The sequence below is a fragment of the Streptomyces sp. RLA012 genome (genome assembly GCF_056270325.1).
This window is the reverse complement of record NZ_JBWDPA010000002.1, coordinates 5951281-6007051: the sequence shown is the minus strand read 5'-3', so window position 1 is coordinate 6007051 and position 55771 is coordinate 5951281. Positions and strand designations below refer to the sequence as shown.

Annotated in this window: 58 protein-coding genes, 1 tRNA gene and 2 pseudogenes (2 of these 61 running past the window's edge); 41 read left to right on the top strand and 20 right to left on the bottom strand. The window is 69.1% G+C overall.

Annotated elements, in window-relative coordinates; genetic code table 11:
- From RV986_RS27485 to RV986_RS27470, 4 genes are all read left to right on the top strand, one after another.
- Window positions 1-257 carry the 3' portion of a GntR family transcriptional regulator gene (locus RV986_RS27485; protein ID WP_475919948.1) on the top strand. Its footprint begins 94 nt before the window's first position, so the window shows 257 of its 351 coding nt (coding positions 95-351); its start codon lies beyond the left edge, outside the window; the stop codon is at window positions 255-257.
- A gap of 235 nt (window positions 258-492) precedes the next feature.
- Window positions 493-1512 (top strand): P-loop nucleotide/nucleoside kinase family protein, encoded by a 1020-nt coding sequence (locus tag RV986_RS27480; protein ID WP_475919947.1) that lies wholly within the window; start codon window positions 493-495, stop codon window positions 1510-1512.
- Entirely contained in the window at window positions 1509-2096 is a 588-nt protein-coding gene (locus tag RV986_RS27475) for an ATP-binding protein (RefSeq protein WP_475919946.1), read from the top strand. The genes RV986_RS27480 and RV986_RS27475 overlap by 4 nt, the downstream gene beginning before the upstream one ends.
- Complete coding sequence (locus tag RV986_RS27470; RefSeq protein ID WP_475919945.1) at window positions 2093-2944, top strand: NAD(P)-dependent oxidoreductase; 852 nt, start codon at window positions 2093-2095, stop codon at window positions 2942-2944. Before RV986_RS27475 ends, RV986_RS27470 begins: the two co-directional genes overlap by 4 nt.
- On the opposite strand, the gene RV986_RS27465 is transcribed toward RV986_RS27470, so the two are convergent.
- Genes RV986_RS27465 through RV986_RS27455 form a run of 3 tightly spaced genes read right to left on the bottom strand, consistent with a single transcriptional unit; the run spans window position 2941 to window position 5422 of the window.
- A complete protein-coding gene (locus RV986_RS27465; RefSeq protein WP_475919944.1) occupies window positions 2941-3585 on the bottom strand; it encodes an HAD family hydrolase in 645 nt (214 codons plus the stop codon). The two genes, RV986_RS27470 and RV986_RS27465, sit on opposite strands and share 4 nt — an antisense overlap.
- A gap of 28 nt (window positions 3586-3613) precedes the next feature.
- Window positions 3614-4702: a helix-turn-helix domain-containing protein gene (locus RV986_RS27460; RefSeq protein WP_475919943.1), complete on the bottom strand. Its 1089-nt coding sequence runs from the start codon at window positions 4700-4702 to the stop codon at window positions 3614-3616.
- A 24-nt stretch (window positions 4703-4726) separates the two neighbouring features.
- Entirely contained in the window at window positions 4727-5422 is a 696-nt protein-coding gene (locus tag RV986_RS27455) for a hypothetical protein (RefSeq protein WP_475919942.1), read from the bottom strand.
- Window positions 5423-6377: 955 nt separating this feature from the next.
- On the opposite strand from RV986_RS27455, the gene RV986_RS27450 reads away from it, so the two are divergent.
- On the top strand, window positions 6378-6686 hold the full coding sequence (locus RV986_RS27450; protein ID WP_475919941.1) for a hypothetical protein: 309 nt from the start codon (window positions 6378-6380) through the stop codon (window positions 6684-6686).
- 19 nt (window positions 6687-6705) lie between these two features.
- On the opposite strand, the pseudogene RV986_RS27445 reads toward RV986_RS27450, so the two are convergent.
- Window positions 6706-7826: pseudogene (locus RV986_RS27445) on the bottom strand (tyrosine-type recombinase/integrase); the annotation flags it as partial.
- A gap of 256 nt (window positions 7827-8082) precedes the next feature.
- Here RV986_RS27445 and RV986_RS27440 point away from each other — a divergent pair.
- The 6 genes from RV986_RS27440 (at window position 8083) to RV986_RS27415 (ending at window position 10957) form a co-directional block, all read left to right on the top strand.
- Complete coding sequence (locus tag RV986_RS27440) at window positions 8083-8298, top strand: type II toxin-antitoxin system VapB family antitoxin (RefSeq protein WP_318325532.1); 216 nt, start codon at window positions 8083-8085, stop codon at window positions 8296-8298.
- Window positions 8295-8717, top strand: coding sequence for a PIN domain-containing protein (locus RV986_RS27435; RefSeq protein ID WP_475919940.1), 423 nt, complete (start codon window positions 8295-8297; stop codon window positions 8715-8717). The genes RV986_RS27440 and RV986_RS27435 overlap by 4 nt, the downstream gene beginning before the upstream one ends.
- A 454-nt stretch (window positions 8718-9171) precedes the next feature.
- Complete coding sequence (locus tag RV986_RS27430; RefSeq protein WP_475919939.1) at window positions 9172-9801, top strand: PAS domain-containing protein; 630 nt, start codon at window positions 9172-9174, stop codon at window positions 9799-9801.
- The gene (locus tag RV986_RS27425) at window positions 9791-10237 is read left to right on the top strand and encodes a hypothetical protein (protein WP_475919938.1); all 447 of its coding nucleotides are present in this window, start codon (window positions 9791-9793) and stop codon (window positions 10235-10237) included. The genes RV986_RS27430 and RV986_RS27425 overlap by 11 nt, the downstream gene beginning before the upstream one ends.
- Window positions 10238-10288: 51 nt before the next feature.
- Entirely contained in the window at window positions 10289-10612 is a 324-nt protein-coding gene (locus RV986_RS27420) for a hypothetical protein (RefSeq protein WP_475919937.1), read from the top strand.
- 117 nt (window positions 10613-10729) lie between these two features.
- Entirely contained in the window at window positions 10730-10957 is a 228-nt protein-coding gene (locus RV986_RS27415) for a hypothetical protein (protein WP_475919936.1), read from the top strand.
- Between the two features lie 24 nt (window positions 10958-10981).
- Here RV986_RS27415 and RV986_RS27410 read toward each other — a convergent pair whose 3' ends face one another.
- Window positions 10982-11305, bottom strand: a complete 324-nt coding sequence (locus tag RV986_RS27410) for a hypothetical protein (protein WP_475919935.1) — start codon at window positions 11303-11305, stop codon at window positions 10982-10984.
- Window positions 11306-11543: 238 nt separating this feature from the next.
- Here RV986_RS27410 and RV986_RS27405 point away from each other — a divergent pair, with 238 nt between their 5' ends.
- The 3 genes from RV986_RS27405 to RV986_RS27395 are packed head-to-tail and all read left to right on the top strand — an operon-like array spanning window position 11544 to window position 14645.
- Window positions 11544-12275, top strand: a complete 732-nt coding sequence (locus tag RV986_RS27405) for a hypothetical protein (protein WP_475919934.1) — start codon at window positions 11544-11546, stop codon at window positions 12273-12275.
- 55 nt (window positions 12276-12330) lie between these two features.
- Window positions 12331-13938, top strand: a complete 1608-nt coding sequence (locus RV986_RS27400; protein ID WP_475919933.1) for a hypothetical protein — start codon at window positions 12331-12333, stop codon at window positions 13936-13938.
- Window positions 13935-14645 (top strand): TIR domain-containing protein, encoded by a 711-nt coding sequence (locus RV986_RS27395; protein ID WP_475919932.1) that lies wholly within the window; start codon window positions 13935-13937, stop codon window positions 14643-14645. The genes RV986_RS27400 and RV986_RS27395 overlap by 4 nt, the downstream gene beginning before the upstream one ends.
- Before the next feature lie 199 nt (window positions 14646-14844).
- Here the strand turns inward: RV986_RS27395 and RV986_RS27390 are convergent, their stop codons facing one another.
- Window positions 14845-15585 (bottom strand): macro domain-containing protein, encoded by a 741-nt coding sequence (locus RV986_RS27390; RefSeq protein ID WP_475919931.1) that lies wholly within the window; start codon window positions 15583-15585, stop codon window positions 14845-14847.
- Between the two features lie 302 nt (window positions 15586-15887).
- Here RV986_RS27390 and RV986_RS27385 point away from each other — a divergent pair, with 302 nt between their 5' ends.
- Entirely contained in the window at window positions 15888-17288 is a 1401-nt protein-coding gene (locus RV986_RS27385) for a macro domain-containing protein (RefSeq protein WP_475919930.1), read from the top strand.
- Window positions 17289-17687: 399 nt separating this feature from the next.
- Here RV986_RS27385 and RV986_RS27380 read toward each other — a convergent pair whose 3' ends face one another.
- Together RV986_RS27380 and RV986_RS27375 are read right to left on the bottom strand one after the other, a co-directional pair.
- The gene (locus RV986_RS27380; RefSeq protein ID WP_475919929.1) at window positions 17688-18665 is read right to left on the bottom strand and encodes a hypothetical protein; all 978 of its coding nucleotides are present in this window, start codon (window positions 18663-18665) and stop codon (window positions 17688-17690) included.
- Window positions 18662-19282, bottom strand: coding sequence for an RNA polymerase sigma factor (locus RV986_RS27375; protein WP_475919928.1), 621 nt, complete (start codon window positions 19280-19282; stop codon window positions 18662-18664). The genes RV986_RS27380 and RV986_RS27375 overlap by 4 nt, the downstream gene beginning before the upstream one ends.
- Window positions 19283-19499: 217 nt before the next feature.
- Between RV986_RS27375 and RV986_RS27370 the strand changes: the two genes are divergently transcribed.
- Both RV986_RS27370 and RV986_RS27365 read left to right on the top strand, forming a co-directional pair.
- Complete coding sequence (locus RV986_RS27370) at window positions 19500-20327, top strand: phosphotransferase (RefSeq protein ID WP_475919927.1); 828 nt, start codon at window positions 19500-19502, stop codon at window positions 20325-20327.
- 459 nt (window positions 20328-20786) lie between these two features.
- Window positions 20787-21353, top strand: coding sequence for a GtrA family protein (locus RV986_RS27365; RefSeq protein WP_475924451.1), 567 nt, complete (start codon window positions 20787-20789; stop codon window positions 21351-21353).
- Here the strand turns inward: RV986_RS27365 and RV986_RS27360 are convergent.
- Complete coding sequence (locus tag RV986_RS27360; RefSeq protein WP_475919926.1) at window positions 21308-22312, bottom strand: SMP-30/gluconolactonase/LRE family protein; 1005 nt, start codon at window positions 22310-22312, stop codon at window positions 21308-21310. The genes RV986_RS27365 and RV986_RS27360 overlap by 46 nt on opposite strands.
- A 274-nt stretch (window positions 22313-22586) precedes the next feature.
- Between RV986_RS27360 and RV986_RS27355 the strand changes: the two genes are divergently transcribed.
- The gene (locus tag RV986_RS27355) at window positions 22587-23300 is read left to right on the top strand and encodes an RNA polymerase sigma factor (protein ID WP_475919925.1); all 714 of its coding nucleotides are present in this window, start codon (window positions 22587-22589) and stop codon (window positions 23298-23300) included.
- A complete protein-coding gene (locus tag RV986_RS27350) occupies window positions 23297-24409 on the top strand; it encodes a CU044_5270 family protein (protein ID WP_475919924.1) in 1113 nt (370 codons plus the stop codon). Before RV986_RS27355 ends, RV986_RS27350 begins: the two co-directional genes overlap by 4 nt.
- Before the next feature lie 95 nt (window positions 24410-24504).
- Here the strand turns inward: RV986_RS27350 and RV986_RS27345 are convergent, their stop codons facing one another.
- From RV986_RS27345 to RV986_RS27335, 3 genes are all read right to left on the bottom strand, one after another.
- Window positions 24505-26466, bottom strand: coding sequence for a copper resistance CopC/CopD family protein (locus tag RV986_RS27345; RefSeq protein WP_475919923.1), 1962 nt, complete (start codon window positions 26464-26466; stop codon window positions 24505-24507).
- Window positions 26467-26569: 103 nt separating this feature from the next.
- Complete coding sequence (locus RV986_RS27340; RefSeq protein WP_475919922.1) at window positions 26570-27214, bottom strand: GNAT family N-acetyltransferase; 645 nt, start codon at window positions 27212-27214, stop codon at window positions 26570-26572.
- Window positions 27204-29372, bottom strand: a complete 2169-nt coding sequence (locus RV986_RS27335; RefSeq protein WP_475919921.1) for a penicillin acylase family protein — start codon at window positions 29370-29372, stop codon at window positions 27204-27206. Before RV986_RS27335 ends, RV986_RS27340 begins: the two co-directional genes overlap by 11 nt.
- A 78-nt stretch (window positions 29373-29450) precedes the next feature.
- Between RV986_RS27335 and RV986_RS27330 the strand changes: the two genes are divergently transcribed.
- The 5 genes from RV986_RS27330 to RV986_RS27310 all read left to right on the top strand — a co-directional run bounded on the left by RV986_RS27330 (window position 29451) and on the right by RV986_RS27310 (window position 32314).
- Window positions 29451-30173: a siderophore-interacting protein gene (locus tag RV986_RS27330; RefSeq protein ID WP_475919920.1), complete on the top strand. Its 723-nt coding sequence runs from the start codon at window positions 29451-29453 to the stop codon at window positions 30171-30173.
- 45 nt (window positions 30174-30218) lie between these two features.
- Window positions 30219-30803 carry an HhH-GPD-type base excision DNA repair protein gene (locus RV986_RS27325; RefSeq protein WP_475919919.1) on the top strand — a complete coding sequence of 195 codons (585 nt, stop codon included), beginning with the start codon at window positions 30219-30221 and terminating at the stop codon, window positions 30801-30803.
- A gap of 153 nt (window positions 30804-30956) precedes the next feature.
- Complete coding sequence (locus RV986_RS27320; RefSeq protein ID WP_475919918.1) at window positions 30957-31601, top strand: HdeD family acid-resistance protein; 645 nt, start codon at window positions 30957-30959, stop codon at window positions 31599-31601.
- A gap of 146 nt (window positions 31602-31747) precedes the next feature.
- Window positions 31748-32089: a hypothetical protein gene (locus RV986_RS27315; RefSeq protein ID WP_475919917.1), complete on the top strand. Its 342-nt coding sequence runs from the start codon at window positions 31748-31750 to the stop codon at window positions 32087-32089.
- A 78-nt stretch (window positions 32090-32167) separates the two neighbouring features.
- A complete protein-coding gene (locus tag RV986_RS27310; protein ID WP_475919916.1) occupies window positions 32168-32314 on the top strand; it encodes a hypothetical protein in 147 nt (48 codons plus the stop codon).
- 109 nt (window positions 32315-32423) lie between these two features.
- Here the strand turns inward: RV986_RS27310 and RV986_RS27305 are convergent, their stop codons facing one another.
- Window positions 32424-34010 (bottom strand): helicase HerA-like domain-containing protein, encoded by a 1587-nt coding sequence (locus RV986_RS27305; protein WP_475919915.1) that lies wholly within the window; start codon window positions 34008-34010, stop codon window positions 32424-32426.
- A gap of 105 nt (window positions 34011-34115) precedes the next feature.
- Between RV986_RS27305 and RV986_RS27300 the strand changes: the two genes are divergently transcribed.
- Together RV986_RS27300 and RV986_RS27295 are read left to right on the top strand one after the other, a co-directional pair.
- Window positions 34116-34412 carry a type II toxin-antitoxin system VapB family antitoxin gene (locus tag RV986_RS27300; RefSeq protein ID WP_003999914.1) on the top strand — a complete coding sequence of 99 codons (297 nt, stop codon included), beginning with the start codon at window positions 34116-34118 and terminating at the stop codon, window positions 34410-34412.
- 168 nt (window positions 34413-34580) lie between these two features.
- Window positions 34581-35231: a LytR C-terminal domain-containing protein gene (locus RV986_RS27295; protein ID WP_475924450.1), complete on the top strand. Its 651-nt coding sequence runs from the start codon at window positions 34581-34583 to the stop codon at window positions 35229-35231.
- Between the two features lie 213 nt (window positions 35232-35444).
- Here RV986_RS27295 and upp read toward each other — a convergent pair whose 3' ends face one another.
- A complete protein-coding gene (gene upp / locus RV986_RS27290) occupies window positions 35445-36080 on the bottom strand; it encodes a uracil phosphoribosyltransferase (RefSeq protein WP_475919914.1) in 636 nt (211 codons plus the stop codon).
- A 96-nt stretch (window positions 36081-36176) separates the two neighbouring features.
- Between upp and RV986_RS27285 the strand changes: the two genes are divergently transcribed.
- From RV986_RS27285 to RV986_RS27255, 7 genes are all read left to right on the top strand, one after another.
- The gene (locus RV986_RS27285; protein WP_475919913.1) at window positions 36177-36377 is read left to right on the top strand and encodes a hypothetical protein; all 201 of its coding nucleotides are present in this window, start codon (window positions 36177-36179) and stop codon (window positions 36375-36377) included.
- Window positions 36378-36617: 240 nt separating this feature from the next.
- Window positions 36618-37160 carry a tRNA adenosine deaminase-associated protein gene (locus RV986_RS27280; RefSeq protein ID WP_475924449.1) on the top strand — a complete coding sequence of 181 codons (543 nt, stop codon included), beginning with the start codon at window positions 36618-36620 and terminating at the stop codon, window positions 37158-37160.
- A gap of 150 nt (window positions 37161-37310) precedes the next feature.
- Window positions 37311-37742: a tRNA adenosine(34) deaminase TadA gene (gene tadA / locus RV986_RS27275; protein WP_475924448.1), complete on the top strand. Its 432-nt coding sequence runs from the start codon at window positions 37311-37313 to the stop codon at window positions 37740-37742.
- Between the two features lie 78 nt (window positions 37743-37820).
- A tRNA-Ser gene (locus tag RV986_RS27270) sits at window positions 37821-37905 on the top strand.
- Between the two features lie 359 nt (window positions 37906-38264).
- The gene (locus tag RV986_RS27265) at window positions 38265-39218 is read left to right on the top strand and encodes a restriction endonuclease (RefSeq protein WP_475919912.1); all 954 of its coding nucleotides are present in this window, start codon (window positions 38265-38267) and stop codon (window positions 39216-39218) included.
- Between the two features lie 135 nt (window positions 39219-39353).
- On the top strand, window positions 39354-39596 hold the full coding sequence (locus RV986_RS27260; protein ID WP_475919911.1) for a FitA-like ribbon-helix-helix domain-containing protein: 243 nt from the start codon (window positions 39354-39356) through the stop codon (window positions 39594-39596).
- Window positions 39593-40030, top strand: coding sequence for a PIN domain-containing protein (locus tag RV986_RS27255; protein WP_475919910.1), 438 nt, complete (start codon window positions 39593-39595; stop codon window positions 40028-40030). Before RV986_RS27260 ends, RV986_RS27255 begins: the two co-directional genes overlap by 4 nt.
- A gap of 130 nt (window positions 40031-40160) precedes the next feature.
- On the opposite strand, the gene RV986_RS27250 is transcribed toward RV986_RS27255, so the two are convergent.
- The 4 genes from RV986_RS27250 to RV986_RS27235 form a co-directional block, all read right to left on the bottom strand.
- Window positions 40161-41303, bottom strand: a complete 1143-nt coding sequence (locus RV986_RS27250) for a restriction endonuclease subunit S domain-containing protein (protein ID WP_475919909.1) — start codon at window positions 41301-41303, stop codon at window positions 40161-40163.
- Window positions 41300-42727, bottom strand: coding sequence for an N-6 DNA methylase (locus RV986_RS27245; protein WP_475919908.1), 1428 nt, complete (start codon window positions 42725-42727; stop codon window positions 41300-41302). The genes RV986_RS27250 and RV986_RS27245 overlap by 4 nt, the downstream gene beginning before the upstream one ends.
- A gap of 18 nt (window positions 42728-42745) precedes the next feature.
- Window positions 42746-42883 (bottom strand): hypothetical protein, encoded by a 138-nt coding sequence (locus tag RV986_RS27240; RefSeq protein ID WP_475919907.1) that lies wholly within the window; start codon window positions 42881-42883, stop codon window positions 42746-42748.
- Between the two features lie 1129 nt (window positions 42884-44012).
- Entirely contained in the window at window positions 44013-46064 is a 2052-nt protein-coding gene (locus RV986_RS27235; protein WP_475919906.1) for a PA14 domain-containing protein, read from the bottom strand.
- Window positions 46065-46571: 507 nt separating this feature from the next.
- Here RV986_RS27235 and RV986_RS27230 point away from each other — a divergent pair.
- The 4 genes and pseudogenes from RV986_RS27230 (at window position 46572) to RV986_RS27215 (ending at window position 49365) form a co-directional block, all read left to right on the top strand.
- On the top strand, window positions 46572-46751 hold the full coding sequence (locus tag RV986_RS27230; protein WP_475919905.1) for a hypothetical protein: 180 nt from the start codon (window positions 46572-46574) through the stop codon (window positions 46749-46751).
- Window positions 46752-46809: 58 nt separating this feature from the next.
- A complete protein-coding gene (locus tag RV986_RS27225) occupies window positions 46810-47103 on the top strand; it encodes a Dabb family protein (RefSeq protein ID WP_475919904.1) in 294 nt (97 codons plus the stop codon).
- A gap of 219 nt (window positions 47104-47322) precedes the next feature.
- Window positions 47323-48198, top strand: coding sequence for an RNA polymerase sigma factor SigF (locus tag RV986_RS27220; RefSeq protein ID WP_475924447.1), 876 nt, complete (start codon window positions 47323-47325; stop codon window positions 48196-48198).
- A 244-nt stretch (window positions 48199-48442) separates the two neighbouring features.
- Window positions 48443-49365 (top strand): annotated as a pseudogene (locus RV986_RS27215) (RNA polymerase sigma factor SigF).
- 618 nt (window positions 49366-49983) lie between these two features.
- Here the strand turns inward: RV986_RS27215 and RV986_RS27210 are convergent.
- Window positions 49984-50181 carry a hypothetical protein gene (locus tag RV986_RS27210; RefSeq protein WP_475919903.1) on the bottom strand — a complete coding sequence of 66 codons (198 nt, stop codon included), beginning with the start codon at window positions 50179-50181 and terminating at the stop codon, window positions 49984-49986.
- Between the two features lie 247 nt (window positions 50182-50428).
- Between RV986_RS27210 and RV986_RS27205 the strand changes: the two genes are divergently transcribed.
- The 4 genes from RV986_RS27205 to RV986_RS27190 all read left to right on the top strand — a co-directional run bounded on the left by RV986_RS27205 (window position 50429) and on the right by RV986_RS27190 (window position 55081).
- On the top strand, window positions 50429-50941 hold the full coding sequence (locus RV986_RS27205) for a MarR family winged helix-turn-helix transcriptional regulator (RefSeq protein WP_475919902.1): 513 nt from the start codon (window positions 50429-50431) through the stop codon (window positions 50939-50941).
- 114 nt (window positions 50942-51055) lie between these two features.
- Window positions 51056-53548 carry an MFS transporter gene (locus tag RV986_RS27200; RefSeq protein ID WP_475924446.1) on the top strand — a complete coding sequence of 831 codons (2493 nt, stop codon included), beginning with the start codon at window positions 51056-51058 and terminating at the stop codon, window positions 53546-53548.
- 107 nt (window positions 53549-53655) lie between these two features.
- Window positions 53656-54468 (top strand): YceI family protein, encoded by an 813-nt coding sequence (locus RV986_RS27195; RefSeq protein WP_475919901.1) that lies wholly within the window; start codon window positions 53656-53658, stop codon window positions 54466-54468.
- Window positions 54469-54616: 148 nt separating this feature from the next.
- A complete protein-coding gene (locus RV986_RS27190) occupies window positions 54617-55081 on the top strand; it encodes a PPOX class F420-dependent oxidoreductase (protein ID WP_475919900.1) in 465 nt (154 codons plus the stop codon).
- 11 nt (window positions 55082-55092) lie between these two features.
- On the opposite strand, the gene RV986_RS27185 is transcribed toward RV986_RS27190, so the two are convergent.
- Window positions 55093-55771, bottom strand: the 3' portion of a protein-coding gene (locus tag RV986_RS27185) for a TetR/AcrR family transcriptional regulator (RefSeq protein WP_475919899.1). The gene runs 95 nt beyond the window's last position; the window shows 679 of its 774 coding nt (coding positions 96-774); the start codon falls outside the window, past its right edge; its stop codon occupies window positions 55093-55095.

Below are 55771 nucleotides of genomic sequence, written 5' to 3'. Positions count from 1 at the left end.
TTCCCTCGCTGGCACAGATCCAGAAGCACTACGACGTCACAGTGACCGTCGCCCGCGCCGCCATCCGTCAACTGACGACAGACGGCCTCGCCGTGAGCCATCAGGGCAAGGGGGCCTTCCTGACTCCGGACGCCGCACGGACTGCACAGCTCGCCGATCCGGTCGGGACCGTGACGGAACTGCGCGAGGAAGTCGAGAAACTGCGCACCGAGGTCGGGGAGCTGCGCCGGCGCGTCGCGACGCTCGAAGGAAGCTGAGCTTCGACAAAGCCGGGGTGGGGCCTGAGCGGTCGCAGCGCGGGGCATGTGCACCTCCTCGTTTCGGTGTGTGCCCTAGTTCACAGCCGCAGCGCGAATATCGGTATCACGTACCACTACCTGAGAAAATCCCGACACTTTTACACATCCGCTTATACACGCTCTATCACAACGTTCCATGGGCCTACTCGGACCGCTACACTCGCGGCTCCGAGTAGTTATCTAGGAGGGGCAGATGGCTCGGCAGCACCCGGATTGGAACCCCGAACTTCTTCGCAAGCACCGCGAACAGATCGGGCTCACCCTGGAAGACACGGGGGAAAAGCTCCGCGAAATCGCAGAGCGCCACGGCTTCAATATTGCCGCGAACTTCCAAACCATCTGGGGCCACGAGAAAGGTTCGGTTTACCCTGGTCCCCATTATCGGCGGGCCTATTGCCGACTTTATCGACGCAATGAAGCGCAACTTGGCTTCCGTCGAGCCCTGCCCGGAGAGGATGCCCCCGTGGAGTCCGCCGCAGCACAGCTTCCCGCCCCACGAGCACAAACGCAGGACGAACAGCCACAAGCCGTACGGCAGGCACTCAGCAGCATTCGATCAGGCACGGACGACGTCGACAGCGAGGCACTCCGAAACCGTGTGGTCGACGCATGGCGGCGCCGGACGAGCGGCGTCACCGATGGCCCCACGGTCGTGCTGGTTGGCGGGTTCGCTGGTTCCGGGAAGTCTGAGTTCGCCAAATTCCTTGGGAGCCTGACCGGGTGGCCAATCCTCGACAAGGACTCCTTGACGCGCCCGCTGGTTGACCAACTCTTGATTGCGCTCGGCGGCGAAGCACACGACCGGAGTTCCGACCTCTATCGCGAAAAAGTCCGCCCACTCGAATACCGCTGCCTCATGGAGGCGGCTTGGGATAATGTGGACTGCGGGATTTCTACCATCCTTGATGCCCCATTCGTCTCGGAGTTTTCGCAAGCCGACTGGATGCAGCGATTTCAGAATCGCTGCCGCTCGAAGCGTGTTTCTGTCGCAACGATATGGGTCGAATGCGACCCAGAATCTATGCGCGAGTACATCGAGTTCCGTGGCGCCGCCCGTGACGCCTGGAAGATGGAGGCATGGGACGAGTACCTGTCGTCGCTCAATCTGGAGTTGCGTCCCCAGGGCCCGCACTTCGTAGTCGACAACCGCCTTGGCGCGGCCGTCGCCCTGGTCGACGAAGCGCGCGATGTGTTGAGTGGCGGTGGGCTGTGACGTCGTCGGGTGTGATCCTGTACGGACCCCCCGGCTCCGGCAAGGACACCATCACCAGTGAACTCGCGCGGCTTCGAACGGAATTCGCGCTCTTTGAGCGACTCAAGGCCGGTCCAGGGCGTACGACGGGCTATCGGCTCACGACCGTCGACCGCATCGACGAACTGGCGCGTGCGGGAGAACTCCTCTATCGCAACGCCCGCTATGACGCCGAGTACGCCATCGATCGGCAGGGCGTCGCGGCCCTGGTCGACGACGGCCGCATTCCCGTTCTGCACATGGGGCAAGTCGTCGGTGCCGGTGCCGTGGCCGCCTTCCCCTTGCACTGGATTCGGGTACTCCTGTGGTGCCCCCTGGACGTCACAGAGTCGCGTTCCGTCGGCCGCAGAGACAAGGACGTAGAGGCACGGGTCAAGGTCTGGCACGAGACCCGCGAGGACCTGTTGGCACACGAAGCCGAACCGTGGACCCTCATCCTCCGGACCGACCACCTAAGCCCAACCGAGTCGGCCAACGCCATCATCGACGCCCTCGCGGCCACCGCCTCAGCCGAGATCCGGGACATCCGGGATCTTGTCGGATGACCACACTCGGCGTCCTGCACCCCGGCAGCATGGGAGCAGCCGTCGCCGCCCAGGCACGGCGCTCCGGTGCTGAGGTTCTGTGGTGCCCGGTCGGACGCAGTGCGAGCACCAAGGAACGGTCCGAGCGACACGGGCTCACGCCGGTACGAGGGCTGAGCGAGATGACCGAGCGGGCCGACATCATCCTGAGCCTGTGCCCGCCGGCCGCCGCTGAAGACGTGGCGCGGGCTGTCGCGGCGTGCTCGTACGCTCGTATCTACGTCGATGGAAACGCCGTCTCCCCCGCGACGATGGCCAACATCAGCGCCATCTTGCAGCGCTCCGGGTCGACTGTGGTGGACGGCTCCGTGATCGGGTCTCCGCCGTCGGACTCGAAGAGCCCTCGCCTCTACCTCTCTGGACCGGTCGAGGCCCTGTCGGCGGTTGCCCAGCTCTTCGCCGGGAGCACCGTGCAGGCACGTCCCTTGCCGGGCGGGATCGGGCAGGCGTCCGCTCTCAAGCTGTCATACAGCAGCTACCAGAAGGCCAGCCGCGCTCTGGCCGCCGTTGCCTACGCCCTTGCCAGTGACCACGGGGTGGAGGCGGAGCTAGTCGACATCGCCCAAGGACGTACGACCAGCTACCTGGCAGAGACCGCGTACTTCCCGAAATTCGCCGCTCGGTCATGGCGCTGGGGCCCGGAGATGACGGAAGCGGCGCACGCCCTCGAAGAGGCCGGTCTTCCCACTGATCTGGCTGACGCCGCAGCCGCCGTGATGGGGCGGTGGACGGGACTCAAGGACACCTCGCCGGATCTCGCGCTCGTAATAGATGAGCTGCACAGAAACCCGCATTGCGACCCGACCTAGACCGTCAGCTCTCGCAGTACATCAATGGCCTCCGCGGCACGCTGCACCACGGCATCGGGCTCGCGGGGGCCATCGGCCCATTCACGGCCACCGGCCACCCAGACCGTCCGCAATCCCGCTGCCCTTGCCCCTCCCATGTCCGTGTCGGGGTTGTCACCCACCATCCATCCTCCGGCGCTCAGCAGGGCACCACACTCCGCAGCCGCAGCCTCGAAGTGGCGGCGCTCCGGCTTTCGGGCCCCTACCTCCTCCGAGATACAAATACCGTCGAAGAGCGGGGCGAGCCCAGTCGCGTAGAGCTTGGCGCTCTGGATGTCGACCGCGCCGTTCGTCGCAATTCCGAGGGCCCACCCTGCACCCCGCAGGGCGGCGAGCCCTTCCCGAACCCCAGGGAAGCAGCGCACCGAACGGGCGACGCCATCGGCGTACTCGTGCCAAAGGTCGCCCGGATCGTCGCTAAGACCGAGCGCCTCCCGAAGGTGTACGAAGTCCGCCGGGTAGGCCCGCTCCCGGAGTCGATCACAGATGACCGACTCCGCCTCGTGGGGCAACCGGCGCGAACGCATGAAACTGCGGGCCCAATCCTCAAGGCCCACACTGCGGTCGATCAGAGTGTTGTCCAGGTCGAAAAGTGCGAGCACACTGCGACGCTACGCGAGGGGTCGCCCGTCAAACTAGCCTCAGTTGGGCTGGTCGGTTTGAAGGATGAATTTCCTGTTCGGGTGTTGGTGACGCCATAAGGCCGAAAACCCAACTGTTCAACTCTGTGATGGAGGTGTTGAGTTGGTCTGCGATCTGCCGCGGCCTGATGCCGTCTGCCCAAAGTGCGCTGAACACCTTTTGTAGAAGCATTGATGACTCGCGGGAGGCATCTCCGGGTTCTCCTGTCCTGAACCCTAGCCGCCCCAATTCAATGACGGATTGACGATACTGCCACTCTGTGATCCTGCCTAGAGCGTGTAGGCGGTACGTCAATGCCAGGGCTGATACGTTCCAGTGTTTCCTTGATCTAATGATTTGATCTGTAGTTGGGCTTTCTGGAACTCGGGCCGCAATGCTGCGTCGAGGCATCAGCAACGTAGACGCGAATTCGTCCGCTTCCTTTTCGGCCGCTCGCGTCCTCACTCCGGCCTCATCGTCGCAGTGCATCATGAGATGTCCGAGCTCGTGGGCAACGTCGAAACGGCTACGAGCTGCTGACTTCAGTGTATTAAGGAAAATGTATGGTCTCCCGTCGCGCCAGAACGAGAATGCATCGACTTCTTTATATTCCGGCGCAAGTGAAAAGACGCGAACTCCATGGGCTTCGACCAGGTGAATCGTGTTCCTGATGGACTCACTTTCTCCCATGCTCCAAGCGGATCGAAGGTATTCAACGTTCAGCTCCGGAGTCATTTTCCTTCCTGGGGTCGGGATGTGCGGAGCTGGAAGGGTAAATAGATCGTCCATCCAGTGGCTAAATTCCACGGCTAGACGTGATTCCGACAATGCCGCATCGCGAATGTATGCCGATAGCTTACTTCGGGCGCGAAAACTTACAGATGCTGGATCGATCTCATCGATCTCGGGCGCTGCAAAGAATGAGAGTGGAAAACCTAGAACTTCTGCGATTCTCTCTAGGGTGTGCGGCGACGGTTGCTGGCGATCGTGTTCGTAGTTCGAGATGCTTTGGCTGCTCACGCCAACCTGATTTCCAAGCTCGACAAGTGTCATGCCGCGACGCTTGCGAGCTAGTGTCAACCGGGATGGCGTGAACATTTGGATTCCTTTCCTTCTAGATCGTCAGGGCTTCCGCCTCTCGACCGGAACTTCACTGGGCGGACCGAACCCGTCGTTGGGGTCGTTGTCGATGGAGTCGAACTCGTCACCGTCGACTGAATACGGAGTGGGTGGGAGGATGCGGTCATACCAGTCCTTCACGTACCCCTTGGCGTTCAGGCGCTCGGGCAGCGAGACTTCGTGTCGGATCTCCTTCTTCTTTTGATCAAAATAGACCAACATGAGCCAGAGGTTGTAACCGGCCAGCTCGTCTGTCTCTTCCACTGCCTGGAAGACTGAGCGACCGAGAAGGGCGATCTGCCCAAGTGGCACATTGCGCTCTACCAGCTTCTTGGTGAGCTCGCCCTTGGGGTAGCGCGAGCTGGGTTGCAGCCTCCCAGACCTCTGGCCAGTCAGCGGACTGCCACTCGCTACCCCCAGGGCCACCCGCGTGCGGGAGTTGAGCATGACGGGAAGGACGCCAGCCAGGTTGACGCGACGCCAATCGTCCTCGCCGTCCAGTTGGCGGCTCAGGCTTGTAACGAGCCCGTTGTACGCGTAGATGCCGGGGGCGATCTTGGCTGCGTGGTCCTTCGAGCACAGTCCGCGTTCTGTGTTACTCGCTCCAAGCGCTTGACGCAGCACGTCCCCGCGGAGGCCGAGGCTCGTGACCCGAGCCTCGTATCCCGCATGGGTCTCTGCTGCTACAGATTCGATCATCCTGCCTCCAGGCTTAGGGAATCCGGCCCTCGGATGAGGGCTCGAATCAATAAGCCAGCCTACAGGGGCGCACTGACAGCCAAGGCAGGAATGACTCGGCGGAGTCGCACGGTTGGCTGTCGAGGGTGCCGCCGCCCGCGGGGGTGGCGACATCAACCGATGACATCAACACCGGCGTACGGCAACGCACAGCGGCGTACTGATGGCGTGTACCTTGCACAGCTCACCTCGCGCTTGAGGAGGTTTCCGCGTGGGCCGCCGACGAGTGCGCCCGCCTACAGATCAGATGAAAGTCCTGCATGCCGGCCGCCCGTCGGCTGTCATGGATGGGACCAACCTGTCTGGAGGGAAGCGTGCCTCAGAGTCACGAAGGAATCCTCGTTCCAGTGCCGCGCGAGAGCGGACCGTGGAGCATGCAATGGCAAGTCAAGTGCCCCGCGTGCGGCATCGCAGAGGTGGAGCAGGGAGATGGTCCCGACCACGAGGCGGTCACGGTCCATCCTGACCGGGACAGTCACGGCAGTCCCCTCGGGACCAGAGGCGGATTCGTCAGTGTGGAACTGACCTGCGCAGCAGGCCACGGTTTCGACTTCATCATCAGCAACCACAAGGGGGCTGAGTTCGTCGGTGTTGTCCCACGAACCTGATCTCGTTGTCCTAGTCGTTGTCCAGTTCGCCTACGTACGCCACTGTCCACCGACGTACGCGCACCCCGTCTGAACTGCCCCGCGAACCCCTGCGGACGCCCCTGAACTGCCACGCGCACAGTTGGAAAGCGTGTTGGGGGCAACCCCTCACGAGTTCGAATCTCGTATCCTCCGCCAGTGCCTCACCGGGCACGACTCGAAGGGCCCCACCGTTCGCAGTGGGGCCCTTCGACGTTGTCCGTCTCTGTTTCCGTCTCAGTTCACAATTCCGGTGACATCCGGTTCAGCCGCCTGCGATGCTGCGCGTCATGCTCATGATCGCCACGACATCGGCCGCAGCCTCCTCCGACCCGACAGGGGTCCTGATCTTCGTCGCAGCCCTCGGGGCCGCAGCCGTCTACATCGGAGGAAGGTTGGTCTTCAACCTGCGCGGTGCCGTTGACGCAACGCTGGCGCGAAGACGGGCCGCCCTGGAGCTGAAGGGCCAGCGCACAGGCAATCTGAGCCTCGCGGACACCGAGAGCCTCGGCCCCGGATTCTTCAAGATCCTGGGCAGCGTCATAGCCGTGGCAGGACTTGCCCTGCTGGCCCTGAGCCTGATCCTCGCGACCAGCTGAGCCGACACCGCCGGGGGCGTCAGACGTTGCCCCAGAGCGCGTCGCCGACCTGGTGCGCGACCTTGCGGAGCATGGTCCCGGTCACGTGCATGTAGCGGGCGCGCATCCGGGCCGCTCCCCCGGGCTCCCAACCCATGATCGAGTCGATCACGACGTCCGGGACGCCGAGGATCAGCAGGACGGTCGCGGCAGTGTGGCCACGTCATGGAGACGGCCGTTCCGGACGCCCGCGTCCCGGAGGAGCCGCTTCCAGACGTGGAAGTCGGTGTTGGGGCTCAGCGGTCCGCCGATCGGCGAGGCGAAGACGTACCCCTTGCCTGCCCAGTCGGCACCGGCTGCGATCCGCTCCTGCTCCTGGGCTTCCTGGTGCTGGCGGAGAATCTTGATCAGCGGATCGGGTAGACCGATGGTGCGGCGCCCGGCCCGGGACTCGGTCGACTTGTGCTCGCGACGGGTCTGCTCCCGCTTGGGGCAATAGCCCGCCTTCCGGCCGCACGGGTTGGCACCGCAGCCGTGCGCGTACTTGGGGCGCGGCCGGTTCTTGCGGATGCGGACGTACCCGGAGGTGAGGTCGACGTCTTCCCAGTGCAGGCCGAGCGCCTCCCTCTGTCGGAGACCGAGCGCCAGGGCGACGACCCAGCGCGCGCTGTTGCGGAGCTTGGCCGCTTCGACGAGGAGGCTCTGCACCTCTTCGATCGTGTAAGGCTCGATGTCCTCTTCTTCGAGGCGGGGAGCCTCGGCGATCTCGGCCGCGTTGGTGGCGACGTGCCCGCGTCGGACGGCCTCACCGAGGGCGACCCGGATGGTCCGGTGGGCGTGGTGGGCAGTGCCGGCCGAGCTCCCGGACGCCTGCATCTTCCGGTAGAAGCGTTCGAGGTGCTCCGGCTCCAGACGGTCGAGCTTGTGGGCGCCCAGGCCAGCGACGAGGTGAACGCGGACGTCCACCTCGTAGCCGTCGTACGTGTTCTCGGAGACGTACGGCTTGGCGATGTTCTCGACCCAGTGCTCAAGCCAGCTCTGGACCGTCCAGCCCTTGCCCGCTTTCCGAAGCTTCTTGTCGTCCCGGGCCCGCTCCATCTCGCGGACGGCCTTGGTCACCTCGGCCTTGGTCTTGCGTTCGATGTGAGGACGCCGCAGCGGCAGCGGCGGACCACCGGTGCGGCCGTCACGGTCGAGTACATCACCACCTCGGGCAACCGAACCGTACGCACCCTCAGGGACCTGGAACTCGATCCGCCCTACCTTGATGCCTCGTGTCACCTGCACGATACGGAGCGCGCCTTCACTCTCTCCCGCATCCACGGCGTGATGCCGGCCAGGCCGAGGTGCCTGATGGCACCCCACCAGGCACCTCGCGAGATATACTTGACCCCACATTTGATATCAGGAGGCGTGTATGAGTCGGACGGTTATCGACCTGGACGACGACCTGGTCGCGGACGTGGCGAAAGCCCTCGGGACGAACACCAAGAAGGAGACCGTCAACACCGCTCTTCGCGAGGTGTTGGAGAGTCGGCGTCGCGCCCTGGCTCTCGCCCGGCTGCGGGCCGCGGCGGGCGACGGCGCATTTGATCTGGAACTGTTCGAGAACAAGGAGAACTACCGCAGGTGAACGCGGCCCAGTTCCTGATCGACACCAGCGCGGTCGCGCGGTTCATGCGCGGGGAAGCGGAGCAGTACGGCTGGGACCAGGCCGCCGCGGCTGGACTCATCGCGACCTGCCCGATCACCGAGCTCGAGTTCTTCTACAGCGCACGGTCAGTTGCCGACCGGGCGCGCGGCATCGAGGACATGCGGCTGATCTTCGGCTGGGTTCCCGTCGATGACCGCGCCTACGACCGCGCCTGGCAGGTCCAGGAAGCCCTCACCAAGCAGGGGAAACACCGAAGTGCCGGAGCGGTCGACCTGGTCGTCGCCGCGACCGCTGAGCTGCAGGGGCTCACCCTGCTCCATCGCGATCACGACTTCGAGTGCATCGCCGCAGTGACCGGGCAAGCCCCCCAGTGGTATGGCCCGGAACACGGCAAGTAGGTCAGCAGTGGTTGCAGTTCTGGTTGCGTTCACCGCCGTACGACATCGTTCAGAAGCCCCACCCGAGTCGGCTGCATCGCAGGTCAGAACGCTCCCGCACATCCCCGTACCCCCAGACGAACATGTGGAAAGCGTGTTGGGGGCAACCCCTCACGAGTTCGAATCTCGTATCCTCCGCCAGTGCCTCACCGGGCACGATGTCGAAGGGCCCCACCGTTCGCGGTGCTGTTGGCCAACCCGGTCGGCCACGTCGGCTCCGCGGCATGTGTGCCGGAAGCCGTGAGCACTAGATCGGTCTAGTGCTCACGGCTTCCGGGGAGAGTGGTCCCCGCGGCGGATTTGCCAACAGCATCGTTCGCGGTGGGGCCCTTCGACGTTGTCCGTCTCGGTTTCCGTCTCGGTTGGCATCGGGCAGTAGCCCGCCTTCCGACCGCTTACGAGGCCGTGATCACTCGTGCCGAAGCAGCTCCCGCTCAAAGCCGCTTCGTCGACCCAGCTGCTGAATGCGCCCGGTGCCGATCGGTCGGTGCGGAAAGAGCAGGTCAGAGAGGTTTCATCAGCCGTGGCCGCCAATCGCTGTCCGCGCGCCGAAGTGGCTGGAATGCGATTATTGAGCCATAAGGGTGATCGCTCGACGATCGCGAGGGAGCGGCAGGTGGACGTCTCGGACGAACTCCTTCGACGGACTGAACCGTCGGCTCTGCTGTACCCGGACGGCATCATCCGCTCCCTGAAAGCCGAGATGGCCACGGCACTCGGCAGGCCGGCGGAACAGTGTGTGGGCCGATACGTAGGGGAGCTGGTGCCCGAAAGTCAGCAGAGCGTGGTCGAAAGCGTCGAAAGCATCGTGGCCCACGGGAGTAAGAAGAGGCCGGCGACGCAGGTGCTGGAGTTTCCCAGGCCGGGCAGGGCGTCCGTGGTCTCCCTCGTCGAGGCGCGACCGACAACGACCGCCGAGGGCGAGCCGCTGGTATGGGTGCCCGTACCGAACTGCTCAGCGCCTGGCGCAGGGCATGAGCAGGGCGTGAGCAAGAGCTCGGCTTCTGTGGTTGGCCGACGTGCTCCTGCAGGCAATGGACAGTGACGGCATCCTCGGCGTCCAGACCTGCACCCGGGCCGTGATCACCGCCGACGGCGTCCAGCCTCATCCGCGGGACGCCGAACTCACCCGGATGGGGTACGAGTTTTCTCTCCCCCGGGCACTGGAGAGTGCGCTGCGCCGGGCGGCCAAGGCCGGCCTGCCGATGATCGTGACCGAGCACGCCACCCCGGCGAACGGCAGGTACTGGACCCGCGGCAAAGGAACCGCTCAGCGCCTCACACAGGGCCCGAGCGGGGGGGTGAGCAGGAGCGAGCAGGGAGTGAGTCGGGGGGTGAGCCGGGGGGTGAGCAGCACCGCCGACGGCAAGCTCCGGACACGAGAGCAGGAGCTTTCCACCGCGACTCCGTCCAGGCCCGGAACCACGGGCCGTGGGGCGCTCGGGTGGTACGTTCCGCCGATCAGGTGTTACCTGGTGTGAGGGGAGAAAACGGGAGGGGTAGAGACATCTCGGGCCAAAGGAGACCGAAATATGCGCAGGAAACCGGTCATGCAAGCCCTGGCCGCCGCCCTCCTCACAGGCGGTGTCGTCGTGGGAGTGGGCGCGGCCGCCAGCCCGGCCTCGGCCACCACCAACGGCGTCGCGTCGCTGTCACCCAGCAGCCTGGCGAACGGCGGGTGCCGGGGAGGCTTCAACGGAGGCTTCAGCCCGTACTGCGGGTACGGGTTTGGGTTCAACAACGGGTTCAACAATGGGTTCAACAACGGGTTCAACAACGGGTTCGGGAACGTCGGGTACTACCCCATAGGCGGGTACGGGTACGGCAACACCCCCGTGGTGATCATCATCCGCTGACACACCGACGGCGTGGAAGGCGACCGTCAGCAGAAACAGGAGGAGGGCCGCCGCGTTGCTGCGCGGCGGCCCTCCTCCTGTTCGGACGTCCCCCGGCCCGCACCGATGACTGCACCGATGACTACGCGCATCGACTACCTGCAGCACGTCGCCGCCGGACGTTGTCCGGGGAAACCCGCACTGTTTGTGCAGGACGCCCAGGTCCGCATCGTCGGCGATGCGCTCGACCAGCACACGGCCGAACGCCGCCAGCCGGTCCCTCGCCGGTGCTCGAAAGAGGGTGCCCTTTCCCACGCCGGCCGCCTCCGCGACCTCGTGCATCGTCATGTGTTCGGCCGGTGGTGACGTCGACGTCGTCCGGTGCGTCCATCACGGTGTGCCTATGTACGTGTAGCCGCTGTCGGCCATCGCTGTCCTTCGAGTAACGGCTGCCGAAGTTGTAGGGGTTGACAGAGGTTCGGAACCGTCCTCGTCGTGCTCGTGTGCTTCGAGCGCCTGTCGGGCAGCCCGGACCGCTTCTTTGACGCAGGCGATGTACTCGATATAGGTGTCGAGTTTGCGCTCAGCCCACCGGGTGGCCAGGGTCTGTCGAAATGTGGCACGCTCCGCCACGCTTGTGGCGAAGAACGAGGTGACCGCCCCCAGCAGGACTCCGATCACGGCGAGCCGCCGCCGCGTGTCGCCTCCCGTCACCGCACGGTCCGGAAGTGGATCGGAAGCGAATCGGTTCTGGCCACGGAAGCGGCGGGGCTGGTGGCATCAGAGGTGTCAACCAGCCTTTCCGCGCGCTCCTTCCTGCCGACCTGCCGACCTGCCGACCCGCCGACTCGTCGGGTGACACGGCGGCAGACGGATCACAGCGGGTGCAGCCGGCCGTGCAAGCAGTCGGGGTGAGCGAATCGGTGCACTGTCGTGACCGTTGGAGTACCCCATGGACAACCCCGGACTGCCGCCGCCCACCGCACGACCCGACCCGCTGTACGCCGCCGTACCGGGCCCCCCGTCGCCGTACCGCGACGGGGGACTCATACCGCCCGCCGGGTCCGCCCGTACCTGGGGGCTCACCGTCATCGGCGTGCCCCTGCTGCTCATCCTGCTTCTGGGCCTGGTCGACGGCTCGACGCAGGACGGCTCCGGCTCGACCGGTGACCCCGGGCCGTTCACCGGTCTCGGGACCGGATCGCAGTCCCAGCCGGAGGCTTCGCCGGCGACGCCGTACACCGACCCCGTCGCGCCGGACACCTACGGCACTTCCGATACGGCCACCACATCCGGGACGACAGAGCCCGGGGACATCGGGGACCTCTTCGGCACCTCGCCGGACCACGCCACCGCGACCGGCACCGAGACTCCGACTTCGACTTCGACCGCGACCGCGGGACCGGAGGCGGTCGTCACCGCCTACTTCGCGGCGATCAACAACCGTGACTACCAGACCGCCTGGGATCTGGGCGGCAAGAACCTGCACACCGACTACGCCTCGTTCGCCTCGGGCTTCGCCACCACCCAGCGGGACACCATCAACGTCGTCTCGGTGCAGGGGGCCGTCGTACGGCTGGTCCTCGACGCCCTGGAGACGGACGGCACATCGCGCTCCTACGACGCCACCTATACCGTCCGCGACGGTGAGATCACCGGCGGCACGGCAACCCCGACCAGCTGACCACCCGGGCGTACCCGGCCCGGGTACGCCCGCACGAGCGGAGCGCTGAACCACCGTGACCACACAGACACTTCACCCACGCCTTCCCGGCCCGCCACAGGCGCCGCCGATCCCCCGCGAGTACGCGCGGACCAAGGCCACCCGCCTGCTGTCGGCGGGCACCTACCTCGATCCCGGCTATCGCCGGACCGTCATCCGAGAACTGCTGAAGAAACGCTTCCGGGTGGTCGCGCCGTCCTACGGCTACGACGCCGTGTCGGTCCTCGCCCACGCCCTCGCCGCACGCCGGTTGCGCCGTATCCAGTGGGGCGTGGCCATCGGCTCGGTCGTCGCGGTCCAGATACTGATGGGCAGCGGCGCGCTGAGCCTCCGCGTCGGCTTGGTGCTCCTGTGCTGGGTGGTGTGGGGCGCGGCCTATCTGCGTCGTGTCGTCACCCTGCACATCCTGATGACCCGGCTGAAGGAGACCCGCCCCGACGGCGGCTTCGACGGCTCCTACCCGGCCGGCGGCAAGCTCACCGACGCCCTGATCCGCAAGATCGACCATGAGCAGTCCGCCCACAGCGGCCTCGTCTTCTACGGCGGCTTCCGGCCCTTCGTCGGCGCCGGTGAACCCCTGCGCGACTGGTCGAACGCCCAACTGCTGCTCGGCGCGCCCAAGACCCGGCTCGCCGCGCGCAAGGACATCGACGGGTCGGGGCCCGACCTGGACACCGTGGAGCGCCGGACCGTCGTGCCGTTCACCGTCCACGACATCACCACGTACGTCGCCGGCCGGATGGCCGTGGAACTGCGCGACGAGGCCCGCCGGGACGAACGTATCGAGGGACTGACCGTCGAGCAGCGCCGCTTCACCACGGCGATCCGCACGAACGACCGTACGCGCGGCACGGGTTGGTCCCAGCTGCCCGGCGTGGACGACCTCCCGGGCATCCACTGGCGGGAGGACTACGACTCGGCCCGCGAGTACCTGTGCGTGCGCGTCGGATCGTGGAACGAAGAGCTGGTGACCTCGATCTTCGTCGGGTTCGACCTCAAGGGCGACACGCTGCACACCGAGTTCTACACCTACGTCCTCGGGCCGCTCGTGGAGGAATTCCACCTCGTCGACCGGCTGCCCGACGCGTTCGACGGCCGCCTGGCCGTGCGGGTCGCGTGGGACATGGCCACGGCCGCGCCGCTCTGGTTCCTGGCGCTGGCCCTGCTGCCGCTGCGGGTGTTCCCCGAGCGTTTCCTGCCGCCGCTGATGCGTCGGCTGGTGCGGCCGCGGCGGGGCGGGCGGATCGTCATCGGGGTCGACACGGCGATCGCGGTGGCCGACAGCAGCGAATTCCGGCTGGGCCGCTATGTGACCAAGGCGGTCGACTGCGGCGCGCTGACGAGCGTCCGGGAAATGGCCACCAGCGACACCTACCACCATTTCTTCCAGAAATCGGATGCGGTGAAGTACACACAGATCGTCGAGCGCCGTCTGCTCCAGAACATCCGCGCGTTCCTGAGCGAACACAACGTGGATCTCGCCGACCACGACCGTGCGCAGACCAACATCCTCTTCGGGGACAACAACCAGAATGTCTTCGGCGGAGAAAACCGGAATTTCGGCTACAACTACCAGGCCGGGGGCACCGACTCGTCCGGCGGCCGAGGGGGGCAGTCATCATGACCGAGGGCCACACGTTCGGGGACAACAACCAGAATGTCTTCGGCGGAGAGAACCAGCATTTCGGCTACAACTACCATGCGGCGGCGGCCGCCGAGCCGCGGGCGACGTCCGTTGCCGAGCGGTCCGGCGGGGCGGAGCGGGCGTCCGGGCAGGTGGCCTCCGAGTACGGCCGCAGCCGTAGCGTCTTCGTCGTGCACGGCCGGGACGAAGAGGTGCGGCAGGCGATGTTCGGGCTGCTGCGCCGGCTCGACCTGCGCCCGTTGGAGTGGGAGGAACTGGTGCGGGCCACCGGCAAGACCGCGCCCTTCCTCGGCGAGGTGGTCATGAACGCACCGTCGCAGGCGCAGGCGGCCCTGGTCCTGCTCACCCCGGACGATGTCGCCAAGCTCCACCCGCATCTGCTCGGCAACCGTGAGCTGGACGACGAGACCCAGCTGACCGGCCAGCCCCGGCAGAACGTACTGATCGAGTTGGGCATGGTGTTGATGGCCTACCCGGAGCGGACCGTCATCGTCGAGGTCGGCCGACTACGGCATTGCGCCGACATCGCGGGCATCAACGTCATCCGGTTCGACGGCACGGAGTCCTCCCTCGCGAAGATCACCGCGCGGCTGAAACAGGCCGAATGCCTGCTTGACGACACCCGGCCGGAATGGCGCGAGACCGAGCACTTCCGGAATCTGTCCGCGTACCGGCGTCTCGCTTGATCCACCCGCCGGAAGGGTCGGAACGGGAGCGGAAAGGGACCAGAAAGGGAGGGGAGGGGACGGGAGGGGAGGGGAAGGGGACGGGGCGCCTGACGGCCCGTCCCGCCTCTCCCCTTTCCTTCCTTTCTGCTCCTTTTCCCTTCCTTTCTTTCTACTCCCTTCCCTTTCCTTCCTTTTTCTTTCCTTCCTCGTGCCGTACTCACGTCCGGTCCAATCCCGACGCCAGAGTGCTCAGAAAGGCCGCCACCTCGCGCATGTCGATCCGCTCCAGGTCGGCGGGCCGTACCACCACCCGCAGTTCGCGGCAGATCGCGCCCTCCCGTGACCGCGCGATGAAGGACATCAGGACCAGCCGCAGCAGGCTGTCCTGGTCGAGGTGATCGAGCCGGGACAGCCCCGATCCGACCAATGGCATCGCCACCCGTTCCAGTTGGGCATGCCGGTGCATCGCGTCCCACAGACGGCTGAGGCCGAACCAGAGGTCCTCCACGCTGGAGGCGGCCACGCAGTCGTTGCCGATACGGCTGTACGCCACGGCGAACACCAGCCGCGGACGGGTACCCAGGACCGCCACCGTGCCGACCGGATACCGGTCCAGCTTGCCCAGCGGCTTGTGGTCCCGGTCCTCCCGTGCGACCGGCACGACCGGGGCGAGCGCGGTGGTCAGTTCCGCGTCCAGGCGCTGTACGTCGCCGCCGTACCGCCGGTCCAGCAACTGCGCCTGCACACTGTCGCCGTTGATGACCGCGCCGCCCGCCGACGCGGTGTCGAAGGTGTCGCAGAACCCGACGACGAGATGCGCCGGCTGCTCGAACAGGTCGCCCGCCTCGACCACCACCGTCATGTCGGGCCGCCGGAACACCTGCTGCACCCGCGGCACCGGACGGGCCCGGCCCAGCCCCCACACCAGGCACGCCGCCACCGACACCACGGTCACCACGCCGGGATCGGGAAAGCTCCGCGGAAAGAATTGTCCGACGAACTGCAGGACCGCGGATATCCCCCCGAATGCCACCATCGCGTTGCGTGCGAAAACCTGTCGAGCGCGCTGCGTGCCCCACAACCGCAGCGCACGGGAACGCGCTCGGAATTCTCCGCGGCCCCGTATCGGATCCCGACCGCCGGAACCACCGGAATCACCGGAATCACCCGAACGCACGGTCCCTCCAAGACATCATGATAATCTGCCGGTCACTTCAGAGTGACGCAGAGTGACGCAGAGATGCGGCGGGGGCGACGCGGGTGGCCGAAGCACGAGCGCACATCCAGGTGAAGGTGCTGGGGCCGGTCCAGCTCGAAATCGACGGAGTTCCGGTCCGGCTGACCCCGCTGACCACCCGGCTGCTGGTTCGTCTGGTGGCCGCCGAGGGCGAGGCCGTGCCGGTACGGCAACTGCGCCGCGACGTATGGGGCTTGGCGGACGAGCCACGTCATCTGGCCCAGCGCAACCGCAACGAGGTGCAAAAACGCGTCCTGGAGCTGCGGCGCGCCCTCGACCCCGGCCAGGACGGCACCGCCGCCCGCGTTCTGCGCACCGAGCAGCTGGTCACCGTGCACGGCCCGGAGACCGCCTACCGTCTGGTGCTGCGGCCCGAGGAACTGGACAGCGCACGGTTCACCACGGTCGTCGGCGACGGCCTCCTCGCCCCGCCCGCCACCGCCGCCCACCGTCTCGCCGAGGCGCTGTCCCTGGTCCGCGGCCGGCCCCTGGCCGAGGTCAACGGCGAGGGTTTCGCGGATCCCCTCATCCGCCGCCTCACCACCCTGCAGGACTCCGCCCGCCGTGAACTGGTCCGGGTCCAGGCCGATCTCGGCCGCCCCGAACTCGCGCTGCCGGTGGCCGAGCTGATCGCCCGTGACCACCCCGACGACCCCGAGACCGCGCGCACCCTCGACGCCCTGCGGGCCGCGCTCCGCGCGCGCCACGGCGCCGAACTGCTCCGCCACAGAGTGCCGTTGCCCGGCCAGCGGGCAGACGTCGTCCTCGTCCGCGGCGACCTGTTCGAGCAGACGGACTCCAACCTGGTGGTCGGCTTCACCGACACCTTCGACACGGAGAACGACCAGGACGTCGTCATCAGCCGCGACAGCGTGCAGAGCCAGCTCGTCGACCGCCTCTTCGCCGGTCGGCGCCGACTGCTGGACGAGAGGCTCCGGGCCGGACTGCGCGGCGTGCGGGCCGTCGGCACCGAGAGCGTACGGGCCAAGCCTCGCGGCCGGCGGGTCCGCTACCCGGTGGGTACGACCGTTGCCGTACCCGTCGACGGCCGCCGGGTGTTCGCGACCGCCTACTCGCGGCTCGGCAACGACCTGGTGGCCAGATCCGGTGACGAGGATCTGCGGTCGAGCCTGGACAACGTATGGGCCTCGGTGGCCGTGCACGGCCTGTTCAAACCGGTCGCCGTCCCGCTCATCGGCTCCGGGCTGGCCCGCGTCACCGACCTCGACCGCGGCCAGCTCGTGGCCCTGATCGTCGACTCGTTCATCGACGCCTGCCGCCGGTACCCCGCGCTCACGCCCGAACTGCGCATCGTCGTGCGCCCGGAGGATCTGGCCCGGACCGATCTGTCGCCGGTCGAGCGGCGCTTCCAGGAGCTGGTGCCTGATCTGGAGCCCGGTGCGGGCCCGGACCGGGTGGAGTGACCCAGGTCCGCGGGAGAAAGCACCGCGGCGGCGGCGTTGGCGGCGGCGGTCGGGCGGGGCCGATCGGTCCCGAGGTGAGGCCGATCGGTCCCGAGGTGAAGCCGGGCGGCCCCGAGGTGAAGCCGGGCGGCCCCCGGCGTCCGTCCCCCGGTCCGGTGGGTTCCTCCGCATCCCTCGGTCCCCCATGCGGCATCGTCCCGCCGGTCACGCGACCCGCCACCGCCGCCCGGCCTCACCGGACCCCAGTGGAACGCTCCCGGCGCTTCCGCGGGTACCCGTCACCCGCTTCCGATCCGGTTCCGATGTCTCTTCGCGGAGGGCGGCCCAAGGTGACCTGGGGGCGCTGCGCGACGCCCCCACCTCACCTGATCCGGTCAAGGACCGCCCCCGCCGTCCGGGTCAGCCGATCTTGTCCGTGAAGCCCACCGACAGGAACGTCTGGTGGGTGGCCTTGCCCTTGCTGGCCCCCGCGGTCCACGTGAAGGTGTACTCCAGGATCGAGCTCGTCTTCGGGTCGACGATCACCTGTCCGACGCTCTTGGCCTCCGCGAACTCCAGGGCCGTCCCACCCCGCCCGGTGCTGTCCTTGACGGACCCGAGCAGTTTGACGCCCTTCAGCCCCGCCATCGCCTTGAACACCCCGGCCCGCAGTTTCGGGCTCGCCGGGGACCCGCCGAGCAGGGTGACCGCCTGGTCGAAGGGGGAGATGCTCTTGGCCCGCTGCGGAGCCTGCAGCAGCTGGAGCAGTTTCGCCGGGTCCGTGGTCAGCTGCTCCAGGCCCTTCCAGTCGAGGTCCTTCGAGCCGAACTGCCAGTCGGGCTGGCGCCCCTTCTTGTAGGACTTGCCGCCGTTGACGACGTAGAAGTCCATGGACTGCGAGACGTACGCGTCCCCGGCCGTCAGATGCATCTTCCAGTACTTCCCCGAGGAGACCGACTGGGCGGCGGCCACCGTGGAGATGTCGTCCAGGAAGACGGACGCGCCGGACGCCTGCGCCTCACCGTGCGTGCCCGTGCCCGCGCCGCCCGTGGGTGCCTCACCGGTGTTCGCGTACGTCACCACGCCGGCCGCGACCGCGGCAAGGGTGAACAGGCTGACCAGAGCCCGGCGGCGCCCCGACATCCGCCGGAGCGGTGTCGTCACCACCGTGCTTGCCTTGTGCCCGGCCGCGGGCCCGGCCTCCTCCGCGGCCACCGCCGCCTCGATCCCCGCCAGCGCCCTGGCCAGCGCCTGCGCCGACGGCGGCTCGACGCGCCCCGCGGTCCTCAGTTCGTCGGCACCGGGGAAGTCCAGCAGCGCCCCTCGCTCGGTCATGCCGTTCTCTTCCACGCCGTACTTGCTCATGTCGGTCCGCTCCACATCGTCGTACGTACTCATGCCATGTCGCCCGTCACGCTCAGGTGCCGTCCCGCCGGGCGGGGCGCTGCGAGCCGCTCGCGCAACCTGCCCCGGGCCCGGTGCAGCCGCGAGCGGGCCGTGCCCGCCGGGATGCCCACGGCGACGGCCGCCTCGCCCGGGGTGAGCTGCTCCCAGCTGATGAGGAGCAGCAACTCCCGCTCCTCGCTGGGCAGTTCGGCCAGCGCCCGGCGCAGTGCGGGGGCCAGCGCGGCCGCGTCGAGCCGCTGGTCCACCGCGGGCCACGGGTCGGTGGTGTCCGGACCCGGTGCGGCCTCTTTGCGCCCGGCCCGCCGCAGGTACTGGGCCAGTACGTTGCGGGCCACCCCGAACAGCCAGCCCCGCGCCGAGCCGCGCGACGGGTCGAACGTGCGCCGCGCTGCGAACGCCTGCAACCACGCCTCGGCCAGCAGATCGTCCGCCGCGCCGGGCAGACGCCGGGCGAAGTAGCCGTGCAGGGCGGACGAGTACTTCTCCACCAGCGGGGTGAACGCCGCCGCGTCACCGGCCGCCGACCGCGTCAGCTGGGCATCGCTGTCGTCATCACGGGCGGGGGCGCGGTCGCTGCGCTCCTCGTGATGCCGGTTGTCCGGTTTCACGAAATCTCCGTCTCCGACCGCCGGGCGACGGTCTCACCCCGTACTTGTCGTCGGGCTCCGATTCCGTTCGCGCCCCCTGCGGAGTGGCTCCCCGTCGGAGTGTCCTCTGTCGGGGATACGAGCGTCGGGGATGCCGGCGAGGGCCGGATCACCGCCTCCGGGGCCTGGTGGAGAAAACTGTTCGCTCGCGGCGCGACCCGAACGGCAGCATGGGCTCATGCCCCTTTCCGGACCGCCGTCCTCCACCGTGCGGATACCCGCGCGGATCGCCGAACTGGCCGGGGGCCGCCCCCTGCAGCCCGTGTGGGAGAACGAGTTGGGCGGCCTGACCTTCCGGATCGGCGACGAGGACGCCGGCTTGGACGCCGGCTTGGACGGTGACTTGGATTTGGACGGGGACGGGGACGGGGACGGGGATGGGGATGGGGACCGGGACGAGCCGCTGTTCGCCAAGTGGGCTCCGGCCGGCTCCGGGCTGGACCTGACCGCCGAGGCCGTACGTCTGCGATGGGCGGGTCGTTTCACGCCCGTGCCCCGTGTGCGGAACCAGGGAGCGGACGAGGACGGAGCCTGGCTCGTGACCCGTGCGCTTCCCGGCGAGAGCGCCGTCGCTCCCCGCTGGAAGGCGGATCCCGGAACGGCCGTACGCGCGCTGGGAGTGGGACTGCGGGCCCTGCACGAGCGGCTGCCCGTGGCCGGCTGCCCCTTCGGGTGGTCCGTCGAGGACCGGCTGGAACGCGCCCGGCGCGCGGGTGTCCAGGTGCCCGCGGACCTGCCCGCGCCGCCGCCGGTCGACCGCCTCGTCGTGTGCCACGGCGACCCCTGCGCACCGAACACGCTGCTGCACGCGGACGGCGCCTGGTCCGCCCACGTGGACATGGGCGCCCTCGGCGTCGCCGACCGATGGGCCGACCTGGCCGTCGCCACCTGGAGCACCGAGTGGAACTACGGCCCCGGCTGGGAGCGCACCCTCCTCGACGCCTACGGAATCGCCCCCGACCCGCGCCGGACCGACTTCTACCGCCGCCTCTGGTCCGCGACGTGAGTGATCGGTGCACCCCCGGAACTCGGAACTCGGAACTCGGAACTCGGAAACTTCCGAACTCGCGAACTCGCGAACTCGCGAACTCGCGAACTCGCGAACTCGCGAACTCGGAACGCGGAAACCCGGATTGCACGCTGCGCGAGTCGGCACTTCGGGCAGTGCGCCGGGGCGGAGCGGAGGGGGTCTCAGCGGCCGTCCCCCGGGCCGAGGGTAGAGCTAGCTGCACCCTCGGTTGGGGGGCGCACCTGCTCGTAGCGGCGGACGGGCGACGGCATCGTTGAAGCCAGCTGGTCCGAGAGGTTCACAGCTCCCCCTCCGGAAGGAAACCCCGCCATGAACTCGCTGCTCTCCTCGAAGCCGCAGACCGCGTACGCGGCGCGGGGTACGGAGCGCGCAGGGCGTTCGGAGCAGGTGAAGGCGGTGGAGCCGGTGGAGAGCGGCGTCGAGGACACGCGCCGGATACCGGCGGCAGCGACCGCCGCGGCCACGACAGCCGCCTCGACCCGTCCCGGCCCGTTCGCCTCCTTCGTACGGTTCGTCGTGTGCGGCGGCGGCATCGGGATCCTCTCCAGCTTCGCCGTGGCGGGACTCGCCGACCTCATGCCCTGGGCCCTGGCCAACGCCGTCATCACCATCGCCTCCACCCTCCTGTGCACCGAACTCCACGCACGCTTCACCTTCGGATCCGGCAAGCGCCCCGGATGGCGACAGCACTGGCAGTCCGCCGGATCGGCCGCGGCCGCGTACATCGCCACCAGCGCCGCCATGCTTCTCCTGCACACCGTGCAGACGTCACCCGGAGCGCTCACCGAACAGATCGTCTACCTCAGCGCCTCCGCCCTCGCCGGAATCGGCCGCTTCCTCGTCCTGCGCCTCTACGTCTTCACCACCGGCCGCAACCGGACCGCGGGCCGTGTGTCGCCGGAGTCGGTCGTGTGGGTGAACCTCCGGGCCCGCGCCATGACGGCGTCGACGGTGGTTCAGAGGGCGACGGCGACTCCGCTGAACGTCGTGTCGGGCGTCTGAGGGCTGGTGAAGCGGGCGTTGACGAGGTAGAGCCGGTTGCCCCAGCGGGCGACGGTGGTGGGGACGTCGAAGCGGGGATCGGTGAGCGTGCCGCGCAGGGTGGCGGTGGTGGCCTTGGCGTCGAGGTCGAACACGCTGATGAGGTTCAGACGGTTCTGTACGACGTACAGCGTGCGGCCGACGCGGAGGAGACCGTCACCGTTGGTGACGCTGTCCGCTCCGGTCAGCGCGATCTGGGTGGCGTACCCGGTCCTGAGGTCCACACGGTAGAGCCGGCCGGGCGAGCTGCTGACGACGATCAGGCCGCGGCCGTCGGGGGTGCCGACGAGACCGTTGGCGTTGTTCACATTGGGCGTCTGCACCCAGTCGCCGCCGAGCGGCAGGGCGCGAACCTCTCCGTCCCGGCCGCGCGGTACGCCGTAGAGCACGGCCTCCAGCGAGTCGGTGTACCAGGCGCGGTCGCCGAGCAGGACGACGTCGTTGATGAAGTGGCCGGGCGTGGCGGTCAGTTGGTACGTGGCCACGAGTGCGCCGGTGCGGGCGTGGACGACCCGTGCCGTTCCGCCGCCGCCTCCGGCTATGTAGAGCCGGCCGTCCTGGTCGTCCAGCTTCAGACCGACGGACGCCGTGCCCGTCGCGCCCTCATGGACGACCGCGCCCTCGCCGGTGCGCAGGTCCGTGCGGTACACGGCGCCGTTGGCGCGCGAGCCCATGTAGGCGTACGGCTTTGTGCCGATGGTGATGCCCTCGGGCAGGAACCCGTTGGGAAGCGGGAACTCGGTCGGCCAGGCGGCGGCACGGGTGCCGGCGGGAGCCGCGCTCGCCCCGCCGGCGCCGCTGGCCACGGCTAACGCGGCGACGGCGGCACCGCCGAGAAGGGTGCGCCGGGAGGGACGCGCGTAAAGCCGGGAATCGGACACGGGCTGGGGGTGCGGGTGGGGCTGGGGCTGGGCGGTCATGGTTCCGGGCCTCCGTGTGAAGTGGGGGTGGAAGTCTTCGGACTCAACAGCTCGACGGACGCAACGAGTTGTCGACTTCCGGAGTTCCCGTGCGCCCCACCGGCACCGCCCGTCGGGCCTGGCACGCCGAGCAGGTCTTCCACGGCGCCCCGCGCCCTGCCGCGCCGGCATGAGAGCCTTCCCGGGGTTTCCTCCCAGCACGACCACCGCATGTGACGCAGGTCACGGGAAGTCGGTGTGGGGTGCCGGACAGCTCCTAGAGGTGAGCATTCATATGCGTACCCGGGTACGGGCCGGGGAAGAGAGCGCGTTCGCCGAGCTCTTCGACAGCCATGCGCGTGCCGTCTACAACCATGCCTTCCGGCTGACCGCCGACTGGTCGACGGCCGAGGACGTGATGGCCGCGACCTTCCTGGAGGCGTGGCGGCTGCGCGACCGGGTCGACCCCGAGGGCGGCTCGCTGCGGCCCTGGCTGCTGGGCATCGCGACCAACACCGCGCGCAACCAGTACCGGAGCAACCGGCGCTACCGCGCGGCGGCCCATGCCGCCGCGGCGGCCGAGCTGTCGGTGCCCGACCACGCCGAGGACGTGGCCGACCGGGTCGACGACCGTCGCCGTCTCGCCACCGCCCTCACCGCGCTCGCCGCGCTGCGCCGCCCGGAACGCGAGGTCATCGCGCTCTGCCTGGGGGAGGGCCTGGACTACGAGGCCGCGGCCGAGGCGCTGGGCATTCCGGTCGGCACGGTCGCCTCCCGCCTCTCCCGCGCCCGCGGCAAACTGCGCGCCCTCACCGATCCAGGTCCGGGCACCGGGTCCGCACGCGAACCGTCCCGGCCGGACAACCGCCCGGACAGCCGCCCGACCCCCCGCCGGGTTCCGGCACCACTTGAGAAAAATCGCGGAAAACGGGAAGGCGGCCGCCCCGGCCGACAGATAACAGGCGATCGCACTCAAGTGATCCGGCCCGTGCAGGAAGGAAACCGATGAACGCGAACACGTCCCGGCACAGTCCGGCGGAGTGGGACGAGAGCGACCAGCTCCTGTCCCGGACGGCACGTGACCTCCCTACGGGCCGTCACCAGTTCCACAAGGAGCGTCTGATGGCCCAGATTCACCAGAACCAGCTGGACGAGCGCCCGACCGCCACCGAGTCGGCGGCCCCCGCGCGGACCCGGCGGTTCCGGCTGCCGCGCCCGGCGATCGTGCTCCCCGCGATGGCGGCCGCCCTGGCCGCGGCCGTCGTCGCCGGGGTGACCACGCAGAACGGCGGCGGAGTCAGGGACGCCGGTGTCGCCACCGGACCGGCGCTCACCACCCAGATCGGTGCCGCGACCACCAAGGGCCTCCCCCAGCTGCTCGACCAGATCTCGCTGGCGGCGGCCGAGGGCGAGGGATCCCGCCCGGCCGTCAAGCCCGGCCAGTACGTCTACATCGAGTCCAAGACGGCCAACACGTTCGTGAAGACCGTCGACGACAAGACCAGCCTTGCCAGTCACGCGCTGCACCGCCGCCAGGTCTGGATGTCCTCCGACGGCACCAAGGGCTGGCTGATCGACCCGGCCGTCAACGAGAGCTCCGAGGGCGAGACGCTGAGTCTGCCCGACGAGCAGGGCAACACCCCGGTCGGGAGCCTGAACAACCCCACGTACGACTACCTGACCCAGCTGACAACCGACCCCGACAAGATCCTGGCCAAGATCTACAAGGAGACCAAGGGCCAGGGCAACACCCCCGACCAGCAGGCGTTCACCACCATCGGGGACCTGCTCGTCGAGAGCTACCCGCCGGCGGACCTCTACCCGGCCCTGTTCAGGACCGCCGCGAAGATCCCCGGTGTCGTCGTGGTCCAGGACGCGGTGGACGCGGTGGGCCGGCACGGGATCGCGGTGGCCCGGCTGGACGAGACCAGCGGTCAGCGGGAGGAATGGATCTTCGACAAGAAGACCCACGTCTTCCTGGGCGACCGCTCGGTCCAGGTGACCGAGGGCACCGGCGAGGACGCTCTGATCAAGCCCGGCACCGTGACCTTCACCAACGCCATCATCAACCGGGCCGTCGTCGACGGCATGAAGCAGACTCCCTCGGCCACCGGCTGACGCACGACCGGCGTACACGCCGCTCACGGAGAGACCCGGGCCGGCCGAACTCACGGAAGGACCCGGGTCAGCCGAACTCACGGAGGAGACCCGGGTCAGCCGATCTTCACGGTCTTCGAGACCGTGACCTGGTCGATGTCGGTGGTGCGGACCGTGACCTTCATGGTCCAGGTACCGGCGACCGGGAGGGTGACGCCGTCCGCTCCCCAGTAGCCGCCCTTGTCCGTCAGCTCCGCGTCGATCGGGCCGATCTGCTGGGATTCCAGGGTGAAGGTGAGGCGCAGCTCGGGCACGGTCGCGATCCCGTCGTCGGGGCCGAAGATCACGGCCTGTACGGAGTTCTCGCCCACCCGGCCCGGGGTCAGCTCGATCTGCACCTTGCCGTGCCCGTTGGTCGTGCCCACGTCGAACGGGATCGTCGTCGCCGTCGTCGGGGACTCCCCGGCGGCCGTGCCGGCGGAGGCCGCGGCGGTCTCGGTGGCCGCCCGGCCCGGCTGGGTGCCGGTGAGCAGGGTGGTGATCACGAGTACGAAGATCCCGACGGTGATCTCGGCCAGCACCGAGCGCCGCAACGCCCGCCGATACCGGTCGGTCTCGCCGGAGCCTGCGCGATCCGGATCCGGTTCGCCGACCGGTACACCGTCCGATACGCCGACCGGTACCCCGCTCGGTACGCCGTCGCCCCCCTCGGCTCCCCCGGTTCCATCTGTGCCTGCCGCACCTGCCGCTCCTCCCGCGCCCGCGGCCTCTCCACCGTCGCCCGCCTGGGCGCGTACCTCGGTGGCGACAACCGACGCCCCCACCGTTTCCGGTACCCGCTCCACCACCACGACCGCCGCTGTCCGCTCCGCCTCGGCCGCCACCGTCAACCGGCCCGTCCAGCGCCGCGAGGCCCCCGCGCCCGCCAGCAGCAGCACCACGGCCGCCAGCTTGGCGAGGAGCAGATGGCCGTACGACGTCGAGGTCAGGGCGCTCCAGGAGCCGAGGCCGCGCCAGGACTGGTAGACGCCGGTGACGACCAGGACGGCGACCGAGCCGAGGGCGAGGCGGGAGAAGCGGTTGACGGTGGCCGCGGGGAGCGGCTCGGCCGACCGGTGCAGCGCGGTGAGCAGGGCCGCGAGGCCGCCCAGCCAGACCGCCATCGACAGCAGGTGCAGTACGGCGGAGACCATCGCCACAGGAACCTGGATCCCGGCGGACGCGTGCTCGGCGGCGGCCCAGGTGACGGCGAGGCAGACGGTGAGCAGGCCGCCGAGCGCGAGGGCGATCCGCCCGCGCACGGGCTGCCGTACCGGATAGAACGCCGCTGCCGCCAGCAGTACTAGGCGCGCCAGCAGGGCCAGCCCCGGCCTGCTGGTCAGGGTCTCGTTGAGGACGGACGGGTCGAAGGCGTCCGTCGGGGAGCTGCCGCGCTCGTACGGTCCGCGCAGCAGCAGCAGCGCGGCCGTGGACAGCAGCAGGACCCACCAGCCGGTGACCAGCAGTCGCCGTACCGCGTCCGCGAAACCGCAGACCAGGACGAAGGTGGCCGCGCCGATGAGGAGGGCCAGACCGCCGTAGGCGAAGTAGCGGCCGGCGTCGTAGAGCGTGCTCGCGACGGTGCCCCCGGCGGGGTCGACGGGCACCGGCGGTGGGGTCGCGGAGGGCTTGCCGATGGAGAAGGTGAAGGCGCCGGAGATCGGGTGGCTGTCCGCCGACACGACCCGCCACGCCACCGTGAAGGTGCCGGTGCCGAGGCCCTTGGGCAGGGTCACGCGGGCGGTGTCGGAGCGGTCGTCCGCGTGCCCCGGATCACCGGTGTGCACGCGCCGGTTGTCCGGGTCGAGGACGCGGAAGGAGTCGTCGAGGAGGCCGATGGACTCGGAGAAGGTCAGGGTCACCTGGGTGGGCGCCGTCTTCAGCACGCTGCCGTCCTGCGGATCCGTGCCGGTCAGCGCGGCGTGCGCGGACGCGCCGCCCACGCCGCCGAAGAGCACCAGCACCAGCACCGCGCCCAGCAGGGCGAACCCTCGGGCGATGCGCCGTCGTTCCCGCTGTCCGTCTCCGTGTCCGCTCACACGCCGTCTCCGTCTCCGCGTTCGCCCGGCTCGGCTCGTCTCGTCTTCGCTCGTCTCCGCGTTTCAGAGTCACGGATACGTACGGACGAATCCGGCGTCGTGCTCACTTGTCCACGGACAAGGAGCCCGAAGCGCCGTCCCCGCGGGCCGTCTCCCGGGTCAGGAAGGCCAGCCGGGCGCGCTTCTCGGGCAAGTAGACCCCGGGCAGGTCGATTTCCGGAAGAACGATCTCCGGGCCCGGCACGAACCCCTGCCGGACCAGACGTGTGATGGCCTTCGCGTTGCGCGCGTCGGGTTCGACGACGACCCGTCGCCGGTCGAGTCCGACCAGTACGTACTCGGTGAAGGCGGCCAGCAGGGCGGAGGACCAGCCCGGCCGGTCGCCGCCGGGCCCCGCGGGGCCGATCAGCAGGTGGACGCCGATGTCGCCGGGCTCGACGTCGTAGCACTCGCTGACCCGGTCGGCCTCGGGCTCGTACGTCTGGAAGAGCGCGGCGGGCTCACCGTCCTTGACCGCGAGGAAGGCGTGGTGGGTGTCGAGGGAGTCCAGGTGGACGTATGTCTCCCGCACCTGCTGCTTCGTGAGGCCGTTCATGCCCCAGAACACGGCGCGCTCCTCGCTCACCCAGCCGTGGATGACGTCCAGGTCGGCGTGCGGGTCGACGGGCAGGATACGGACGGTGCCGAAGCCGTCGAGCTTCTGCTCGTGCACGGCCTCGCGGGCCTGGGCGTACGGCTCAGTGGTCATGGCGGTCGTCCTCTTTCTCGCTCTTGTTCTCGCTCTTGTTCTCGCTCTTGTTCTCGGTCAGCAGGTTCCAGTCGGTGATCACCGGGACCAGCTCTCCCCCGAGCCACAGCGGTAGCTGGTCGCGGTGGTGGGCCGAGCCCGGGATGCCCGAGGCGCCGAACGGCACCACCCAGAGGCTGTGGTCGCGGTCGGCGAGGTCCCAGACGTAGCGGGCGGCCGGGCCGCGCACGCTCAGGTCGCTGAGACCGGGGACCGTCGAGGTGGACAGCACACAGTCGTGATCGCCGGAGAGTCCCGGTTCGTCGTACGAGGTGGTGGTGAGCGCGCGCCAGGGCGCGAGGCGGTGGGTGTCGCCCCAGACGCCGAGCGGCTGCGCGGCCGCCTCCTCGACGGCTTCCCGGACGAGGGCGGCGCGGTCGATGCCGTACAGCTCCTCGGCCTTCAGCAGGTTTTCGAGGGCGAATCCGACCCGGGGGAGGAGGCCGAGCCAGGGACGGAAGACCTCGGGGTACGCGGGCGGGTCGGCCAGCGCGGCGAAGGCGGGGTGGGCGGCGAGCCGCCGTACGACCGCGCCGCGCACCGCGGAGTACGCGGCCGCCGCCATGCTGTCGGCCGTCATCCGGCGGTCCCAGCCGATCAGCCAGTCGCGCAGGGCCGTCGCCTCCAGGGTCAGCCCGTCGAGGGCGGCGAGATGGTCCATCAGGGCGGCGGAGGCGAGATAGGTGTCCATGTGGATGTCCGCCATCTCCGGAGCCGACCAGCCGGACCGCTCGTCGAGAAGCTGCCGGATCCGGGCGGCCCGGTGCGGCGCGGAGAACTCCACGCCGAGCGGGGTGGAAGGACCGCGCTGGTTCGCCATGACGGCCATACCGTCCTCGACCGTCCCGTACGGCATCTCGTGCCAGCCCCGCCACTCGTGCCCCGGCTCCCAGGCGGCGACGATCCGGACCCGGTTGTCCCTGCCGCGGAGCGGGACCCTGCCCGCGACCCGGTGCAGTACGCCGCCCTGGGTGTCGGCTGCCTGGACGACGTTCACGGGCTCGGCCCAGTGGTCGAACGCCCGGTCCACATCGGCGACTTCACGGGCCCGGAGGAGGGGGAGGAGCGCGCTGAATCCGAGGTCCTCGGTGACGCGGGGCGGGTAGCGGAGGCTGAGGGGTTCGACGTCCTCGGGCATCTCCGCTCCCCCTGCGACGACCGGTCCGCGCGGGGTCTCGACGACCTCGACCTCGACGGGTTCACCGCCCGCCACCTCGACCGTCTCCATGTGCCGGGCCACGGCCCGCCACTCCCCGTCGGGGTCGAGCGCCTCCCATCCTCCCGATCCCTCTCCCAACCCCTCTCCCGCTCCCTCTCCCGCTCCCTCTCCCGATCCCTGGGGTCCGACCCGCCGCAACCGCTCCCGGTAGAGGTCCTGGTAGTCGGCCATCGCGTTGGTGATGGCCCAGGCGACGGTGCCCGTGTGGGCGAAGTGGGCGATGCCCGGGACGCCGGGGACGGCGAGGCCGACGACGTCGAACTCGGGGCAGGAGAGGTGGATCTGCTGGTAGACCCCGGGGTCCTCGATGAAGCGGTGGGGGTCGCCCGCGATCAACGGCTGCCCGGTGCCGGTCCGTTCGCCGGTGACGAGCCACCCGTTGCTGCCGGAGGTGCCGGGCCCGTCGGCGGCGAAGAGCCCCACGGCCCGCGGACCCAGCCGGCGGACGACCTCCTCGCGCCACAGCTTGGCGGGGAATCCGGCGAACAGGATGTGCGTGGCGAGCCAGACGCCGAGCGGGGTCCAGGGCTCCCAGCGCCCCGGCGCGAGCCCGCTCTCCGTGAACTCCGGTGCACGCCGGGCGCCTTCGGCCAGCCCCTCGTTGACCCCGTCGACGTAGGCGACGACCCAGTCGGCGGTCTCCGGGTCCCGTGTCTCCAGGGCCCGGAAGCAGCGTCTCGCGGTGTCGTCGAGCCGGGCCCGGCGCGCCAACCGGTCCCAGTCGACCGCCGCGGCGCCGAGGAACGCGGCCGAGGTGCCCTGCGAGCGGTGCCGTTCGACCTCCAGCTGCCAGGCACGGTCGACAGCGGTGGTGCGGCCCTGGGCGTGGGCGAGTTCGCGGGCGTTGCCGGCGCGCAGGTGGGGGATGCCCCAGGGGTCACGGTAGAGCTCTGCGGTCACGATCCATCCCCAGTTTTCTCAGGTTAGGCTAACCTAACTTCCATTAGGGCGAAATCGTACGCGAGGGGTGGAGGGCCGATGGCGCAGGGGCACGGCTGGGAGGGCGCGGTACTCAAGCTGCTGCGCGGCAAGGACTTCGAGTTCACGGTGACCGGGGCCGAGGACGTCACCCCCCACTACCGCCGGCTGCGCTTCACCGACGGCGGCATGCTCGCGGCGACCGGGACCCACCCGACCATGTGGGTGCGGCTGTGGTTCGACAACGCGGGCAAGCCGCACCAGCGGGCGTACACACTGGTCGACCCGGACCCTGCGGGCGGCACCTTCGGCCTGGAGTTCGCGCTGCACGAGGGCCGCGCGAGCGACTGGGCGCGGGCGGCGAAGCCCGGGGACACCATCGAGGCGACGGTCCACGGCACCGCGTTCACCGAGCCGGACCCGGCCCCGTCCCACCTCTTCGCGGTCGCCGACACGGCCTCCCTCCCCGCCCTCAACTCCCTTCTGGACGCGGTCGGCACGACCCCGGCGACGATCTGGTTCGAGACGGACCACGGCACGCACGGGCTCCCGCTCCGCATCCGTCCCGCGCGCCACGACCTGCGCCCGGTCCCGCGCCGGGGCACCCCTCTCGTCGCCCAGGTCAAGGAGTCCCTCCCGGACCTCGTGAAGGACCAGTCCGCCCCCTACGTCTGGATCGCCTGCGACACCGCCACGACCCGCTCCCTCACGGCGTACGTCCGCAAGGAGCTCTCCCTCCCGAGGCAGCGGGTGAACGCCATGGGCTACTGGCGCACCACCTGAGCCCCCTCCTCGCGTCCCGCACGCTCACGCGGGATCATCGGAGGCATGGACGTCAGCCTTCACATCGCCCAGGATCCCGAAGCCGACGCGCTGCTCGGCCGCAGCCCCCTCGCCGCCCTGACCGGGATGCTGCTGGACCAGCAGGTGCCGATGGAGTGGGCGTTCAAGGGACCGCGGACGATCGCCGAGCGCATGGGCACGGACGACCCCGACGCGCACGAGATCGCCGCGTACGACCCGGAGAAGTTCGCCGCGCTGCTCTCGGCGAAGCCGGCCGTGCACCGCTATCCGGGGTCGATGGCGAAGAGGATCCAGCAGCTGTGCCAGTACCTCGTGGAGCACTACGACGGGGACGCGGCCGCCGTCTGGGAAGGCGTCGGAACCGGCGCGGAGCTGCTCCAGCGGCTCAAGGACCTGCCCGGCTTCGGCGCCCAGAAGGCCCAGATCTTCCTGGCCCTGCTGGGCAAGCAGTTCGGCGTGCGCCCCAAGGGCTGGCGCGAGGCGGCGGGGCCGTACGGCGAGCCGAAGTCCTTCCGCTCGGTCGCCGACATCACCGGCCCGGAGTCGTTGGCGAAGGTCCGGGCCCACAAGCAGGAGGCCAAGGCCGCGGCGAAGGCCTCCGGCAAGTAACCGGGTACCTGCGGGTTTCTTCGGCTGCCGACCGGTGGGGGCTGGTCGCGCAGTTCCCCGCGCCACTGAAGGGGCGCTCCGGTCGGCGCCGGGTCATCCGCCGGATGGCCCACCCCGCTGGCACCCCGCACCCGGGCGGCCCAAACATGAATCATGACCGAGGCACCGAACGGCCCCTCGCGGGGACACCAGTACGACGACCGCCGGGTCCACGACCGTGAGCCGAGCGTCGCCACCGAAGGCCCCCTGCACCTCCTCGCCCGCAGCGCCTGGCAGGCGGTCCTGCTCGCCGGCGTCGCGGCCCTCGTACTGGGCGTGCTGGTGCTGGTCTGGCCGGGCGCCTCGCTGCTCGCCGCGGGCGTGCTCTTCGGGCTCTACCTGCTCGTCAGCGGCGTACTGCAGCTCGTCTCCGCCTTCGGCACCCACGCGGCGACCTCGCTGCGCGTCATGGCCTTCATCAGCGGCGTCCTGTCGATCCTGCTCGGCCTGTTCTGCTTCCGCGGCGCGATGCAGTCGATCCTGCTGCTCGCCCTGTGGATCGGCATCGGCTGGCTGTTCCGCGGGATCACCCAGACCCTGGCCGCCGCGTCCGACCCGAGCGTGCCGGCCCGCGGCTGGCAGGTCTTCCTCGGCATCGTCAGCGCGCTCGCCGGGATCGTGCTGATCGTGTCCCCGTTCACGTCCGTCGCCGTCCTCACCGTCGTGGGCGGCTGCTGGCTGCTCGCGGTGGGCATCACCGAGATCGTCACCGCGTTCGTGATCCGCAGCCGCGCCAAGCAGGTCCCGCGCGCCCTCTGACCCGCCCGCCCCCCGGGCCCCGGCCGGCCCGCACCGCCCCACACACCACGCCGTACGTCAACATCGCGCCCCGTACGTACGCCATAAAGGCGGAACTCCCCGCACACCCGATGGACCACCCACCCCCGATGGGGACATGACCTCCTATGAGCCCCATTCCGCACCGCCGACCGCGTATGCCACGCCGGCACGCGTGGATGCGGGTACTGGCGCTCCTCGTCGTCACCATCCTCGCGGCCGGCGCGCACGTCGAGGCGCTCGCCGCGGTCCCCACCGCTGCCGCCTCGTCGGACGGCGGCACCGAGCACGACGTACTCGACACGGGGCTGCGACCGCCCGCCCGGCAGGAACACGGCCCCCTCGTCCCGCTGCGCCCCGCGCCGGGCCCCGCTCACGACCACCCCGAGTCGGCGCCCCGCCCCCGCCACGTACCGCCGTCGTACTCCCGCACGCTGCACGCCCTGCGCTCAGTGGTTCTGCGCTGCTGACCGGTCCGGTCTCCGGACCCTTCATCGCCCACCGGCGAACAGCGAACCAGCGACCCGAACGAACGCAAGGACACAGCCATGCCCAACGACCCGTACGCGGTCCTGCGCGCCCTGCTGCGCGCGGAAGCCGTACGCAACACGCCCAAGCCGAAGCCCGAGCTCAGCGCCGGACCGGACGACCGGCCGGTGCCGGCGCTCCCGCCGAAGGAACACCGAACCAGCTGAGACAAACAGGAAGACCCAAGGTGACCGCCCCTCGTTCGGGGGGCGGTCACCCGCCCCCCGTCCACTCGCCCACCCCCCGTCGCCCACCCCCGTCGCCCACCCCCGTCGGCTACCGCCTCCGCCGGGCCGTGCCGAAGAGGGAGCGGGTGATCTCCCGCCCGATCTGCGTACCCACCGACCGCGCCAGGGACTTGAAGATGCCGCTGCCGACGACCTGCTCGACGACCGAGGGTTCCTCCTTCGGCCGTCCCTTCGCCGGCGCCCGTCCGGCCTCCGGGGCCGCCTGCGCCGCCGCGGCCTCGCGTGCGGTGAGCTTCTCGTACGCGGACTCGCGGTCGACCGCCTCCGCATAGCGCCCGTACAGCGGGGACGACCGCACCGCCCGGTCCAGGGCGGCCGCGTCGACCGGGCCCATCAGGGACTGCGGGGCCCGCAGCCGGGTCGCGGCGACCGGTGTCGGCGCGCCCTTCTCGCTCAGGACGGTGACGACGGCCTCGCCGGTACCGAGGGCGGCGAGGACCTCCTCCAGGTCGTACGCGGAGTTCGGGAAGGTCTTCACCGTCGCCTTCAGCGCCTTCTGGTCGTCCGGTGTGAAGGCGCGCAGCGCGTGCTGGACGCGATTGCCGAGCTGGGCGAGGACGTCGGACGGCACGTCCTTCGGAGTCTGCGTCACGAAGAACACGCCGACCCCTTTCGAGCGAATGAGCCGGACGGTCTGGGTGATCGACTCCAGGAAGGCCTTCGACGCGTCGCTGAAGAGCAGATGCGCCTCGTCGAAGAAGAAGACCAGCTTCGGCCTGTCGGCGTCGCCGACCTCCGGAAGGTCGTGGAAGAGGTCGGCGAGCATCCACATCAGGAAGGTGGAGAACAGCTGCGGCTTGTCCTGGACCTCGGGGAGTTCGAGGACGGACACCGTGCCGCGCCCGTCCGACGCCGTCCGCAGCAGCTCGCCGGTGTCGAACTCCGGTTCTCCGAAGAAGGGGCTCATGCCCTGCGCCTCGAACGCGGTCAGGGAACGCAGGATCACACCCGCCGTGGCGGGGGACAGCCCGCCGATCCCCTTCAGCTCCGCCTTCCCCTCGTCCGAGGTCAGGAAGGTGACGACCGCGCGCAGGTCCTTGAGGTCGACCAGCTCCAGGCCCTTCTGGTCGGCGTAGTGGAAGATCAGGCCGAGCGACTGCTCCTGGGTCTGGTTGAGCTGGAGCACCTTGGACAGCAGCACCGGGCCGAAGCTGGTGATCGTCGCCCGTACGGGGATGCCGTGGCCCATGCCGCCGAGCGCGTAGAACTCGGCCGGGCAGCCGGTCGGCGTCCACTCCTGGTGGACCTCCCGGGCGCGCCCGAGCACACGGTCGTTCGACACGCCCGGGGTGGAGATCCCCGACACATCACCCTTGATGTCGGCGAGGAAGACGGGCACGCCCTGCGCCGACAGCTGCTCGGCGATCAGCTGCAGCGTCTTGGTCTTGCCGGTGCCGGTCGCGCCGGCGACCAGGCCGTGCCGGTTGAGCATGGGCAGGGGGATGCGGATCTGCGCGTCCGGCAGACAGCGCCCGTCCCAGAGCAGGGCGCCCAGATCGAGGGCGGGTCCGGAGAAGGCGTATCCGGAGGCGATCTCCAGGGCCTCCTGAGAGAGAGCGGGGGCGCCGCTCACACCTTCGGGTGCTACCGCGGGAGGTGCTTCGCTGTCGCTCATATCAGGCCCCTGTTCCCGATTTGCACGGATTTACAGCGTCTTTTCCAGCGTCGCACTCCGTCGCCATGGCTGCGCCCGGAAGGTCTGGGCCGGTAGGCTTTCCGTGTGATCTTCAAGCGCATCGGAAACGGCCGGCCGTACCCCGACCACGGCCGGGAAAGCACCCGGCAGTGGGCGGACGTCGCACCGCGCCCGGTCCGCCTCGATCAGCTCGTGACGACCAAGGGCCAGCTGGACCTGGAGACCCTCCTCGCCGAGGACTCCACCTTCTACGGCGACCTCTTCGCGCACGTCGTGAAATGGCAGGGCGACCTGTACCTGGAGGACGGCCTGCACCGCGCCGTCCGCGCCGCGCTGCAACAGCGCCAGGTGCTGCACGCACGCGTGCTCGAACTCGACTGAGACCCCCGGAGAGGGCGACCGCGGGAGAGGGCGAGGGGCCCTCGGCGCCCCAGGACCCCGCTCATTGACCCTTTTGGGTTGGACTGACCCTCGACCGATGATCATTTAGTAGGCATCATGGCCGCGGCACACTACGCTGCGCCCATGAGCATGCTCACTCCCCCTGGCATGGGCGGCCAGTACCGGATCACGGGGGACAAATACCCACGGATGCGCCGACGCCGGGGGCGTCGCAGGCTCGTGTTCCTGGTCGTCTCCTCCGTCACCGCGCTCGGGCTGATCGGGTGGGGAACCCTGCAGCTCATCGACGTCTTCACGGGCGGCGACAAGGCCACGGCGGTCGGCTCCAAGGCGGACTGCGCGTCCAAGGCCGGTCCGTCGGCCAAGGCGTCCGGCGCGGCCACGGCGTCCGACGCGTCCGCCGCCGCCAAGGCGCTGCCCAAGCCCGGCCAGATCACCGTCAACGTCCTGAACGCCACGCCCCGCGGCGGGCTGGCCAAGGAGACCGCGGACGAGCTGAAGAAGCGCGGGTTCCGCATCGGCGACGTGGGCAACGCGACGGCGGCGTACGACAAGAAGGTCACCGGTGCCGGGGTACTGCTCGGCGCGAAGGCGGCCGCCCAGGCCGCGCTGCCGGTGCTGGGCACCCAGCTGGCCGGCGCCGAGGTGAAGACCGACGGCCGCGCCAAGGCGGACCAGGTCGACCTGATCATCGGCACCGGCTTCAAGAACCTCACGCCGAAGCAGGCCGCCGACAAGGCCCTGGCCGCCTTGTCCGAGCCCCGGACGGCCGCCTCCACCACTCCGAAGAGCTGCTGAACGACGAAAGGCCCCCGGCGGCCCCGTAGGACCGCCAAGGGCCTGTACGACCGCTGAGGGCCCGTACGACCGCTGAGGGCCCGCGGGGCCCAGCGGTCGAGGAGACTGTCGGCGGCCCCTTACGACCGTTGAAAGCCGCCCGGCGGCCCCCCGCGACGTGCAGGCCGCCGGCAGCCCCGTACCGACCGTGCAGGTCCCGCGGGACGCGGGACTCTACTCGGCCGCTCCGTACATCCGGTCGCCCGCGTCACCCAGTCCGGGGACGATGTAGCCGTGCTCGTTGAGGCGCTCGTCGACCGACGCGGTCACGACCGTCACCGGCGTGCCCGCGAGCTCGCGCTCCATGACCTCGACGCCCTCCGGAGCGGCGAGGAGCACCACGGCGGTGACGTCGTCGGCGCCGCGCTTGATCAGCTCCTGGATCGCCGCGACGAGCGTGCCGCCGGTGGCCAGCATCGGGTCCAGGACGTACACCTGACGCCCTGAGAGGTCGTCGGGCATCCGCGTCGCGTACGTGGACGCCTGGAGCGTCTCCTCGTCGCGCACCATGCCCAGGAAGCCCACCTCGGCGGTCGGCAGCAGCCGCACCATGCCGTCGAGCATGCCGAGGCCCGCGCGCAGGATGGGCACCACCAGCGGGCGCGGGTAGGACAGCTTGACGCCCGTGGTGGAGGCGACCGGGGTCACGACGTCGACCTGCTCGGTGCGCACGTCCCGGGTGGCCTCGTAGGCGAGCAGGGTGACCAGCTCGTCGGCGAGCCGCCGGAAGGTCGCGGAGTCGGTGCGCTGGTCGCGCAGGGTGGTGAGCTTATGGGCGACCAGGGGGTGGTCGACGACGTGGAGACGCATGCCCCTAACAGTAACCGCGCCCCCGCGTCCCCCGCGCTGGCATCAAACCGCCCGTCAGAGGGAAAGTGGGAGAACGGACCTGGGGGTGGTGCACCTGTGCGAGACCGGAAAGAGGAGCCCCCGGAGCAGTTGGAGCCGGGGGCCGGTACGGAGACGGACGCCGAGCGCCGGCGGCGCCGGGCCCGGTTCCTGCGCGAGCTGGCCGAGGCACGCGAACTGCGCGATCGCGTCCAGCCGCGCCGCGCCAAGGCCGCCCGTCTTCGTCACGCCATGCGCATGCGCACCTTCCGTTGGTAGTCCTGTTGCCGTCCTCCCACGCCGTGAGGGCGGGGACATGCACGCACGACGCCGAGGGCCGCGTACGATCCGCTGTTAGCGATCAAAAGAGGCAGACACAGCAGGCCGAAGACGTCCCCTGAACGCTCTGTTTCTGCCACGATTCCGAGTGGGTGGGGCTCGGAGCAGCACTCCCCGCCCAATCGACCTCCGCCGGGGGGACCCCCAACCGGCACGCCTATGACCAGTGGGAGAGTCACGGTGTACTTCGCCGCACTGCTCGCGCGCACCGAAGACGGGTGGGAAGCGAGCGACACAGAGCTCGACGATGTGGAGACCCTGTCGGATCTGACCGACCTGGCCCGTGAAGCCTCGGAGGAGGACACGGTGCTCGTACTCATCGAGCAGGAAGACGCATGGTTCGGCGTCGTCCGCGTGGACGGCGAGGAGGATCCCCGTATCTACGTCTCGGACGCCGCCGCCGCCGCCCGCAGCTCGTACGGCGAGATCCTGCTCACGGACGAACTACTAGGACGGGAGCCCGGCGACGACGACACCGACCTGGACTCCCTCGACCTGGACGGCACCGAGGACGGTGAGCCCGACGAAGGAAACGACTCCGAGGACGACGAGGACGAGAGCGTGTCCGGCGAAGCCGTGTCGCACAGCCCCGTCGGGGACCGCGAGATCCTCGCCGACCTCGGAGTGAGCGAGAAGGAACTCCTCGCCCTGGACGAAGGCGACGCGCTCAGCACGATCGCCGAGGCTCTGGGAGCGGCGGAGGTCCTGGAGACCGTCCGCTAGTTCCCCGCGGGAAGGTGCTTCCCTGCCGAGGCAGCTTCCCCGGTGAGGCGGTTTCCCGGGCGACCCCGATAGATTTCCCGGGTGAGCTCGACAAAAGAGACCTTTCCAGCAGATCCGGCAGATCCGGTACGCGACCGCTGGCGGGCCGCGATGCGGCTCGCCCTGGACGAGGCCCACCGGGCCATCCAGGGCGGGGATGTCCCCGTCGGCGCCGTCGTGCTGTCCAGGGACGGTACGACGGTGCTCGCGGCCGGTCACAACGAGCGCGAGGCCACCGGCGATCCGACGTCCCACGCCGAGGTGCTGGCGATCCGCGGAGCCGCCCAGCGGCTCGGCGAGTGGCGGCTGGGCGGCTGCACGCTCGTCGTCACCCTGGAGCCCTGCACGATGTGCGCGGGCGCGCTCGTGCAGTCCCGGGTGGACCGGATCGTCTACGGCGCCCGCGACGCGAAGGCGGGCGCGGTCGGCTCCGTCTGGGACCTCGTACGCGACCGTCGGCTCAACCATCGCCCCGAGGTGATCGGCGGCGTGCTCGAAGACGAGTGCGCGAGCCTCCTCACCCGGTTCTTCCGTGACCGCTGACCCCGGGCCGCCCGCCCTTCGCGCAGCCCCGGGAAACGGATTTCAAACCACGGCCCACCTTGGGGTAGGGTCTCCCTCGGTAGCGTGTCCGAGCGGCCGAAGGAGCTCGCCTCGAAAGCGAGTGTGGCGCAAGTCACCGAGGGTTCAAATCCCTCCGCTACCGCTCTTACACCCTCCTGAACTGCGGAAACGCGGCCAGGAGGGTGTTTTGCGTGAGGCATGTGCCTCACGACCGTGCGGCACCAGGAAACATTGGAAGCAGCACCACCCCTCGCGCCAAACGCGTTCACCCTTCCTACGGAGGGATTGGCCACCTGCGCTGCCTCCGAGACGATCCCTGCGATCCCGTGCCGTCGCAGTTTCGCTACCCCAGCCGCCGATGGCGCGGACACGGCTACCCCTTCCGACAGGCACCCCACTTCCATGGGTCGGTGGTGATGCCAGGCACTACGCTTTTGTCGGCGGTGTCGGACATCAAGTCTGAGCAGGGGGATTTCAGTGCCACAGGCAGGTGAGGGGCAGATGGGGCCGGCCGCGCCGATCACCGTCACTGACCCGGTCATCCTGGTGCTTGCCTCGGGGGCCACTCCTACGGCAGTGGGCACCGCCCGCGGACGCCTCTTCGAAAGCTTTGTCGCCCGCCTGCTGCACGCCTACGGATACAGCAAGCCCGCCACCGAGCGGCTCAACACCACCGCCAACGGCATTGAGCTGGACGTCGTCGCTTCCCACGAGATGACACACCAAATGGCTCTGGCCGAGTGCAAGGCCTACACCAGCCACATCCCTGCCTCCATGGTGGCTGTCTTCCACAGCAAGTTGATCACCCGGCGCAACAACACCCCGGACAACCGCGCGCAAGGCTTCTTCGTCGCCATTCCCCGCCTCACCGCCGAGGGGCACGAGTACGCCCGAACGATCACCGCCCACGACGAAGGCTTCCACCTGCTGACCGCCCGCGACATTGCCGACAAACTACGCGAGCGTGAATGGATCGTCGATTGCCCGCTGCGCGAGCCGCTGACCAGCGACCAGGCCGCCGTAATCACCGAGGACGGCGTGCACGCTGCCTGTCTCGAGTTGGATGCGAACTCCCGCAAACCGGTACGTGCCTTGATCTGGGCCGCCCAGGGACAGGTCCCGGCCTCGGTGCTTGAGGCCGTAGCTGCCGCGGAGTACGCCCAGGGCTGTCCCGTGGTTGACGTGCGCGCCACCACCTTCCGCAACACGCTGTCAGAGCAGTCCCACACTGAACCCTCACCGGTAATCGTGACCGTCGCTGGCAGCCGGTCGGACTTTGAATACCAACTCCCGGCTGCACCGAAGTTCTTCGTTGGCCGTAAACGGCTCGTTGACGAGCTCCGCCGGGTCCTCGACAGCAACATGGGGGTGCTGGTCCTCAACGCCCAGTCCGGATGGGGCAAGAGCTCCGCGGCCACGGCCTGTTCTGAAGGTGAGCCTCGGACACCGGACTGAAGCCTCCGGCAGACCGCGAGTCGAGTACGCAGGGGGCACGTGCGGCGTGCGGTGGGCCGCGCACTCAGCCTCGGATACTGCGCCACACAAATCTGACAGCACTGCTAGCATTGTAAGCGAGACGAGGGAGGCAATGTGGCGACTCTGACAATCCGGGGACTGGACGACGCGACCCATGCGCGACTGCGCGTGCAGGCCGCCCGGCACGGCAGGTCGATGGAGGCTGAGGTGCGTGCGATTCTCAGCGAGCAGCTCGCGCCCGACAGTTCCTCCCGTCCGCTGGGATCTCGCATCCGCGAGCGATTCACCGGGCTCGGCGGAGCCGAGTTGGAGCCGCCCGCTCGGCAGGATGCGCCGCGCTCGGCGGTCTTCGAATGATCATCCTCGACACCAATGTCCTGTCGGAGCTGGTGAAGCCTGTTCCGGAGCAGCGGGTCGTCGACTGGCTCGACAGCCTTGTACCCGATGAGGTCATGACGACTGCGGTGACTGCTGCGGAGCTGTGGTACGGGGTACGCCGGTTGCCGGACGGCAAGCGCAAGTCGGAGCTTGCCGAAGGCATTGATGCGATGTTGTTCGAGGATCTCGGCGGACGCATCGAGGTGTTCGACGCGGCTGCGGCCACTCGGTACGCGGACATCGTGCTGGCCCGAGAGAGGCTCGGCCGACCGATCGCTGCCGCTGACGCACAGATCGCGGCGATCTGCGCTAGACGCAAGGCGACGCTGGCGACCAGGAACGTCAAGGACTTCGAGGGCACCGGTGTCACGCTCGTGAATCCTTGGGACGACGCCACAGCCCCGCGCGGCTGACGGTGTCGCATGCAATGCCACACCGGATCATCATCGCGGCATTTCGAAGGCTGGACCTCCGATCGGGTGACCTGACAGGGCGTCCGCCAACACGCACAGCGCGGTGCCCAGCTCCATCGAGGGCGCCCGGTCATATCCGGGGCAACGCTTCGGCCGCCCCCAGGGTACGCAGGAAATCGTCCAGGAGGGCCCGCAGGGTGTGGTTCTCGCGCTGGGCCACGAGCGCCCGCGTGTGCAGCGCGCTCGCGAGGCGCGCGAAGCGCGCCAGCACCTCCTCCGACGGCCATGCCACCGCGGCCTGTGCGAAGGCCCGCGCACTCAGCTCACGGCCCGCAGTACCCTGCGCAAGCTGCGACAATTCGCTGCCTCTGGACCGGATTTCGTGAAGCAACCACCAAGTGTCGCCCTCCTGCTCCAGCCTCAGCGCGAGCACCCCACGGCTCACGGTCACGGGAGTCCAGCTGACGGCAGCGTGCACCTGCCCCGCCTTAGGGACCACGAGTACCGAGCCAGGGACACTCGACAGATCCGAGACATCAGTGGTGTCGATGTACGGCAGTGGACTACGCAGTACGTCAACAGGTGCTACCCACTCATCGCCCTCTGAAGGCGCCGACGGCCGTGGGACTGTCCCTGTCCGGGCGTCGCGGACGACATCCTTGAACCTTCTTTCCAGCCAGCCCTTTCTGTCCGCCGCAAGCGCAGCGAAGTGCGCGTCCGCGAGCGCGACCGCGGTGTGCGCAATCCGGTCGTTGACCTCGGCCCGGTTCTCGATGGCGCGGACCACACGCAGGACCCGTTCACGGTCTGCCAGGGACGGCAGCGCGACAGGCAGCTGCCGCAGCGACCTCAGTCCGAGCGTGCGCTGCACGGTGCCCGCGGCCTGGGTGTCGCACCACGCGCGGGCGGTGGGCGTGGCAAGCCAGATCCGGAGCCACTGAGCGAGATGCGGGTCGGCGCAGCGGACCAGGGCTACCGAGCGGGCGACGTTCCACCCCTCGTGCTCCGGTCGGGTCACGGCGGCTTCGCCGACCCGCCCTACAAGCACGATGAGTAGATCACCGGGGCGCAGCCGCGTCTTCGGATGGGCTTCTGCAACTTCCCGTCCCACGCACACCATGTCCGTGGTCTGAATGCGTCCGTCGACGATGTCTCCGGCCCGGAGCATGGGCACGCCGTCCAGGGCAGGGCGGCCAGGGCGGTTGATGCCGTACCCGACCACTTCCACGCCGGGCAGGTCGGCGAGCACCGCCCACTGGGGGCGTTCGTTCACAGCTCCCCCAAGACATCGCGGAGCTCACGCTCCATGCGCGCGGCTTCCGCGAAGTGTCCATAGAGTTCTTCGGTCAGCTCACGCACCCGCCGCTCATCGTCGCCGGGTTCGGCTTCCGCGACCACCGGCGCGACGTGGCGTGCCGGGAGGAGGTCGAAGTCCGCTGCCTTGATCTGATCCAGGGGGACGGTCCGGCACCACCCCGGCTCGTCGGCCTCTCCGCGCTCCGTCCCACCCCTGAACGCACTGAAGATCCGCGCGATGTCCTCGTCGGTCAGGACGCGTCTGCCCCGGCTCACCTGGACGCCCACGTCCTGTGCGTCGATGAACAGGACGCGGTTCTTGGCATGGGCGTGCTTGGCCTTGCTGAAAATCCACAGGCAGGCGGGGATGCGCGTGTGTGGAAAGAGCCCGGGCGGCAGCTGGATGACCGCGGCAAGTACGTCATCGTGCACCAGTCCGGCGCGGATATGCCGCTCGGCGCCGCCCCGGAAGGCCGCTCCGTTCGCCAACAGGATCGCGGCGCGACCATCGGTCTTGAGCGAACCCAACACATGTTGGACCCAGGCGAAGTCGGCGTTGCTCTTGGGTGGGGGGCCGTACCGCCAAGGCACGAACCGGCCGTCGAAGCGGTCCTGCCAACGGGACATGCTGAAGGGCGGGTTCGCGAGGGCGATGTCGTACTGCTCGCCAGATTCTGAGCCGTACAGAAGGCTGTCGTCCGCGTCGAGGTCCCGCTGCAGATCCTCTTCCAAGCCGTGGAGAATCAGGTTCATCGCCGCAATCCGGCGTGTGCGGGCATTGACGTCCCGGCCGAACAGCCGGAGCGTGGGCTCAGTGCGATCAGTGGGCCGCCCATCGTGCGTCTCTACGTACCGCGCCGCCTCGGTCAGGAATCCGGCCGAACCGCACGCCGGATCGTAGATTTCATCGCCGGGCTCCGGCGCCATGAGCCGCACCATCGTCCGTACGACATCGCGAGGCGTGTAGTACTCACCGCCCGCCCGGTCTTCCGAGAACCGCGCCAGGCACTGCTCGTACAAGTCCGCCATCGTGCATGCCCGGCCCGCCTGGTCCAGGACAGCAACGAGGTTCCGCAGTGCCTGCTGCGTCGGCCGGCTGCTAAAGGACAACTGCCCGAGGACCGCCTCGTCGTCCAAGTCAAGGCGAAGTTGCCCATAGTCACCGCTCCAGGCGTGCAGCGCCCTGTGTAGGACCGACTGGGGGAAGTCGGGCCCGGACACTTGGCGGACCAGGTCGTCCCAGGTAGGGCGCCCCTGGGCCACGTCCTCGGGGACGTCTGAGACTTGGCGCAGGAAGACCGCGGCCAGGACTAGCTGTTGCATCGCGTCCGGGCTGACGTCGCCGTGCAGCACCCCCATGGCCCGCACCAGCCGGTCGACCTGAGACCTGATCGCTTCCATCTCACCTACCTTGCCGGGTCAACGCCGAAAGGCGAGGACGATCACAACGGCGATCGCGGCAACCACCGCAAACGCGCTTCCCCCATGCTGCACGGCACCGAGCACGTCCTTGTGCCGCGCGTATTCAACGATGCCCGCCATCAACGCGACGTTCATCGTCAACGACGCCGCAAGCCACCACGGCCACGACCGACTCACCCTTGCCCCACCCCTCACAGGCTTCTCCGGAGTACGCTCCACACCCTAGCAAATGCAGCAGACGTTTCGGGTTTTCTGCAGCAGACAGTTTGGGACTATCTTCGGTCTCCAAATTATTCGCATGCCAACGCACCCAGCCAAATTGCCGGCCGGGAACTTTTGCCAGGGCCGACCTACGCCCCGGCTGCCGCCCTGCGCATCGCGCTACCCGTTCGATCCCGGACCGTTCGGGCAGGGCCGCACCCTTCGTTCGGCGGCCGGGCTGCCCACCAACGCCATCGAACGCGACTTCACCTCAGGATGGGCAGGAGCTCATCCGGCGTCATGACCCAGTTCGTCCGCCATACGCAAGCCCGCCACCGGGCGGTACGGACGCGCGCGTCATTGAGGTCGCGGAGCGCACGAAGACCACGAAACCAGTCACGCACCGCGACCATCCATCAGGATCGATCAACACCCGGTAAAGCGCCACAGACGAGCCCCCGAGCGACCTCAAGAGCACAGAGCCAACAGTTACCCCGCACCCCGGATCAACCACCAAGAGGGCAGGCGAACGCTGCCGACCGCACCCCTTCTCCATGGTGCGGCACGTGCCTCACGGGAACCGTCAAAGGCCGATCGAGCAGGACTCAGCGGGATGGAAACAGGGCGGTATGTCCCGCTCTCAGGAAAAACCGCAGGTGAGACCGGTCACGTAAGCGGGTTCAAATCCCTCCGCTACCGCAGACAGATGAGGCGCCCGGTTCGTTGAACCGTGCGCCTCTTCTGCTTCCGTCTGGTTCACACGCCCGAAGGCGAAATCGTCTGCGAGCTGAAGTCCTTCCAGGCCCAGACGGGCATCTTTGCCGGCCTGCCGGAGATCACAGCTACGTCAGCGCAGTCGGTGTACTCCATAGAGAGGACCTGGCGTTCGCGGCTTGGTCGCATGAGCGGGTCGCCCAGCGGCTTGAGACGGCTACGGCGCCGGAGATGACAGCAGCCTTCCTGCCCGCCGATGACCGCCCGGCACCTGCCACCCGTCGGCGGTCAGTGGCTCTCAGTGCAGCCAGGTACGGCCGGGCGCGCCTTGGCGCCCGGCCGTGTTCTGTCACTCCCAGCCGGTGGACGTTGCCGAGCCGGTGGCGGGCTCGGACTCGTTGCCGTGGATATCCACTGCGGTGATCGCGTAGTAGTAGGTGACGCCGGGCTCGACGTAGTGGTCCAGGAGGTGGACAGGGGCGGGGCCGCTGTACTCGAAGATCGTGTCCGGTGAGTACACCTCGATGATGTTCCCCTTCAGCGGCGCGCTGTTGAGCCGATACTCGGGGGCGACGCGGACATCGGGGCTGGTGGATCGGTAAATGTTGAAGCCCTTGAGGTCGGCTTCGCCGCCGCTGGTCCACCTCACGTGCGTCTCACGGACGCCGTCGCTCGCCGTGAGGGCCCCGGGGACGGCGGGGGTGTCGCGGATGCTGCTGACGAACGCAGGGGTGGACGCGGTGCCGACGCCGTTGACCCGTACGAGCTTGTAGGTGAGCGGGACGTTCAGCGGCGCCGTGGTGTCCACGTAGTACGTCGCGAAGAGCGACAGCCGGGCGACCGGCTCGTAAGTGCCGCCCTCGCCTGCCGCGCGGTACAGCATCTGGTGGTCGTACCGGCCGACGCCGGAGCCGTTGGGCGGCTGGAAGGGGTCCCACCACAGTTCGATGCCGCCCGTCTTCTCACGGGCCAGCAGTCCCTCCGGAGTCGGCCAGGGGCCGGTGCCGGACCCGTCGAGCCGGGTGGCCGACGCGATGGCCGACGGGAGGGACTCGGCTCCGAAGGCGTCCACAGCCGTGACGTAGTACTGCGACAGCACGCCCGTGGGCGCGGTGGGGTGGTGGAGGCTGGTGGAAGTCACCGGCGTGGACGTCAACTTCGTCCAGTCCAGGTCCGCGGCGGACTTGAAGTAGACGTGGTATCCGGTCGACGTGGCTCCCGCGGGCGGCTTCCAGGTGACGGTGTTGCCGTCGTACCAGTCGTCGGCGGTCACCCCGGTGGGAGCGGCATCGGCGCCGGCGGCCGGGCGCGCGGCGCTGACGGCCGCCGAGAACGCGGAGAGATTGCCCAGGCGGTCGGACGCGCGCACCTTGTACCAGTAGGTGACGCCTGGCTCGGCAGAGGCGTCGGTGTAAGCCGGAATGACGACATCCCCCGAGCCCAGGCCGGTGAAGGTACCGGTGGGCGAGGTGGCCCGGTAGACCCAGTAGCCGGGGTAGTAGGGGTTGTCGTCGGTGGTGTCGGGATACCACGTGAGCGTGACGGCCGGCGGTGTGCCCTTCGCCTTGACGCCGGTCGGCGCGGCCGGCCCCGTCTTGTCCACCGAGGTCACCGTCTGGGCGGCGGGGCGGGCGGTCTCGTTGCCCGCCTTGTCCACGGCGGTGACGGCGTAGCCGTACGCGTCGCCGGTGGCGGGCGGGGTGTCGAGGTACGACGGCGAGGTGACCAGGCCCGTGCCGCTGGTCCTGGTCCAGGTGGTGGAGGTGCCGGTGCGGCGGTAGACGCGGTACCCCGCCAGGTCCATCTCGACGTTCTTCGTCCAGGTGAGGCCGGTCTTGAGGGTGGCGGTGCTGTAGGCGGCATTCAGACCGGTGGGCGTCAGCGGCTTGACCTTGTCGACGCTCGCGCTGGTGACCGGGGCGTATGTGAACTTCACGTTGGCCCTGCCGGTGAAGGCGGCGAAGTCGACACGGATGGTGTGGGTGCCCTTGGGGATCGTCGCGCGGACGCTCTTGCCGCGCGTCGCGGAGACGTTCGACCACACGTCGATCTTGCGGACCCCGTCGAGGTAGACCCGGATGCCGTCCTGAGCGGCTGCGGAGAAGGTGAACGGCCCGCCGGAACCGAAGTCGCGGCTCACGGTCCAGCGGACGCCGAAGTTGTCACGCGGCAGCGCAACGCCCGCCGGGTCACCGGTGCCGTAATTTTCGTTGATCGCCGTGTCGCAGGTGGTCTTCTTCGGCGTACCGCTGAACGAGGTGTTCGCGTAGTACTTCGCCGTCCACACACCGGAAACACAAGGCGTGGCCGCGTGCGCGGTGGACGCGGCCAGAGTCGCCACACCTGTGGCGGGCAAGAGCAAACCGAGCGCGGCGCAGACCGCGCGTCTGTTGATACGCATGTGAAAGTCCCCTCCCTGCGGGGAATCTTTACAAAGTCGCAGGAATGAGGAAAGGATTCCGGCGAGGAAGGCTCGGCGTGCACACCCGCTCACGCCTGAGGCTTCGCGCCCCCGGACGCTCAGGCCTTGAACAGACCTGCCCGTCCGTCGGATGACCGGCATGGACGAGCACCTACAGAGCCTGCGCACCGCTCTGGAAGTCGCTGCTGCAGTGGTGACCTCCGACGGCAGCGGGTCAACATTCGAACATCGCAGTACGCGGCCGTCCGGAGCCGTTCAGCCTGCCGCGACGGGCGGTGACGAAGGGCCCGGTCCGATGGACCGGGCCCTTCGTGCGTGTACGGACGGAAACGTACGCCGCCTCCGTCCTGCGACCCCGCCCTCACCCCACCCCGCCCCGTGGACCGTTGGCCCCTGGAGCGTTGGTCCCTAAAAGGGGGGTGAAGGTTACACTCACCGCCGGCAACAGGGGGCCCAGTGGGCGCAGCAGTCACAGGGGAGGCCGCGATGGCGGTGAATTCGAAGAAGATCGCCGTCTATGTGCTCGTGGTCTTCGCGCTGTACGTGATCATCACGGATCCGGCCAAGGCGGCCGACTATGTCCAGATAGGATTTGAGGGCATTTCGACCGCCGCCCGGTCCATCGGCGACTTCATGACGTGGATCGCCGACGGAGCCAAGAACTGAGCGGTCACCTCCGTACCGCCAGCCCCACCCGTGCCACCCGCATCCCCAGGGAGTACCCGTGATCCGCCATCTGGTCCTCTTCAAACTCAACGAGGGCGTCGAGCGTGAGGACCCGCGCGTCGTCGAGGGCGCGGCCGCCTTCCGCGTGCTCGGCGACCGGATCCCCGAGCTGCGGTTCTGGGAGTGCGGCTGGAACATCACCGACCGGCCCGTCGCGTACGACTTCGCGATCAACTCCGCGGTCGACGACCCCGACGCCCTGCAGCGGTACTTGGAGCATCCCGCGCACCAGGCGGGCGTCGCGCTGTGGCGCGAGTTCGCGACATGGGTGATCGCCGACTACCCGTTCTGAGCCCTACGGCTCCCCGGCCCCCCGCACCTTTCCACAGCCCTCCGAAGCTCGCAGAAGCTCTCCGCCGGAAACCGGCGGGGGGCTATTTTGTGTCAAATGCCCTAACTCCCCTCCAACACGGTGTTATGCGGTGCTTGCACACAGTGCACATGTCTTGTGATGCTATGACCGCTTTTGACGGATGAGTTGACGGATACGTAGACGGATGAAGAGGTGGCGTTGACCGTGTCGGCCAGTACTGCGCCGCCCCAGGAGGAAGCCCCGGCCCCTGCCCCGGCGCCGCCCCAGGAAGTCACGCAGGAAGCAGCGCCGGAAGTCGCGCCGGAACGGCGCCGGGGCGCCGACACGCGAGCCCTCACCCAGGTGCTCTTCGGCCAGCTCAAGGTGCTGGAACCGGGCACCCCCGAACACCACCGCGTACGCGGGGCGCTCATCGAGGCGAACCTCCCGCTCGTCCGGTACGCCGCCGCCCGCTTCCGCTCCCGCAACGAGCCGATGGAGGACGTGGTCCAGGTCGGGACCATCGGCCTGATCAACGCGATCGACCGCTTCGACCCCGACCGGGGCGTGCAGTTCCCGACCTTCGCGATGCCGACGGTCGTCGGCGAGATCAAGCGGTACTTCCGCGACAACGTCCGCACCGTCCACGTACCCCGTCGGCTGCACGAGCTGTGGGTGCAGGTGAACAGCGCGACGGAGGACCTGACGACGGCCTTCGGGCGTTCGCCCTCGACCGCCGAGATCGCCGAACGGCTGCGCATCACCGAGGAGGAGGTGCTCTCCTGCATCGAGGCCGGCCGTTCGTACCACGCGACCTCCCTCGAAGCCGCCCAGGAGGGTGACGGGCTGCCCGGGCTGCTCGACCGGCTCGGCTACGAGGACCCCGCCCTCGACGGCGTCGAACACCGCGACCTCGTACGGCATCTGCTCGTACAGCTGCCCGAACGCGAACAGCGGATCCTTCTCCTGCGCTACTACAGCAATCTGACGCAGTCACAGATCAGCGCCGAGCTGGGAGTCTCCCAGATGCATGTGTCAAGGCTGCTCGCGCGCAGCTTCGCACGTCTTCGATCCGCAAACAGGATCGAGGCGTAACCGACAAGAGCGAATCGCTCAACGGCTGCTTTTCCGACAGTTCAGCGTCGAATAACCGTCAGACCAGCCTTTTCCAGGGCCTATTCACCCCCTTCATGTCGACATGTCACTACAGCGTGTTGCCGACATGTGACATTCTGCCGGAAGAGCGTTTGCCGCGGCCCCGCCGCCGGTATTCAGGTGGAGGCTGCGTTCCTCCGACGGGAGCGTCCGCCGCGACCGTCCGCGACCCAAAGGGGGTGGCATGTCCGCAGACCAGGGCAGCTCGAAGGTGCTCACGCTCACGAAGAGCGAGTCCGCACCCGACGCGCTTCACGATGTCCCGGCCCTCCCGGCCCCCGACGCCCCGCCGGCCACCGATGCCGTCCCGGCCGTCGCGGCCCCCCGGCCGCCGCGACCTCGGAAGCGATCGACACCCGCACCCTGTCCCGCTCCCTGTTCCTGCGGCTCGCCGCACTCGGCGAGAACAGCCCCGAGCGTGCCTACGTCCGGGACACCCTCATCGAGCTCAACCTTCCGCTGGTGCGGTACGCGGCAGCCCGCTTCCGCTCCCGCAACGAGCCGATGGAGGACATCGTCCAGGTCGGCACCATCGGCCTGATCAAGGCGATCGACCGCTTCGACTGCGAACGCGGGGTGGAGTTCCCGACGTTCGCGATGCCGACGGTCGTCGGCGAGATCAAGCGGTTCTTCCGCGACACCTCGTGGTCGGTGCGCGTGCCGCGCCGGCTGCAGGAGCTGCGGCTGGCCCTCACCAAGGCCAGCGACGAGCTCTCCCAGAAGCTCGACCGCTCCCCGACCGTCGCCGAACTCGCCACCGTGCTCGGTGTGTCCGAGGAGGACGTGGTCGACGGCCTCGCGGTCGGCAACGCCTACACGGCCTCCTCCCTCGACTCCCCGGCCCCCGAGGACGACGGTGGCGAGGGCTCCCTCGCGGACCGCCTCGGCTACGAGGACACGGCCCTGGAGGGCGTCGAGTACCGCGAGTCGCTGAAGCCGCTGCTCGCCAAGCTCCCGCCCCGCGAGCGCCGGATCATCATGCTGCGCTTCTTCGCGAACATGACCCAGTCGCAGATCGGCGAGGAGGTCGGCATCTCACAGATGCACGTCTCCCGGCTCCTCACCCGAACCCTCTCCCAGCTGCGGGAAGGTCTCATCTCCGACTGAGACGTCACCACCCGCACTCCATGATTGACGGACGGATCGTCAGCCACACCGGCGCAATACGCGATACGTCGAGCGACATGGCTCCATGGCCGTCGAGGCGCCCTGCTGGGCGCCTCGACGGCTTTGGTCTGCCTGGAGGTCCGTACGGCCGCGCCGGCCCGCTGCGGGGGCACTGCAGCGGCGGCGGGTACGTGGCGCTGGGAGCGCCCACGCCGTCGGCCACCGGCCGGCGCTGGTGCGAGAAGGTGACCGTCTCCTTCCGCAACACCGGCGGCACCGCCGTACGTTCGGGCACGGAGATCTTCGGGCACAGAGACCTTCGGTACGCGCATCATCGGGGCACCCGGCATCGACCGGGCGACGGTCGAGCCGACGCGGGACCTGCCCGCACCGATCGCGGCCGGAGCGGGCAGCACAAAGGACTGGACGGTGCGCGTCGACGCCATGGAGGTCCCCCCTGTTCGAGTGGAGCCGAGAACCTGGGGGAATGTGCCGTCGGGCAGGCACATCGAGACGCGGGACGTGTCCGTCCAGTGGAAGTGACCCGCCGCCATCGCCTTTACCGGCGGACCGGTGTTACCGGCGGCTCGGTTCTGCCGATGGGGCGGGCGGGTTGACTTACGCCAGCGCGAGCCATGCCACGGCGGCTACGACCACCACGGCGACAACGACGCCGATGATCAGGCCGATGCGGGGGCCCGCCGGGGCGGCCGCCTGCTGCTGCCGGGCCTGGGGGCCCTCGTCGACGAAAGCGCGGAACATCTGGGTGCTACCCGCGGGGTCGTAGTTGCCCTCGGGGCCCTGAGTGTTTGCCATGGCCCAGGACCCTAGCGAATGCGCGAGCCCCACCCAAGGGCAGGGTTCCTCCGGACGCGGGGAACTGCGCGACCGGCCCCCACCCGCCCCACAGCGAACCCAAAGCAAAACACCCCCTCCCACCTGCCAATTTACTTTCGCCAACACTTGCCTTTGCCATGTTTTTAGCCCAGCGCCAGCGATTACGTTTGCCTGCAGCAACCAACTGCATTTATGGTTGCCCCAAGCAACAAATACGGGAGGTGTGATGGCCGAGCAGGCGCAGTACGAGGAATTGGCTCGTCAGCTCAGCGCCATCGGCGCAGTGAAGCGGGAGCTCGGACGGATCCTGCCGCCCGACTGCCCCACAGGCTCCGCCGCCGTACTGACCCTCCTCGGCCGCCACGGCGACATGCGCATGAGCAGACTCGCCGAGCTACTGGCCGTGGACATGTCGGTGACCAGCCGCCACGTCGCCCACGTCGCCGCCCGGGGCTGGATCGAACGCCTCCCCGACCCGGCCGACAAACGCTCCCGCATCCTGCGCCTCACCGACACGGGACACGAGCAGCTCGCCGAACTCTCCCGGCGCACCTCGCAACTGTTCGCCGACCGGCTGAGCAACTGGTCCGACCACGAGGTCGGCCTGCTCATCCATCTCATGGGCCGGCTGCGCGAGAGCTTCGGCGACTGCCGTGCCGTACCCCGGCCCCCGTACGTGCCGGACGCAACCGAATACGTGCCGGAAGCAACCGAACTGACCACCCGTACACCCGCGTAGGACAACCACCCGTACACCCGCACAAAACAGAGAAGGAAGCCCATGGCAACGACCACACCAGCCGGTGTGCGGGCTCACGCCAAGCACGGAGGCGCGTCCTCCGACGGCACTCCGATGACGCATCGGCAGATCATGGAGGCGCTCTCCGGGCTGCTGCTCGGTATGTTCGTCGCGATCCTGTCGTCGACGATCGTCACCAACGCCCTCCCCGAGATCATCGGCGACCTGGGCGGCGGCCAGTCCGCCTACACCTGGGTCGTCACCGCCTCGCTGCTGGCCATGACCGCGACCACGCCTCTGTGGGGCAAGCTCTCCGACCTGTACAGCAAGAAGGCGCTCGTACAGATAGCCCTCGTCATCTACGTGCTGGGATCGGTCGTCGCGGGTCTGTCCCAGAACCCCGGCATGCTCATCGCGTGCCGGGTGGTCCAGGGCGTCGGCGTCGGCGGTCTGTCCGCCCTCGCCCAGATCGTCATGGCCGCGATGATCTCCCCGCGTGAGCGCGGGCGTTACTCCGGCTACCTCGGCGCGACCTTCGCTGTCGCAACGGTCGGCGGCCCGCTGCTCGGCGGTGTCATCACCGACACCTCGTGGCTCGGCTGGCGCTGGTGCTTCTACGTCGGCGTGCCGTTCGCGTTCATCGCGCTGATCGTGCTGCAGAAGACCCTGCACCTGCCCACCGTGAAGCGGGACGTGAAGGTCGACTGGGGCGGCGCGTTCTTCATCTCCGCCGCGGTCTCGCTGCTGCTGGTCTGGGTCACCTTCGCCGGTGACAAGTACGACTGGGTGTCGTGGCAGACGTACGCGATGGTGGGAGGCGCGATCGTCCTCGGGCTGCTGTTCGTGCTCGTCGAGTCCAAGGCGAGCGAGCCGATCATCCCGCTGCGGCTGTTCCGCAACCGCACCATCACTCTCTCCTCCCTCGCCTCGCTCTTCGTGGGCGTCGCGATGTTCACCGGCACCGTCTTCTTCAGCCAGTACTTCCAGCTGGCCCGTGACAAGTCCCCGACGATGTCGGGCGTCTTGACCATCCCGATGATCGCCGGCCTGTTCATCGCCTCCACGGTCTCCGGCCAGGTCATCACCAAGACCGGCCGGTGGAAGTACTGGCTGGTCAGCGGTACCGTCCTGATCACCGCGGGCCTGGGCCTGCTGGGCACCATCCGCTACGACACGACCTACTGGCACGTCGCGATCTTCATGGCGCTGCTCGGTCTCGGCATCGGCATGACGATGCAGAACCTGGTGCTGTCCACGCAGAACCAGGTCGCCCCGTCCGACCTCGGCTCGGCCAGCTCCACGGTGACGTTCTTCCGCTCCCTCGGTGGTGCGATCGGCGTCTCCGCGCTGGGCGCGATCATGTCCACCCGGATCGCCGACTACGTCAAGGACGGCCTGGCCGGCATCGACCCCAAGTACGCGGCCGCCGCGTCCGCTTCCGGCTCCGGCACCATCCCGGACATGGACGCGCTGCCCGCCCCGCTGCGCACCGTCCTGGAGAGCGCCTACGGTCACGGCATCGCGGACGTCTTCATGATCGCCTCCGTCCTGGCGCTGCTCGCCTTCTTCGTCGTCCTCTTCATCAAGGAGGTCCCGCTGCGGACCTCGGGCGCGCTGGTCCAGGCGGCGGAGGCCAAGGCGGAAGCCGCGGCCACCACCGGTGCTCCGGCCGTCTCCCAGGCTCCGGCCGCCACCGAGGCGCCCGCCGCCGAGGAGAGCACCCCGAGCTGGGCCACCGTCGCCGAGACGAGCCCCCAGGCCGACCCTCGGACCGGCCCCGAGGGCACGCAGCGGCTCGCCGCCGTCGCCACCGCGACACGGGAGAGCGCCCCGCTGCCCGCCTCCGGCGGCATCCCGGTCCGCGGTCACGTCCGCGGCGCCGAGAGCGCGCCCGTCCCGCAGGCCGCGGTCACGCTGATCTCGCTCGCGGGACGGCAGCTGGGCCGGTCGGTCGCGCAGGCCGACGGCGCCTACGCGGTGGACGCGCCCGGCGCGGGCTCGTACGTCCTGATCGCCTCCGCCGACGGCTTCCAGCCGCAGGCCTCGACGGTCGTCGTGCACGACGAGCCGGTGGCGTTCGACATCCTGCTGAGCGGCACGAGCGGGCTGACCGGGCTGGTGCGGGCCGCCGAGACCGGCACCCCGGTCAAGGACGCCATGGTCATCGTGACCGACGTCCGCGGTGATGTGCTGGCCACCGGGACCACCGGTGAGCACGGCGAGTTCGGCTTCGCCGAGCTGGTCCCGGGCCAGGTGACCATCGCGGTGAACGCGGCGGGCCACCGCCCGCAGGCCCTGCTCGTCGAGGTCGGCGGCACCGGGGTCACCCGGGTCGAGGTCGAACTCCGCGCGGGCGCCCAGCTCCAGGGAGTCGTACGGGCGCCCGGCGGCCCCCTGACCGACGCCCGGGTCACGCTGGTCGACGCGGCCGGCAACGTGATCGGCACGGCCAGGACCGGCACGGACGGCGCGTACGCCTTCACCGATCTGGACGGCGGCGAGTACACCGTCATCGCGACGGGGTACCCCCCGGTGGCGACGGCCCTCACGGTCTCCGGCCGAGGCGTCGACGACCACGACATCGCCCTCGCCCACCCCGGCGAGTAGTCGATACCCCGGCCCGTGGGGGACGCGCGCACTCTGAGCGGAGGTGCGCCCCCCACGGGCCGGTCTCATCGCGACCAATTTTTAGTGCTTTGCAGGGAGAAAACGGGATGGGACTGACCGCACGGATTCGTACGCGGGACGGATGGGCCGTGTCGCACGCGGTCGTCACGGTGACCGACATGACGGGTACGCAGGTGCTGCGCGCCGAGACGGACACCGAGGGAACCGTGCACGACCCGACCGCCCTCGCCCCCGGCGCGTACACCGTGATCGTGACGGCGGTCGGGTACGCGCCCGCCGCGTCCAGCGCGATCGTCACGGCGAGCGGCCGGGCCGAGATCGGCACCGTGACCCTCGCCCGTCAGGGCGGCACCGAACTGCCGCCGCCCGGCCCCTGGACCGTCGACCCCGCGCACTCCTCCGTCGGCGCGGTCGCCCAGCACCTGGGCATCTCCAGCGTGCACGGACGTTTCACGGACTTCGCCGCCACGATCGAGATCGCCCCGGACGAGGTGGCCAAGTCCCGTGTCGAGGCGGTGATCAGGGCCGCGTCCATCGACACCGGAAACGGCATGCGCGACGGCCATCTGAAGTCCCCCGACTTCCTCGACGTCGAGACCCACCCCGAGATCACCTACCGCTCGACCGGCCTGACCCCGGCCGGCTCCGACCGCTGGACCGTCCACGGCGAACTCACCATGCGCGGCATCGCCCGCCCGGTCGATCTGAACCTCGCCTACCTGGGCACGGGCGCGGACCCCTGGGGCGGCACGCGGGCCGCCTTCCGGGCGACGACCGAACTCCACCGCGAGGACTTCGCCATGAACTACAACCAGGTCATCCAGGCGGGCATCTCGGCGATCGGCACCACGCTGAAGGTGGAACTGGACATCCAGGCGGTACAGGGAGCGCCCGTTTAGGAGCGCGGGCCTGTGACGTGGCGCGGGCCTGTGACGTGGCGCGGGCCTGTGACGTGGTGCGGGCCTGTGACGTGGTGCGGCTCCGCCGCGTGGACGCGACCAGCCACGAAGAACCCGCACCCGAACGACCACCCTCTACGCTTCCTGCATGGCACCGAACATCGCTACGAACACCGCCGTGTCCCTGGACGAACTGCTCGACTTCGTACGCCCCCGCCACCGCGCCATCCTGCTGACCCGCAGGGCGGACGGCAGCCCCCAGGGCTCGCCGCTGACCTGCGGGGTCGACGACGCCGGGCGGATCGTCGTCTCGACCTACCCCGAACGCGCGAAGACCCGTAACGCCCAGCGGGACGAGCGCGTCAGCCTGATCGTGCTGAGCGACGAGTGGAACGGACCCTGGGTCCAGATCGACGGCACGGCCGAGGTCATCGACTCCCCCGAATCCGTCGAGCCCCTCGTCGAGTACTACCGGAACATCGCGGGCGAGCACCCGGACTGGGACGAGTACCGGCAGGCCATGCTCAAGCAGGGCAAGTCCATCATCCGGGTCACGCCGGTGAAGTGGGGCCCGGTCGCGACGGGCGGCTTCCCCGCCCGGCTGGCGCCCTAAGGCCCCGAGCTCTAAGCCCTCGCGACCATCGTCTCGATCCCCGCGATCAGCGTCTCCAGCGCGAACGTGAAGTCCCGCTCGCGCATCTCCTCGACCGTGTCACCGCCGCGGGCCTCCATGAGGTCCGCGGCGTTCTCGAAGTTGACCGCGAACTCCGGCTGCTCGCTGATCGTGCTCATGGCCTGGCGGAAGTACTCGTCCTGGGTCATGCCCGCCGAGGCGCAGCGCTGTACGAAGTGGCCCTCGATGGTGCCGAAGCCGTACACGAACTGGAAGACGGCCGAGAGCGCGCCCATCTGGCCGTGCGGGGGCAGGCCGGTGTTGCGGACCACCTTCTGGACGCAGAGCGAGAAGGCCATGGAGTGCGGGCCGATGTTCAGGAAGGTCCCGATGAGCGGGGACACCCAGGGGTGGCGGACCAGCAGCGCCCGGTAGCCGGTGGCGAGGGAGCGGAGCTGGTCGCGCCAGTCCGTGCCCGCGTCCGGATCGGGCAGCTCCAGTTCGCCGAAGACCGCGTCGAGGGCCAGTTCGAGCAGATCGTCCTTGGTGTCGACGTACCAGTACACGGACATCGCGGTGACGTTCAGCTCGGCGGCCAGCCGGCGCATGGAGAACTTCGCCATGCCCTCGGCGTCCAGCAGCCGTACGGTGACCTCGGTGATCCGGCCCCGGTCGAGCCCCGACGGCTGC

Excerpts from the sequence above, each read along its gene's own strand:
- RV986_RS27395 (WP_475919932.1), top strand. The coding sequence starts at position 13,935 with ATGACCGAGGGCCACACGTTCGGGGACAACAACCAGAATGTCTTCGGC.
- RV986_RS27360 (WP_475919926.1), bottom strand. The coding sequence starts at position 22,312 with ATGACCGCCCAGCCCCAGCCCCACCCGCACCCCCAGCCCGTGTCCGAT.
- RV986_RS27380 (WP_475919929.1), bottom strand. The coding sequence starts at position 18,665 with ATGAGTACGTACGACGATGTGGAGCGGACCGACATGAGCAAGTACGGC.
- RV986_RS27480 (WP_475919947.1), top strand. The coding sequence starts at position 493 with ATGGCTCGGCAGCACCCGGATTGGAACCCCGAACTTCTTCGCAAGCAC.
- RV986_RS27195 (WP_475919901.1), top strand. The coding sequence starts at position 53,656 with ATGGGACTGACCGCACGGATTCGTACGCGGGACGGATGGGCCGTGTCG.
- RV986_RS27305 (WP_475919915.1), bottom strand. The coding sequence starts at position 34,010 with ATGAGCGACAGCGAAGCACCTCCCGCGGTAGCACCCGAAGGTGTGAGC.
- RV986_RS27420 (WP_475919937.1), top strand. The coding sequence starts at position 10,289 with ATGCGCAGGAAACCGGTCATGCAAGCCCTGGCCGCCGCCCTCCTCACA.
- RV986_RS27315 (WP_475919917.1), top strand. The coding sequence starts at position 31,748 with ATGAGCCCCATTCCGCACCGCCGACCGCGTATGCCACGCCGGCACGCG.
- RV986_RS27470 (WP_475919945.1), top strand. The coding sequence starts at position 2,093 with ATGACCACACTCGGCGTCCTGCACCCCGGCAGCATGGGAGCAGCCGTC.
- tadA (WP_475924448.1), top strand. The coding sequence starts at position 37,311 with ATGCGGCTCGCCCTGGACGAGGCCCACCGGGCCATCCAGGGCGGGGAT.
- RV986_RS27205 (WP_475919902.1), top strand. The coding sequence starts at position 50,429 with ATGGCCGAGCAGGCGCAGTACGAGGAATTGGCTCGTCAGCTCAGCGCC.
- RV986_RS27265 (WP_475919912.1), top strand. The coding sequence starts at position 38,265 with ATGGGGCCGGCCGCGCCGATCACCGTCACTGACCCGGTCATCCTGGTG.
- RV986_RS27450 (WP_475919941.1), top strand. The coding sequence starts at position 6,378 with ATGCTCATGATCGCCACGACATCGGCCGCAGCCTCCTCCGACCCGACA.
- RV986_RS27355 (WP_475919925.1), top strand. The coding sequence starts at position 22,587 with ATGCGTACCCGGGTACGGGCCGGGGAAGAGAGCGCGTTCGCCGAGCTC.
- RV986_RS27310 (WP_475919916.1), top strand. The coding sequence starts at position 32,168 with ATGCCCAACGACCCGTACGCGGTCCTGCGCGCCCTGCTGCGCGCGGAA.
- RV986_RS27455 (WP_475919942.1), bottom strand. The coding sequence starts at position 5,422 with ATGATCGAATCTGTAGCAGCAGAGACCCATGCGGGATACGAGGCTCGG.
- RV986_RS27295 (WP_475924450.1), top strand. The coding sequence starts at position 34,581 with ATGGGCGGCCAGTACCGGATCACGGGGGACAAATACCCACGGATGCGC.
- upp (WP_475919914.1), bottom strand. The coding sequence starts at position 36,080 with ATGCGTCTCCACGTCGTCGACCACCCCCTGGTCGCCCATAAGCTCACC.
- RV986_RS27370 (WP_475919927.1), top strand. The coding sequence starts at position 19,500 with ATGCCCCTTTCCGGACCGCCGTCCTCCACCGTGCGGATACCCGCGCGG.
- RV986_RS27255 (WP_475919910.1), top strand. The coding sequence starts at position 39,593 with ATGATCATCCTCGACACCAATGTCCTGTCGGAGCTGGTGAAGCCTGTT.
- RV986_RS27210 (WP_475919903.1), bottom strand. The coding sequence starts at position 50,181 with ATGGCAAACACTCAGGGCCCCGAGGGCAACTACGACCCCGCGGGTAGC.
- RV986_RS27320 (WP_475919918.1), top strand. The coding sequence starts at position 30,957 with ATGACCGAGGCACCGAACGGCCCCTCGCGGGGACACCAGTACGACGAC.
- RV986_RS27240 (WP_475919907.1), bottom strand. The coding sequence starts at position 42,883 with ATGAACGTCGCGTTGATGGCGGGCATCGTTGAATACGCGCGGCACAAG.
- RV986_RS27245 (WP_475919908.1), bottom strand. The coding sequence starts at position 42,727 with ATGGAAGCGATCAGGTCTCAGGTCGACCGGCTGGTGCGGGCCATGGGG.
- RV986_RS27415 (WP_475919936.1), top strand. The coding sequence starts at position 10,730 with ATGACTACGCGCATCGACTACCTGCAGCACGTCGCCGCCGGACGTTGT.
- RV986_RS27190 (WP_475919900.1), top strand. The coding sequence starts at position 54,617 with ATGGCACCGAACATCGCTACGAACACCGCCGTGTCCCTGGACGAACTG.
- RV986_RS27230 (WP_475919905.1), top strand. The coding sequence starts at position 46,572 with ATGGCGGTGAATTCGAAGAAGATCGCCGTCTATGTGCTCGTGGTCTTC.
- RV986_RS27350 (WP_475919924.1), top strand. The coding sequence starts at position 23,297 with ATGAACGCGAACACGTCCCGGCACAGTCCGGCGGAGTGGGACGAGAGC.
- RV986_RS27200 (WP_475924446.1), top strand. The coding sequence starts at position 51,056 with ATGACGCATCGGCAGATCATGGAGGCGCTCTCCGGGCTGCTGCTCGGT.
- RV986_RS27440 (WP_318325532.1), top strand. The coding sequence starts at position 8,083 with ATGAGTCGGACGGTTATCGACCTGGACGACGACCTGGTCGCGGACGTG.
- RV986_RS27330 (WP_475919920.1), top strand. The coding sequence starts at position 29,451 with ATGGCGCAGGGGCACGGCTGGGAGGGCGCGGTACTCAAGCTGCTGCGC.
- RV986_RS27405 (WP_475919934.1), top strand. The coding sequence starts at position 11,544 with ATGGACAACCCCGGACTGCCGCCGCCCACCGCACGACCCGACCCGCTG.
- RV986_RS27340 (WP_475919922.1), bottom strand. The coding sequence starts at position 27,214 with ATGACCACTGAGCCGTACGCCCAGGCCCGCGAGGCCGTGCACGAGCAG.
- RV986_RS27235 (WP_475919906.1), bottom strand. The coding sequence starts at position 46,064 with ATGCGTATCAACAGACGCGCGGTCTGCGCCGCGCTCGGTTTGCTCTTG.
- RV986_RS27425 (WP_475919938.1), top strand. The coding sequence starts at position 9,791 with ATGGACAGTGACGGCATCCTCGGCGTCCAGACCTGCACCCGGGCCGTG.
- RV986_RS27325 (WP_475919919.1), top strand. The coding sequence starts at position 30,219 with ATGGACGTCAGCCTTCACATCGCCCAGGATCCCGAAGCCGACGCGCTG.
- RV986_RS27460 (WP_475919943.1), bottom strand. The coding sequence starts at position 4,702 with ATGTTCACGCCATCCCGGTTGACACTAGCTCGCAAGCGTCGCGGCATG.